38 protein-coding genes and 2 pseudogenes (2 of these 40 running past the window's edge) are annotated in these 57,671 nt (G+C 60.3%); 18 read left to right on the top strand and 22 right to left on the bottom strand.

The window, feature by feature from the left end; translation table 11 throughout:
• A protein-coding gene (locus tag BLQ55_RS15050) for a TauD/TfdA dioxygenase family protein (RefSeq protein WP_092254823.1) crosses the window boundary here: on the bottom strand, window positions 1-18 show its start. Its footprint begins 888 nt before the window's first position; 18 of the gene's 906 nt are visible here — the first part of the coding sequence; the start codon lies at window positions 16-18; the stop codon falls past the left edge of the window.
• A gap of 183 nt (window positions 19-201) precedes the next feature.
• On the opposite strand from BLQ55_RS15050, the gene BLQ55_RS15045 reads away from it, so the two are divergent.
• Window positions 202-1,122 (top strand): LysR family transcriptional regulator, encoded by a 921-nt coding sequence (locus BLQ55_RS15045; protein WP_092203020.1) that lies wholly within the window; start codon window positions 202-204, stop codon window positions 1,120-1,122.
• 123 nt (window positions 1,123-1,245) lie between these two features.
• Here the strand turns inward: BLQ55_RS15045 and BLQ55_RS15040 are convergent, their stop codons facing one another.
• A complete protein-coding gene (locus BLQ55_RS15040) occupies window positions 1,246-2,247 on the bottom strand; it encodes an ABC transporter substrate-binding protein (RefSeq protein WP_092254820.1) in 1,002 nt (333 codons plus the stop codon).
• 288 nt (window positions 2,248-2,535) lie between these two features.
• Here BLQ55_RS15040 and BLQ55_RS15035 point away from each other — a divergent pair, with 288 nt between their 5' ends.
• The 3 genes from BLQ55_RS15035 to BLQ55_RS15025 are packed head-to-tail and all read left to right on the top strand — an operon-like array spanning window position 2,536 to window position 6,580.
• Window positions 2,536-4,128 carry an ABC transporter permease gene (locus BLQ55_RS15035; protein WP_092254818.1) on the top strand — a complete coding sequence of 531 codons (1,593 nt, stop codon included), beginning with the start codon at window positions 2,536-2,538 and terminating at the stop codon, window positions 4,126-4,128.
• Window positions 4,125-4,940 carry an ABC transporter ATP-binding protein gene (locus BLQ55_RS15030; RefSeq protein WP_092203014.1) on the top strand — a complete coding sequence of 272 codons (816 nt, stop codon included), beginning with the start codon at window positions 4,125-4,127 and terminating at the stop codon, window positions 4,938-4,940. The genes BLQ55_RS15035 and BLQ55_RS15030 overlap by 4 nt, the downstream gene beginning before the upstream one ends.
• Window positions 4,941-4,969: 29 nt before the next feature.
• The gene (locus BLQ55_RS15025; protein ID WP_092254815.1) at window positions 4,970-6,580 is read left to right on the top strand and encodes an arylsulfatase; all 1,611 of its coding nucleotides are present in this window, start codon (window positions 4,970-4,972) and stop codon (window positions 6,578-6,580) included.
• 129 nt (window positions 6,581-6,709) lie between these two features.
• Here BLQ55_RS15025 and BLQ55_RS15020 read toward each other — a convergent pair whose 3' ends face one another.
• The gene (locus BLQ55_RS15020) at window positions 6,710-7,336 is read right to left on the bottom strand and encodes a hydrolase (RefSeq protein WP_060742882.1); all 627 of its coding nucleotides are present in this window, start codon (window positions 7,334-7,336) and stop codon (window positions 6,710-6,712) included.
• Between the two features lie 230 nt (window positions 7,337-7,566).
• Here BLQ55_RS15020 and BLQ55_RS15015 point away from each other — a divergent pair, with 230 nt between their 5' ends.
• Window positions 7,567-8,463: a LysR family transcriptional regulator gene (locus BLQ55_RS15015; protein ID WP_092254812.1), complete on the top strand. Its 897-nt coding sequence runs from the start codon at window positions 7,567-7,569 to the stop codon at window positions 8,461-8,463.
• 276 nt (window positions 8,464-8,739) lie between these two features.
• On the opposite strand, the gene BLQ55_RS15010 is transcribed toward BLQ55_RS15015, so the two are convergent.
• Entirely contained in the window at window positions 8,740-9,522 is a 783-nt protein-coding gene (locus BLQ55_RS15010) for an EAL domain-containing protein (RefSeq protein ID WP_092254809.1), read from the bottom strand.
• A gap of 327 nt (window positions 9,523-9,849) precedes the next feature.
• Here BLQ55_RS15010 and BLQ55_RS15005 point away from each other — a divergent pair, with 327 nt between their 5' ends.
• On the top strand, window positions 9,850-11,532 hold the full coding sequence (locus BLQ55_RS15005; RefSeq protein ID WP_092254806.1) for a diguanylate cyclase: 1,683 nt from the start codon (window positions 9,850-9,852) through the stop codon (window positions 11,530-11,532).
• Window positions 11,533-11,644: 112 nt separating this feature from the next.
• A complete protein-coding gene (locus BLQ55_RS15000) occupies window positions 11,645-12,037 on the top strand; it encodes an ester cyclase (RefSeq protein ID WP_092254804.1) in 393 nt (130 codons plus the stop codon).
• Between the two features lie 378 nt (window positions 12,038-12,415).
• Here the strand turns inward: BLQ55_RS15000 and BLQ55_RS14995 are convergent, their stop codons facing one another.
• From BLQ55_RS14995 to BLQ55_RS14980, 4 genes are all read right to left on the bottom strand, one after another.
• On the bottom strand, window positions 12,416-14,002 hold the full coding sequence (locus BLQ55_RS14995; protein ID WP_092254801.1) for a GMC family oxidoreductase: 1,587 nt from the start codon (window positions 14,000-14,002) through the stop codon (window positions 12,416-12,418).
• Between the two features lie 68 nt (window positions 14,003-14,070).
• A complete protein-coding gene (locus BLQ55_RS14990; protein ID WP_092254798.1) occupies window positions 14,071-14,955 on the bottom strand; it encodes a sugar phosphate isomerase/epimerase family protein in 885 nt (294 codons plus the stop codon).
• 15 nt (window positions 14,956-14,970) lie between these two features.
• A complete protein-coding gene (locus tag BLQ55_RS14985) occupies window positions 14,971-15,993 on the bottom strand; it encodes a glycoside hydrolase family 3 N-terminal domain-containing protein (protein WP_092254795.1) in 1,023 nt (340 codons plus the stop codon).
• A 2-nt stretch (window positions 15,994-15,995) separates the two neighbouring features.
• Complete coding sequence (locus BLQ55_RS14980; RefSeq protein ID WP_092254792.1) at window positions 15,996-17,030, bottom strand: glycoside hydrolase family 3 N-terminal domain-containing protein; 1,035 nt, start codon at window positions 17,028-17,030, stop codon at window positions 15,996-15,998.
• Window positions 17,031-17,100: 70 nt separating this feature from the next.
• Between BLQ55_RS14980 and BLQ55_RS31570 the strand changes: the two genes are divergently transcribed.
• Window positions 17,101-17,391, top strand: coding sequence for a hypothetical protein (locus tag BLQ55_RS31570; protein ID WP_143011737.1), 291 nt, complete (start codon window positions 17,101-17,103; stop codon window positions 17,389-17,391).
• 307 nt (window positions 17,392-17,698) lie between these two features.
• On the top strand, window positions 17,699-18,565 hold the full coding sequence (locus tag BLQ55_RS14975) for a helix-turn-helix domain-containing protein (RefSeq protein ID WP_092254790.1): 867 nt from the start codon (window positions 17,699-17,701) through the stop codon (window positions 18,563-18,565).
• Window positions 18,566-18,592: 27 nt separating this feature from the next.
• Here the strand turns inward: BLQ55_RS14975 and BLQ55_RS14970 are convergent, their stop codons facing one another.
• Window positions 18,593-18,814 carry a twin-arginine translocase TatA/TatE family subunit gene (locus BLQ55_RS14970; RefSeq protein WP_092254870.1) on the bottom strand — a complete coding sequence of 74 codons (222 nt, stop codon included), beginning with the start codon at window positions 18,812-18,814 and terminating at the stop codon, window positions 18,593-18,595.
• A 49-nt stretch (window positions 18,815-18,863) separates the two neighbouring features.
• The gene (locus BLQ55_RS14965; RefSeq protein WP_092254787.1) at window positions 18,864-20,069 is read right to left on the bottom strand and encodes a thiamine pyrophosphate-dependent enzyme; all 1,206 of its coding nucleotides are present in this window, start codon (window positions 20,067-20,069) and stop codon (window positions 18,864-18,866) included.
• Window positions 20,070-20,661: 592 nt separating this feature from the next.
• On the opposite strand from BLQ55_RS14965, the gene BLQ55_RS14960 reads away from it, so the two are divergent.
• From BLQ55_RS14960 to BLQ55_RS14945, 4 genes are all read left to right on the top strand, one after another.
• Window positions 20,662-21,825 (top strand): ABC transporter substrate-binding protein, encoded by a 1,164-nt coding sequence (locus tag BLQ55_RS14960; protein ID WP_092254784.1) that lies wholly within the window; start codon window positions 20,662-20,664, stop codon window positions 21,823-21,825.
• Between the two features lie 206 nt (window positions 21,826-22,031).
• Window positions 22,032-22,967 (top strand): ABC transporter permease, encoded by a 936-nt coding sequence (locus tag BLQ55_RS14955; RefSeq protein ID WP_092254781.1) that lies wholly within the window; start codon window positions 22,032-22,034, stop codon window positions 22,965-22,967.
• Window positions 22,968-22,998: 31 nt separating this feature from the next.
• Window positions 22,999-23,790, top strand: coding sequence for an ABC transporter permease (locus tag BLQ55_RS14950; protein WP_092254778.1), 792 nt, complete (start codon window positions 22,999-23,001; stop codon window positions 23,788-23,790).
• Window positions 23,791-23,795: 5 nt separating this feature from the next.
• The gene (locus BLQ55_RS14945; protein WP_092254775.1) at window positions 23,796-24,875 is read left to right on the top strand and encodes an ABC transporter ATP-binding protein; all 1,080 of its coding nucleotides are present in this window, start codon (window positions 23,796-23,798) and stop codon (window positions 24,873-24,875) included.
• 139 nt (window positions 24,876-25,014) lie between these two features.
• Here BLQ55_RS14945 and BLQ55_RS32870 read toward each other — a convergent pair.
• From BLQ55_RS32870 to hisD, 3 genes and pseudogenes are all read right to left on the bottom strand, one after another.
• Window positions 25,015-25,557 (bottom strand): annotated as a pseudogene (locus BLQ55_RS32870) (methyl-accepting chemotaxis protein); the annotation flags it as partial.
• Between the two features lie 315 nt (window positions 25,558-25,872).
• A pseudogene (locus BLQ55_RS32865) lies at window positions 25,873-26,832 on the bottom strand (HAMP domain-containing protein); the annotation flags it as partial.
• A gap of 472 nt (window positions 26,833-27,304) precedes the next feature.
• Window positions 27,305-28,588 carry a histidinol dehydrogenase gene (gene hisD / locus BLQ55_RS14935; protein ID WP_092254769.1) on the bottom strand — a complete coding sequence of 428 codons (1,284 nt, stop codon included), beginning with the start codon at window positions 28,586-28,588 and terminating at the stop codon, window positions 27,305-27,307.
• Between the two features lie 396 nt (window positions 28,589-28,984).
• Between hisD and BLQ55_RS14930 the strand changes: the two genes are divergently transcribed.
• From BLQ55_RS14930 to BLQ55_RS14920, 3 genes are read left to right on the top strand one after another with little or no spacing between them, the layout of a single operon-like run.
• Window positions 28,985-29,710: a ThuA domain-containing protein gene (locus tag BLQ55_RS14930; protein WP_092254767.1), complete on the top strand. Its 726-nt coding sequence runs from the start codon at window positions 28,985-28,987 to the stop codon at window positions 29,708-29,710.
• On the top strand, window positions 29,707-31,494 hold the full coding sequence (locus tag BLQ55_RS14925; RefSeq protein WP_092254764.1) for a thiamine pyrophosphate-binding protein: 1,788 nt from the start codon (window positions 29,707-29,709) through the stop codon (window positions 31,492-31,494). Before BLQ55_RS14930 ends, BLQ55_RS14925 begins: the two co-directional genes overlap by 4 nt.
• A gap of 17 nt (window positions 31,495-31,511) precedes the next feature.
• Window positions 31,512-33,122: a GMC oxidoreductase gene (locus BLQ55_RS14920; RefSeq protein WP_092254761.1), complete on the top strand. Its 1,611-nt coding sequence runs from the start codon at window positions 31,512-31,514 to the stop codon at window positions 33,120-33,122.
• A 71-nt stretch (window positions 33,123-33,193) separates the two neighbouring features.
• Here the strand turns inward: BLQ55_RS14920 and BLQ55_RS14915 are convergent, their stop codons facing one another.
• Together BLQ55_RS14915 and BLQ55_RS14910 are read right to left on the bottom strand one after the other, a co-directional pair.
• Window positions 33,194-34,294, bottom strand: coding sequence for a LacI family DNA-binding transcriptional regulator (locus tag BLQ55_RS14915; protein ID WP_092254758.1), 1,101 nt, complete (start codon window positions 34,292-34,294; stop codon window positions 33,194-33,196).
• 53 nt (window positions 34,295-34,347) lie between these two features.
• Window positions 34,348-35,517 (bottom strand): MFS transporter, encoded by a 1,170-nt coding sequence (locus BLQ55_RS14910; protein ID WP_176814219.1) that lies wholly within the window; start codon window positions 35,515-35,517, stop codon window positions 34,348-34,350.
• A 252-nt stretch (window positions 35,518-35,769) separates the two neighbouring features.
• Here BLQ55_RS14910 and BLQ55_RS14905 point away from each other — a divergent pair, with 252 nt between their 5' ends.
• Window positions 35,770-37,059 (top strand): MFS transporter, encoded by a 1,290-nt coding sequence (locus tag BLQ55_RS14905; RefSeq protein WP_092254755.1) that lies wholly within the window; start codon window positions 35,770-35,772, stop codon window positions 37,057-37,059.
• 54 nt (window positions 37,060-37,113) lie between these two features.
• Here BLQ55_RS14905 and treS read toward each other — a convergent pair whose 3' ends face one another.
• From treS to BLQ55_RS14890, 3 genes are all read right to left on the bottom strand, one after another.
• Complete coding sequence (gene treS / locus BLQ55_RS14900; protein ID WP_092254864.1) at window positions 37,114-39,180, bottom strand: maltose alpha-D-glucosyltransferase; 2,067 nt, start codon at window positions 39,178-39,180, stop codon at window positions 37,114-37,116.
• Window positions 39,181-39,483: 303 nt separating this feature from the next.
• Entirely contained in the window at window positions 39,484-40,914 is a 1,431-nt protein-coding gene (locus BLQ55_RS14895; protein ID WP_092254752.1) for a diaminobutyrate--2-oxoglutarate transaminase, read from the bottom strand.
• 38 nt (window positions 40,915-40,952) lie between these two features.
• Window positions 40,953-41,168, bottom strand: coding sequence for an MbtH family protein (locus BLQ55_RS14890; protein ID WP_092202994.1), 216 nt, complete (start codon window positions 41,166-41,168; stop codon window positions 40,953-40,955).
• A gap of 203 nt (window positions 41,169-41,371) precedes the next feature.
• Between BLQ55_RS14890 and fhuF the strand changes: the two genes are divergently transcribed.
• Window positions 41,372-42,109, top strand: a complete 738-nt coding sequence (fhuF, locus tag BLQ55_RS14885) for a siderophore-iron reductase FhuF (RefSeq protein ID WP_092254749.1) — start codon at window positions 41,372-41,374, stop codon at window positions 42,107-42,109.
• An 8-nt stretch (window positions 42,110-42,117) separates the two neighbouring features.
• Here fhuF and BLQ55_RS14880 read toward each other — a convergent pair whose 3' ends face one another.
• The 4 genes in view from BLQ55_RS14880 to BLQ55_RS14865 are tightly spaced (at most 11 nt apart) and all read right to left on the bottom strand, a layout consistent with a single transcriptional unit that may run on beyond the window.
• A complete protein-coding gene (locus BLQ55_RS14880) occupies window positions 42,118-43,761 on the bottom strand; it encodes a cyclic peptide export ABC transporter (RefSeq protein WP_092202990.1) in 1,644 nt (547 codons plus the stop codon).
• Window positions 43,758-47,543 (bottom strand): non-ribosomal peptide synthetase, encoded by a 3,786-nt coding sequence (locus BLQ55_RS14875; RefSeq protein WP_256326582.1) that lies wholly within the window; start codon window positions 47,541-47,543, stop codon window positions 43,758-43,760. The genes BLQ55_RS14880 and BLQ55_RS14875 overlap by 4 nt, the downstream gene beginning before the upstream one ends.
• Window positions 47,543-56,569, bottom strand: a complete 9,027-nt coding sequence (locus tag BLQ55_RS14870; protein WP_176814218.1) for a non-ribosomal peptide synthetase — start codon at window positions 56,567-56,569, stop codon at window positions 47,543-47,545. Before BLQ55_RS14870 ends, BLQ55_RS14875 begins: the two co-directional genes overlap by 1 nt.
• A gap of 11 nt (window positions 56,570-56,580) precedes the next feature.
• A protein-coding gene (locus tag BLQ55_RS14865; RefSeq protein ID WP_092254742.1) for a non-ribosomal peptide synthetase crosses the window boundary here: on the bottom strand, window positions 56,581-57,671 show its final stretch. The gene runs 8,371 nt beyond the window's last position; the window shows 1,091 of its 9,462 coding nt (coding positions 8,372-9,462); the start codon falls outside the window, past its right edge; its stop codon occupies window positions 56,581-56,583.

Genomic DNA, 57,671 nt, shown 5'->3' with positions numbered 1-57,671 from the left:
TAATGCGGCGTTGCTCATTGTAGTGACCCTCATGTGCCTGCTGATGGTGGGAACGCTTTTCCGGCGACGCTCTATTAATATGCGATTTTGATCTAGCAGATTAACCAATGCATCGTTGACGGAATAAGAGCTTGCATTTAAAACCTCAGCTCCCTTGGTCGCAAATGCCTTCGACCTATTTTTAAAATGCAGGGAAAGCATATGGATCTTCGCCAACTGCGCTATTTCATCGCCCTTAACGAACACCGCAGTTTCGTACGCGCAGCCGACGCCATGGGCATCACCCAGCCGGCGTTCAGCCGCAGCATCCAGGGGCTGGAACAGGAATTCGGCTGCGTACTGGTGGACCGTGGCCACAAGGATCTGCGCCCCACCCCGGAGGGCCAAGTGGTGCTGCAACACGCACTGACGCTGGTGCATGGCGCAGCCTTGCTCAGCAGTGAAGTGACACGCATGACCAAGCTCGATGCCGGCGACCTGCGCTTCGGCTGTGGCCCGGCACCCGCCGTGAAACTGGTGCCCGACGCCGTGGCGCGCTTTATCACCGCCCACCCGAAAATCCGCACCGGTTTCCAGGTGGATAACTGGGAAAAACTCAGCCGTGCCCTGAGCCGCGAAGAGATCGAATTTTTTATCGCCGACATTCGTCAGTTCGAAACCGACCCGAATTTCCAGACCCGCGCGCTGACGCCCAAGCGTGGGGTGTTCTTCTGCCGGCCTGGGCACCCGCTGCTGGCCAAGGACAGTCTGTCGACCAACGACATGTTCGATTACCCGCTGGCGGCGCCGCTGATCTCCCAGGGCATTCGCAAACTGCTGGCGAACCTCAGCGGGCGCATGGATTTCTCACCGAGCATCCAGACCGAACATTTCCCGGCGCTGGTCAAGATCGTGCTGCAGTCCAATGCCATCGGCGTGGGCACGGAGGAAGCCTTCGCCGACGACATCGCCCAAGGCACGCTGGTGCTGCTGCACTGGCGCAACCTGCCACAGAACATGGACACCCTGAGCGCCCGCTGCGGCATCGTCAGCCGCACCGGTTCACGCTTGTCGCCAGCGGCGAAGGCGATGATCGAGACGTTGCTGGAGGTGGATCAGCAGGCCATCAGCGTGGCGGTCTGACCGGCCTCTTCGCGAGCACGCTCGCTCCCACATTCGATTGCATTCACCCTGACGAAACGCGGTCGAATTCGGGAGCGACGGTGCGACTGGCTCGCGAAAGCGATACCCCGGACACCACCAGACTCAGAGCCCTGCCGAGGCCAGGTTCGGCGCCACCCAATCACTCACCTGGAATGGCCTGCGAATCAGCTTTTCCTTCGACGCCAGGTCGACCGCCCCCTGTAATTTGCCCAGGAACACCGGGTCCAGGGTCGACGGGAAGATCTCGCTGAGGGCCTGGTCTTTCAAGTCGTTGGTCAGGATCAGCGGTGGGTAACTGGCCCGCCCCGACACCAGTTGGATGTAGGCCTGTTTGTTGTTGTCATCGGTCAACCATTGCACCGCTTGCTGCTGGGCCTTGAGCAGCTTGGTCACCGCGTCGGGGTGCTCGTCGACGAACTGTTTGCTGCCCACCAGCACCGCCTGCACACTGCCGGCGCCACCGAGGTCCTTGGTGGTCAACGGTATTTCCGCCAGCCCCTTGGCTTGCAATGCGCTCAGGTTCGAGCCGCCCCAAGTGGCGTCAATCTGCTTGGCGGCCAAGGCGGCACCGGCTGCGTTGTAATCCAGGTTGATGACTTTCAGATCCTTTTCACTCAAGCCCTGGCTGGCCAACGCGGCGTCGAACGACAACTGGCTGGCCGTGCCACGAAACACCGCGACACGCTTGCCCTTGAGGTCTTGCAAGGTCTTGATACCCGAGCCCGGCACCACGCCGAGGTACTGCTTGAGGTCCCGTGCGGTGGCACTGAGCAGGCGGGTATCCAGGCCGTTGGAGCGACCGATGATCGCGGCCAGATCGCCCAGGTAGGCCAGGTCCACCTGGCCATTGGCAAAGGCTTCGTTGATCACCGGGCCCGCACCCTTGAAGTAATTCCATTGAATCTTGATGCCTTGGTCGGCAAAGGCTTTCTCGAAGATCTGCTGCTCGCGCAGCACATCCGTTATGCCACCGCCACTGTGCTGGCTGCCGGCACTGAGGTCGGGCACGGCGATGCGGATTTCCTTGAGTTCGGCAGCATGCACCAGCCCGGCCAACGCAGTGCCCGCGAACAGAGTGATCAGACGTTTAAAAGGCAATTTCATAAGCGCAGCTCCTTGTGGGCGAGGGTCGCCTGGGGAGCAGAAAGTAGGCATACGCTGGGAAAAACTTTAAATACTATAAATTCACACTTTAATAGCTTTTAGACCTATACAAGTTAAAACGCCGGCCCCAGAGGACTATGCATAAACAGCATCGAAAATATTCTTCGAATGCATTGGATGCGTGCAGGACAGAGGCTTTAAATGATTTTTCTTATCCCTCAATCATCTTGATTGCGTTTTTATAAGATCAGAATCACATAACGCCATTGGCGACAACGGAGGTCTTCCATGGCCCGAACCTCACTTTTGAGCTTGCCGCTCGCGGCCCCCAGCGCCACGTCGCACGGGCCGGTACTCAATGAACGTCTACTGCCATGGCTGCTGCCTCTGGCGCTTTGCGCGCTGTGGTGGCTGGGCAGCCGCCATCACTGGATGAGCGAACAGATTCTGCCACCGCCGTCTCTGGTCTGGAGCAGCGCGGTGGAACTGGCCGGCGGCGAGCTGTGGAGCCATCTGGCAATCAGCTTGCAACGCCTGTTCTGGGGGCTGCTGGCGGGCATTGCCAGTGGGGCGTTGCTGGGGGCACTGCTAGGCTTCAGTGCGCGCGCCGAGCGCCTGGTATTTCCGACGTTCAGTGCGTTGTCACAAGTGCCGACGCTGGCCTGGATCCCGTTGTTCATGGTGTTTTTCGGCATCGGCGAGACCCTGAAACTGGTGGTGCTGGTGAAGGCGATCGTGGTGCCCGTGACCCTGCATACCCTGGTGGGCGTACGCGACGCCCAACCCCATTTACGTGAAGCCGCCCGCGTATTGCGCCTGCCCACCCATCTGTTGATCCGCCGCCTGATCCTGCCCGCAGCACTGCCAGCCTTCATGGCCGGCGTGCGCCTGGCCCTGGCGGCCGGCTGGACCTCACTGCTGGCGGTGGAGTTGCTGGCCTCCAGCGAAGGCATCGGCTACCTGATGGTCTGGGCGCGCCAACTGTTCATGCTCGATATCGTCTTCGTGTGCATCGTGATCATCGGCGTATTCGGCGTGGTGATGGACCACAGCATTGGCTGGCTTGACCACAAATGGGTGCACTGGCCGCACCCGGCCACCGCGCAGATTCGACGCGGCTCGCGCTATCAAGGCTGGCAGCGCCTGCAACCGTGGCTGCTGCCCCTGCTGCTGTTGAGTCTGTGGCAGGTGGCGACGCAACAGGCTTGGGTAGACGCAAATATTCTGGTCAGCCCCTGGATCGTGCTGCACACCACCGTCGCCGGCGCACTGGACGGCAGCCTGAGCGGCGCCTTGGGCACAAGCCTGAAGCGCACCCTGGGCGGGTTGCTGCTCGGCGGCGGCCTGGGCTTTGCCATGGGACTGTGGCTTGGGCTGTCGCGACGCAGCGAACGGGTGCTGGGACCGACCCTGGCAGCCCTGCGCCAGATCGCGATTTTCGCCTGGGTACCGCTGCTCACCGCCTGGTTTGGTCTGGGTGAATTGGCCAAGTGGGTATTCATCGCCCTCGCGGCGTTCTTCCCGCTGTTTATCGCCACTCAACGCAGCGTGCTGAACCTCTCGCCACAGCTCAGCGAGGCCGCTCAAGTGCTGCGCCTGAGCCTGCCCCAGCGGTTGCGCCGGCTGATCTTGCCAGGCGCTGCCGCAGGGATTTTCGCCGGCCTGCGCCTGAGCCTCATCTACGCCTGGCTGGGTACCATCGGTGCGGAATATTTCATGCCGTCCAACGGCGGTATCGGCAGCCTGATGATCGGCGCCCAACAACTGCTGCGCATGGACCTGATCATGAGCGGCATGCTCCTGGTCGGCCTCACCGGCGCAGCCCTCAACTTGATCGGCCAACGCATCGAAACCCGTGCTACCCGCTGGAGACACGCATGAACGCACCGATTGTCAGCTTCAACCATGTAGGCAAGTCCTTCGACGTCGACGGCTTCGAGTTGGAGGCCATTCGTGAATTCAACCTGGACATTGCCGAAGGCGAATTCGTCGCGATCGTCGGCTCCAGCGGCTGCGGCAAATCAACCCTGTTGCGCCTGCTGGTGGGGCTCGACACCCAGTTTCGCGGCGAGATTCGCGTCGACGGCCAAACGGTCAGCGGCATCGGCGGCGAGCGCGGCATCGTGTTCCAGGAGCATCGCTTGTTCCCTTGGCTGACCGTCGCGCAAAACATCGGCCTGGGGCTGGTCAACGAGCCCCTCGGCGAAGCTGAACGTAACCGGCGCATCAGCGATTTTATCGAGCTGGTGGGCCTCAGCGACTTCACCCGTGCCTATCCTCACCAGTTATCCGGCGGCATGGCGCAACGGGTGGCGATTGCCCGGGGCCTGGTGGCCAGCCCGCGCATCCTGCTGCTGGACGAACCCTTCGGCGCCCTCGACGCCCTGACCCGCCAACAGATGCAGGACGAACTCCTGGCGATCCGTGACCGCGCCAAGATCACTACAGTGCTGGTGACCCATGATGTGGAAGAAGCGATTTTTCTCGCCGACCGTGTGGTGGTGATGGAGCCGAGGCCCGGGCGAATCAAGCAAGTCGTCGACATTGCCCTGCCCCATCCACGCCAACGCAGCAGCTTCGAATTCCACCAGTTGCGTGAAGAGCTGCTGCACGAGTTGACCAGTGATGACCATTACCAGCCGCCGGTGCGCGAACAGATCCGCGACCTGCCCCTGGCCTTTATCGCCTGCTGAAAGACTGCCTGCCAACGAGGAGCGCCTTGATGTCGCAACGTCCCAATTTTCTAGTGATCCTGGCCGATGACATGGGTTTCTCCGACCTGGGTGCGTTTGGTGGGGAAATCGCCACGCCGCACCTGGACGCCCTGGCGCTGAATGGCCTGCGCCTGACCGATTTCCATACCGCGCCCACCTGTTCGCCAACGCGCTCGATGCTGCTCACCGGCACCGACCACCATATCGCCGGCATCGGCACCATGGCCGAGGCGCTCACCCCCGAGCTGATCGGCAAGCCCGGCTACGAAGGCTACCTGAACGATAAGGTGGTGGTGCTGCCGGAGCTGCTGCGCGAAGCCGGTTACCAGACCCTGATGAGCGGCAAATGGCACCTGGGCCTGACCGCCGAACTGGCGCCTCACGCACGTGGTTTCGAGCGTTCGTTCTCGTTGTTGCCAGGGGCGGCCAACCACTACGGCTTCGAACCGACCTATGACGAGCACACGCCGGGCCTGCTCAAATCCACGCCGGCGCTGTATATCGAGGACGACACCTTCGTCGAGCGACTGCCCAAGGACTTCTATTCCTCCGATGCCTTTGGCGACAAACTGCTGCAGTACCTCAAGGAGCGCGACCAGGCCCGGCCATTCTTTGCCTACCTGCCGTTTTCCGCACCGCACTGGCCGTTACAGGCACCCGCCGACATCGTTGAAAAATACCGTGGCCGCTACGACGCCGGCCCCGAAGTATTGCGCCTGGAGCGCCTGGCAAAACTCAAGGCCCTGGGGTTGATCGACGCCGATGTCGAGCCCCACCCGCTGATCGAATTGAACACCCAGTGGACCGCCTTGACCGATGAACAGCGCCAGGTGTCGGCCCGTGCCATGGAAGTGTATGCGGCGATGGTCGAGCGCATGGACTGGAACATCGGTCGGGTGGTGGAGTACCTGAGCCAGCAAGGGCAATTGGACAATACGTTCATTGTGTTCATGTCCGATAACGGTGCCGAAGGTGCCTTGCTGGAGGCCTTCCCCAAGTTCGGACCGCAGTTGCTGACCTACCTCAACCAGCATTACGACAACAGCCTGGACAACATCGGCCGCGCCAACTCCTACGTTTGGTACGGGCCGTCGTGGGCCCAGGTGGCAACGGCGCCGTCGCGGCTGTTCAAGGCATTTACCACCGAGGGTGGGATTCGTGTGCCGGCGCTGGTGCATTACCCCCAGCTGTCGCTCAAGGGGCGCATCAGCCATGGGTTCGGCACAGTGATGGACATTGCACCGACCATTCTGGACCTGGCCGGCGTACGCCACCCCGGCACCCAATGGCGCGGCAAGCCCGTGGCGCCATTGCGCGGCAAATCATGGCTGGGCTTCCTGTCGGGCGAGACCTGCGAGGTGCACGACGAACACACGGTCACCGGCTGGGAGCTGTTTGGCCGCCGCGCGATTCGCCAGGGCCAGTGGAAAGCCGTGTACATCCCCGGCCCCGTGGGCCCGGCGACCTGGCAGCTGTATGACCTGGGCCAGGACCCGGGCGAAATCCATGACCTGGCGTTGAGTCAGCCGGACAGACTGGCCACTTTGATTGGCCACTGGCAGCAGTACGTCGACGAAACTGGCGTGGTGCTCAGCGCATCGCCGTTTCAGCCGGATTGAATGTCCGACCTAAAAAACCCTGCGCCCTCAGGGTTGCCCTATCTGGGATGGAGCGGTATGAGGGTGGCGACTTTCGCAAGCGCCACCCCCATCCTGTTTGCAGCTTCTTGAGTGGTGCCGGGGCGCCTTCTAGAGCGCTTTCTCGGCGTTAAAACCGTCGAAGTTTTCGAAGACCCCCATAAAGCCCGGGACAGTCGACTCCCGTGCCCAGTCGCGCTGGAGCTCGCAGTACATCTGCACACGGCTGATGAGTTTCGCGCCCGCCTGTTCGATTCGACGAAGGGCGGCCTCGTGCGCGGCGACTGACGTGCCACCGACCGCATCGACCGGCACATACACTTCATAGCCCTCCTGGATCGCGTCCAGTACAGGGAAAGTCAGGCAAGCTTCGGTCCAGAGCGCGGTCATGATGAGCTTGCGGCGGCCGATGCCCTTGACCGCCTGCTTGAACTCAGTGTCCTCCCAGCTATTGATCGAGGTGCGGTCATAAGTCGGTAGATGGCCGAGCACGTCCTGCAACGCCTGAATCGGCGGTTTGTTGCGGCCGGTCGCGACGTTGACCGTCGAATGAATGACAGGAAGGTTGTAGTTGACGGCCGCCTTGGCAACGCTCGTGATGTTGAACACGAGCTCGTCTCGGGGCATCGAGCGAATCGAGGAGACCTGGATCGGCTGATAATCGATGATGATCAGCGCGCAATTCTCAGGCGACAAGAGGTGGTCGGTATGGGGGTTGCGAATCGTCTCGCTTGTCATTGTCTGGTCCTGTTCTCAGTTGTAATACACGGTGCCAGAGAGCCAGCGCGCACTCGTATGGACGGGCATGGCCCTGACGAAGTGTCTACTGATGTTGTCAGTGGATTTGGGTTTCCAGGCAACCTGCGCCACTGGCGACATTGCCCGGAAGCAAGGATTATGCTGTTCCCATTTTCGACGCAGTAGTCGCAACACGAGGCTAGCTGTGTCGCACAAAGAGGAACGCTGACTTGGATATAGAAGAACTGCAAACATTCGTGGAAGTGGCTGACGCAGGGGGCGTTTCGCCTGCGGCGCTCCGGCTTGGCGTATCCAAGTCGATCGTCAGCCGCAGGCTCGCCCGGCTTGAGGCGGAACTTGGCATCCAGTTGCTTGCACGAACCACGCGCGGGGCCGCCCTCACTGAAGCCGGGGCCACGTTCCGAGATTACGCGGCGAGGGTCTGCGCCGAAATCGAGGCAGCCAGGGAAACGATCCTGCCGACAGGCGCCCTTCGCGGTCGCTTACGCGTCGCGGCGCCTCTGTCTTTTGGCCCTACCCATTTCGCGCCCATGCTCGCGCAAATGGCACACCGTCACCCCGAGCTTCATATCCAGACCTGCTACAGCGATCGCTTCGTCGATCTCATTGCCGAGGGGTTCGATTGTGCGATACGCGTCGGGTACCTCCCCGATTCCAATTTGATCGCGAGAAAAATCGGCCCGATCTACACGAAGCTCGTCGCGAGCCCAGGCTACATAGAAGCGCATGGGGCACCAGAGACACCGGACGAGCTCATTGCCCATGAGGCTCTGCTGCAGGGTACCGAAGCGTGGCAATTCATGGAGGGTGACAAGGTCATCACGGTTCGTCCGCAGGGCCGCTTCAAGGCGGACAACGGCATAGCGCTCGTGGCTGCCGCAACCGCGGGACTCGGCATCGCGTACCTGCCGGATTGCCTGACTTATGAGCATGTGAACTCAGGGGCGCTCGTGCCGATCATGACCCGCTATCCACCACCCCCGGCGGGTGTATACGTGGTCCGTCCGCCAGGCCAGCATCCGGCACGGAAGATACGGATGCTCACAGAGCTGCTGATCGAGTCATTCGGACAGTCTCCGCACTTTGCGGGGCCTGCTCGCATTTGATCGCAGCAAGGATCGCCGCTGGCCGCCCATGGCCACGGCGTGACTCAAGCGATTGAGGGCTACCTGTCGCCTGCTTCCGCTGACGCCCCTGAACTCAATGGCCTACGGCGGGAGGTGATGCCAACCTGCCTGTACATTTTTTGAGCGCCCGTTCAAACCCCCTGCCCACTTGGCATCAGCGCGGTTATCCACAGACATACTCACGGTTTTCTTGGATAACTGGATGGGCCCATGAAGCACGCCTGCCGCAGCGAACCTATGGATTCGAGCCCACCTTTACCTCACACCGTCATCGAAGCATCCAGCCGGGAGATGACCGATCGCAGGCCTTGCATACAAATATCCCTGCATCAGTTCGATACCCATGCCTAGCAGCGTCGAGCTTTCTTCACGGGTCTCGACGCCTTCGGCGATGATCAGGATATCCAAGCGTCTGGCGACCAGGATGATGCCTTCGACGATCGCTTGTTTGACCGAGTCTCGATCGATGTCTCGGGTCAATGCCATGTCAATCTTCAACACCTGCGGCTGGAACATGGCCAGCAGGTTAAGGCCCGAATAACCCGCGCCAAAATCGTCGACGGCGGTAATGAACCCCTGACGCTCATACTCCACGAAAATCGATTTGAGGTGCTCAGGGTCTACCACCTTCTCGCCTTCGGTCACTTCGAACATGAGCCTCTCTGGCGGGAAATGGGTCAGACGCGCCGCTTCCAGGGTGGCCCGGATACACGTCTCTGGCCGGTATACGGCGTTGGGCAGGAAATTGATGCTCAGCAAGCAGTCGGGAATGTCCAGCAACCCCAGCCTTGCGGCTTCTTCGATGGCCTTAACCCGGCAAGCCTGGTCGAATCGGTAGCGGTTGCTGTCGTTCACGAGCCCCAGGATGTAGCCAGCCGATTCGCCATTGATGCCCCTGACCAACGCCTCATACGCAAACGCAGCGCGTGTCCGGACGTTGAAAATAGGCTGGAAGGCCATGGTGAAATCAAACCCCAACGCCTCATGGTTGCGGCATTCGGCGCAGCCTAGCGATTGGAACGGAGGGCGTTTCGTCATGATTAATATTCCGTGGCGGTCGTGATACATCCCTGCGGATACAAGGAACTGTAGCCGACACCACCTGAATCGGCGCGGGCCGAAATTTCTGAAACGCTATCGGCCGGTCCCCCCGACGCTCACCTTGATCGGCACGACATGTACCTGGCCTTTGCGGCTAAAATGCCGGATTCCACCACCCACCAGGGGCGATTCGTGAGGCCGCGTAAGGCCGCGCGACCTCTCAGCGGATAGGCAATCTTTTGACCGTCTAACGGTTTTAGCGTGATACACCTACGCTGTTAACCTTACTCGCCGATAAAGATGTGAATCCCATTGGAGCTGACGATGCCCCATCGCACACCCAGACTTCTCCTCGCAGCAGCCACTGCCACGCTGGTCATGTCCGTCACGGCCGCGGTAGGTCCGTTTACCCTGTTCTGGACGAACGAAACGCGTAGCGACCGCAACGTGGTAGAGAAGCAGCTGGAAGGCATTCGCACGGTGCAAAGTCTGCTCGTGGATGCCGAGACAGGCGAACGCGGGTATGCATTGACGGGGATGGAAACATTTCTCCGGCCTTATTACGTCGCCACGTCGCAACTTCCCGGTGCGATCAAGCTGCTTCGTGAAAACTACCGAAACGATTCGTCCGCCGAAATTGCCAAGGTGGAGGACTTCATCGAGAAGTCCGCACTGAAGCTGGACCACTTGGAAATGGTGATCAAGCTGCGCAGCACCCAAGGTGCTGCTGCGACGGTGGCCGAAATCGCTACGGGCAACGGCAAGCACCTCATGGACCAGGTCCGCGACCTGGGAGGCGAGCTGATTCAAGCAGAAGTCGAGGAAGTGGCTGTGCTGGACAATCAGCTTAACGCCAACTTGCGTTGGGCCGTCGCCGTTTCCATCGCCAGCTTCCTGCTAACGCTTGTGCTGGGCCGTTTCATTTACGTATCCATGCGTCAGACCATAAAACGCCAGGCCGAATCGACGGCTAGCGCGCTTTCTTCAAGCACCCAACTGGGCAAAAGCCTGAAAAACCTTGAGCGGCGCAATGCAGAAATAGGCTTGCTCGCAGAAATGGCTCGCCTGCTGCAGACCGAGATGAGCCAAGAGGAAACGCTCCAACTGGTCAGCACTTATTGCCAACAGTTGCTGGAGGGCAGTAGCGGAACGCTGTACCTGTACCGCAATTCGGCTGATGCCTTGCAACCGGCCGCAAGCTGGGGCCACGTCGAGATTCAATCAGATGTCCTCATCGGCCCCAAAGACTGTTGGGCCATACGTCGAGGCCATCCCCATGTGGTTGAACATCGTCATGAGCTGCGCTGCGCCCACTACTCAGACAAATCGGAGTTCGACGATGGCGACATTCACTGGTGCCTGCCGCTGATAGCCTACGGAGAAACACTGGGGCTCTTGCATATCCAGCATGCTGGCGGAAATGGCGATAAGGAAATCAGCCGCCAGTTTGCGGAAGCTGCCGCGGAGCAAACCGCGCTAGCGCTGGCGAACGGCAGGATGCGCCAGGTCCTGCAAGTCCAGTCGATCAAAGACCCGCTGACCGGCCTGTACAACCGTCGCTTCATGGAGGAAACGCTCAAGCGCGAACTCTCCAAAGCCACTCGAGACGCAGTGGACCTGAGCGTCATCATGCTCGATCTGGACAACTTCAAGAAACTGAACGACATCCACGGTCATTCTGCGGGTGACGCGGTGTTGCGAAGCACGGCATCCTTGATCATGAAGTCAATCAGAGCCACCGATGTCGCCTGCCGCTTTGGTGGAGAAGAGCTGATCGTCATATTGCCGGATTGCTCCATTGAAGACGCTCTCCTGCGAGCCGAATCCATCCGGGATTCGCTGGAAAGCATGAGCCCTACGGATGGAGTGCAGACGTTCAGCGTTACCGCATCCTTTGGCGTGGCCTCGACGACGCGTAACGGGACCGATCAAACCCTATTGATACAAGCAGCGGACGCGGCACTGTATAAGGCCAAGCGCGGCGGGAAAAACCGCGTAGCCTCGTAGTCGGTCATAGAAAGGGGAGAACGAAAGCCGCCTCAGAAGCGGTGGGCCCTCTTTCTCCGATCGCCGTCGCAACGCTTGTATGACCAGGGACAAAGAGAGGAGAAACAGCCCCATGACCTCGAACCTTGCCGATCTTTATAGCGACTACATCGCCTGCCTGAATGCGCAGGACTGGGAAAACCTGGGCCATTTCGTGCACCCGGATGTGGTTCACAACGCCAGACCACTAGGGTTGCACGGCTATCGAAGCATGCTGGAAGCGGATTATCGGGCTATTCCCGACTTGCGCTTTGCCATTGAATTCCTGGTGATCGACCCACCGAAGTTGGCGGCTCGCCTGGCCTTCAATTGCACGCCGGTTGGGGAATTCCTGGGCCTGGCGGTGAATGGGACACGCATCGCCTTCGCCGAAAACGTCTTCTACGCATTCGAGGACGGCAGGATCCGCGAGGTCTGGTCGGTCATCGATAAGGCAGCGATCGAAGCTCAGCTCCGATCAGCGTAGCGGATGCCTCCATTCCGACGAGCCCGCTCCAACGATGGCATGCAGATTGCTCCCACCCCAAAAGAGGCACTGGTCCGCCTCTACTTGAGCAAAAACGACTCACAAGGGGTACACATGCCATGCATAGCGTGTTTTATGCGACAGGCCAGCTAACCAGACTCCGCTTGAAGCCTTTTGATTCTGAAGCCAAGCCCATTGAAACGACGCCTTCACCTGGACTCAAGGCAAAAACGTTCAGCGGGATTGTGCTGTTGGCGTTGAGCGCTTGTTGCACGTTGTGGTTGATCAGCAGTTATGCCTGAACCAAAAAGGCGCGGTCATGGCAGGTATGCACGTGTCATGGCTGCGCCTTGATAAAGTGTTTTACTGGATATCGACCTATTGGCCGTTCCTGATCATATCGGCCGCTTTTTCGCCAATCATGATGCACACCGAATTAGGGTTCCCTGAGATCAATGTGGGCATGATTGACGCATCCGCAACCCGCAGCCCTTCGATGCCATGCACCTTGAGATCCGGAGCGACAACAGATTGTTCGTCCACTCCCATGCGGCAGGTCCCGGAAGGATGCAGCGCAGCATGGGCCTCTTCGTGGCAAAATTTCTTCATCGCTTCCCGAGATCTCACAGCCTCGTCTGGAATATGACGCCTTGCAAGGTAGGGTTTGAAAGCGGCTTGGGACATGATCTCTTCACCCACCAGGCAACCATCAACCAGGCTCTCAATGTCATAAGGGTCAGAGAAATAGTTGGGCACGATGCGCGGGGGTGCCAGCGGGTCCGCTGAGAACAGTTCGACGTACCCTCTGGACCTGGGACGGATCTGGCCCAGGTTCAAGGTGCAACCATTGCCTCCTGGAACAGAATCCACCCCCTCTTCGATGCCTGCGCCAACGACCATGAAGTATTGGATGTCGGGGTTGATCGCCGCTTTGTCTGCCCACCAAAAAGCGCCGCCTTCAATCAAGTTGGAGGCCGCCGGGCCTTGCCTGAACAGGGCGTACTGCAGGCCCGCCATCATTTTCCAGTGCCACTTCTTGTACTTGTCGTAGCTGTGGGGGCCTGTCAGTTCATAGACGAGCGACACTTCGATATGATCCTGAAGGTTCTGACCCACACCGGGCAAATCCTTGACGACTTTAATGCCATGTTTGCCAAGCTGCGCGGCAGGACCGATACCTGACAACATCAATAATCGGGGCGAGTTGATGGCGCCAGCCGATAACACGATCTCTTTTTCGGCGTGCAGGGTGCGGCGCTCGCCATTCTCGATGTATTCAACGCCAATGGCTTTGTTACCTTGGGTCAGAATCCGGAGGACGCGACAACCGGTCTTCACCTCCAGGTTTTTGCGTGACTTCGCAGGTGCCAGATAGGCCACTGCCGCACTGCTTCGAAAACCGTTTTTGGCGGTGATTTGATAAAGCCCGCAACCCTCTGGTTTGCCGGAGTTGAAATCCTCGTTGTACGGCAGTCCGTATTGCTGGCAAGCGCGCAGCCACACTTTGGTCAGCGGGTGAATGTTGATGGGGTCGGAAACACCCAGTGGTCCGCCGACGCCATGGACGTCGTTACAGAAGCGTTCGTTATCCTCGGCTTTTTTAAAGTACGGCAATACGTCTTCATAAGACCATCCTGCGGCCCCCTGCTCGACCCAACCATCGTAATCGGCGGGGACGCCGCGTATGTAAATCATCGCATTGACCGAACTCCCGCCTCCCAACACGCTGGCCTGGACCATGGTCGGTATTTCGACACGGCGTTGGTCTTCGGTGGGCTCCCACGCGTACCGCTTGAGCAGCGGACCTTGCGCGGTTTTGTAGTAGGCCCCGGGAATATGAATGTAGGGGTTGCGGTCGCGAGGCCCTTCTTCGAAAAGAACCACGGACGCACAGCCATCTTCACTGAGTCGCGATGCCACCGTGCAGCCTGTAGAGCCACCTCCGATTACGATGAAATCCACCATGACGACTTAAGACCTTTTAGAGGGTGCACATTGAAAAGGAGAAGTTTTGGATTCGAATGAGCAGCGCATTACAGCCCAACGAGTCGGGTCAGAAGCGTCTTCAAATCTTTCGCGACCTCATAACTGTTTTGCTGCTGCTGTTTTTTGCAAAACAACTCACAGCTCCACCATCCTTCGTAACCGGTAGCCCTCACTGCGGACGTCCACTCAAGCAAATTCAATGTGCCGCTGCCCGTCGGTACATCCCGCAGTACTTCTTCGTTGGGGATACCCCCTTCGAAGGGCAGCGAGTCGCATACGTGCACGCCATAAATGAGGTCTTTGTTCATCCGCGCGATGTCTTGCGGCTTAACGCCGGACGTGAAGCAATGCCAGTAATCGATCACCATCTTGACGTTGTCGCGGTCGGTGCGATCAATGAGCTGCAGTTGATGGTCCAGCGTATTCAATGGCGTCCAAGACAACGCTTCGAGATAAAGAAGCACACCGTACTGTTTGGCCATATCTGCCAGCACCGCAAGATTCTTGGCGGTCAACGCATACTGTTCGGCCTCGCCCAAACCCAACAGGCCGCTGTAGTGAGCGCTCCTGCCTTGCTGCTGGTAATCGATTACCGCCTGGACATTGATAGGCCCGGTGAGCACTTGAACGCCTTTGGCGCCGACCCTGTTGGCCAACTGGAAAAGCCGTTCCGCTTCCTTCAGCAGATCATCGCGCTCGGCCCCCTGGCGTTCGATATCCCTCAGGTAACCGATCCCTGTGACAGGCACATCCTTGAGCAACGCTTTGAGCTCCAGCTCGGAATAACCAGCCGCTAAATACGCTTCCAGTTTGCCGCCATAGATTTCCAATGCATCGAAACCAAGCGTTGTCGCAATGTCGATGTCCATCGCCAACGTCGAGTGCTTTGCGACTGTGGAATGCAGGGCCAAGATGTTTTTTTGAGTATTCATGGAAAGCTCCAGGCGTTACGAACTAAAACTTGCCAGGCGATTGGCCAATGCTGAGACGGCCAGCGCAGCGGCATCCAGGCGTTCCTGCGCCAGGGTGCCCGCAGCTACGGCCTCTACAATCGCGCAAACGATCTGCGGAATCTCGGGCACCGCCTTCGCGGAGAGCAATAACAGATCCGCCCCGGCATTCAGCGCCGCCACCGTCACCTCGCCGAGGGATGAGTGGCCGATCGTGGAGCGATGGTCCAGATCGATGGTCATGACCAACCCGTTGAACCCCAACTCATGTCGCAGCAGGCCGATCAACCCAGGCGAAACGGAGGCCGCAGCGGGTGGTTCGCAGGCCGTGAAAATGGCCGGCCCCATCATCACCGCGTCCGCGCCTGCGTTCACCCCGGCTTGAAACGCAGGCCAGTAGCCGCGTAGCTGCTCCAGCGACTCGGTCACCACCGCCTCCTCGATCGACGGTTGGCACAGCAACACGGGATGCCCGGGAAAGTGCTTCAGGGTGCTGGCCATCCCGGCACGCCGCACTCCGCGCACATAGGCGCCCACCATGGCGGCGGCCCGGCCCACGTCATCGGAGAGCGTCCGCCCCTGGAGCCACACATTGGTGCCACCCAGCACATCGGCGGTCGGCGACAGCAGCAAATTCACGCCGGCATTTCGGACCGCCGTTGCAACGTGGAAACACGCCTCTTCAAGCTCGGCCACATCCATGGCCCTGGCCCGCTCGGGCTCGGGAAGCGCAGGCGCGATACCCTGCAGACGGTGAACGGCAGAAATATCAGCATCTGCCGCCAGCAGCAGCGGCCCACCCAACTCGATTGCCGCAGCGGTAAACCCCTGCCATTTTTCCAGCGTCTCCGAGGCCAGGCGGCTTGCGCTCATTTTACCGCTGACATATTCCTGCGCGGTCTCGCCAAACAGCAGGCTGCGCCCGCCGCTGCCCAGGAATCTGCGCACGTTGTCATTCATTTCCAGATCGAGCAGAACCGGAAACAGGACGCTGTAGGCCTTGCTTTCAATCGAGCTCATGGTCAACTCCGCGTTGAGTTGCAGGGGGCGTTATGGGCTGCAGCCAGTTCACGCACCTTCAAGGCCGCGTCTAGCAGGACCTGGCGATCGAGCACTCCGTCGTGGACAGCCGCCACAATGGCTTCAGCAATGGCATCAAGGCCCGACTCACTGGAAACGAGTAACAGGTGCGCGCCGGCCGCCAGCGAAGCGACAGCGGTGTTCGTGATCGAGTTGTCCCTGAGGATGGACACCGCATCCAGGTCATCTGAAATGATCAAGCCATCGAATCCCAGGGTGTCACGCAAAACTCCGATGACCTTGGATGAGGTCGATGCAGAATGATCAGGGTCTATCGCCGGAAAAACGGCAGGCCCTGGCATCACCGCCAGCACACCGGTCGCGATGACATCCTTGAATATATCAAGGTTGTCTTGAAGCAACGCCAGTGGCCCGGGCACGGTGGCTTCAGCAATTGCCGGATCAGCCTCGGTGACGTAGTGACCGGGAAAGTGCTTGGCGGTAGCGATGACACCCGCGCGCTGCACCCCGCGGATAAAGGCGCGGGACACCCGGCTCACTTCAACGGGGTCGGCGCCCAGATGTCGGTTGTGCAGCCAAGGGTTGGCGCCGGTGACGACATCGACGATCGGCGCCAGGAACAGATTGACGCCCAGACCGCGCGCCACGCAGGCCATCTCAAAGCAGCGCTGCTCGATGTCCTGTGTGCCCAGCTCCTTGAGCTGTTCCTTGGATGCGACTGCCGGGACCAATTGGTGGAGGCGTTCGATACCGCCGAGCTCCTGATCCACTGCGATCAGCACCGGCGCACCGGCCAATGTCGTCGCTTCTCGAGCGATATTGACAAAATCAGCCTGGGACTCGGTGCTCTTTCGCATCGGGCTCATGTCTCGGCCGACATACTCTTCCCGGGTTTCACCCAGCAAGATAGACACGCCGCCTCGGCTCAGATAACGCCGAACATTGTCGTCCAGGCTCAAATCGCCGAACGCGGGAAGCAGTACCGAATATGCAGCTCTATGCAGTTCGCTGGACATCGCTTTTCCTCAACACCGTTATTCTGAGCACAAAGCCCTACTTCATTGACGCGTGGCGAGGTGCCCACGCATGAAACCGATCAAAGTCGAGCACGCTCGATACAGCTCAAAGACTCCAATGGTTGGTACTCATCGGACACCGCCAGGGATCAGCAATGGCAAATGCACCGAGGCGAGTATCGGTGGCGAGGTTTTTTTTCTCCATTTCGCAACACAGCGAAACCTGACGCAGACCGAAGCACTCCCCAAACAGTTCGCCGGAAAGTATCAACTTGGCGAAGCTCATTATCGTCACGCGCAAACTTCGACCTCGGTGTTACTTCGCAGAAATCAATGTGTTACTGCCTGGGGCCGAGAGTAACTTGGGCGTTTCCCGTCCAGTTAACCAAGGTCTGCAGAAGCGATGTGTTTTCAAGAGCGACAATGACTGTCGAGCAAGCCCCGATACCGCTTACAATCTGACGCAACCAGCAGTGGTTAATACGGATAACTGAACGCCCATGTAACGGCATGAAACATGCTTGAGCCTTCCAAGGATATTCAAGTGATTGAGTTTAAGCAGGTTATTTCAGGGTTATCCCATAACCACTGATAACCGCTATAACCATCATCTCATCCGAACTGATCAGATCGAGACCACGATGCCCAGCCGAGGAGACACGCCCCCCATGTCTTTAACTGCCGCCACCTCGCACCCCGAGCGACAGCAGGTTCGTAGCGACTTACAGGCAAACGTGCAAAAAAATCTCAGCACATTGGTGGAGTCCTGCCGGTCGGTCGCGGACATGTGTCGCAAGGTCGATGTCAATCGCCAGCAGTTCAACAAGTATCTGGTGGGCCAGCACATACCTTCCCAAAAGATTCTTCAGAAGATCAGCCGTTACTTCATGATGGAAGCCGAAGATCTTTTCCGGCCACCTGCGGAGTTCAAGAAACTCTACGAGGGGTATGAAAACGAATTGCCGACGGCCTTGCGTGCCTCGGCGCAATTCAATCATTTCCTGCCATTGGCAAAACAGTCCGCCGACTTGCTTGAAGACTATCTGGGCGTCTATTACCGCTACCACAACTCTTCGATCTACAAGGGAAGAATCCTGCGTTCAGTCACTTGCCTGTATCGCGCCGACTCCATGGTCCAGTACGTCACGGTAGAACGCTTCCCCTTGCTCGATGGCAGCGGAAAGATCGGCTACTCGTTCACATATCACGGTTTTTGCCTGCTTCTCGGCGACCGCCTGTTCCTGGTGGACTTCGAAGGCAAGCAGCGTAATGAGATGACGTTTTCCATTCTGACACCGCAGCATCGCCGACCGATCCGCTTCCTGTTCGGCCTGGTCACCGGGGTGGCGTCATCCTCATTCCGCCAACCCTTCTCCACTCGCATGGCACTGGGGCTCGTGGACAAAGGCAAGATTCGCAAGCACCACTTGCGCAATGCAACCGTCGTGCTGCCCAGCGATCAGTCGCTGCCGCTGGAAGTGCGCGAATACATGACCGGTGACAACGCTACCATCGTGTGGGGCGGCCAGGACTGAGGCGGCGGGACAATCACCTCGTCAATTTCAGACCTGACGAGGCTGCCCATCGACGGTTCTGCGTGCATCCGCAGCATCAGCCTGATGCAGGGGGGCTGGCGCGGGCTCTTCATCGTCATTCATGGCTTTGCGAAACCCCTTGATTGATTCGCCAACATCGGCCCCCAGGTTCTTCAGTTTTTTAGTGCCGAAGACCAGCACAACCACCACCAAAATGACGACCCAGTGCTTCCAGTCCAAAATACCCATCGCGTGATCCCTCTCCAGAAGATTTGATGTGAGGCCGTCCTGCAACAGGTCAGCCATGGTTCCCGCATGCGTCGTTATTCGCACGTGAATCCCGTGCAATCATCACCTCCACCAACGACGGTCCTTTGCTATTGAGCGCCTTGATAAACGTCGAATCGAGTTGCGAGGCGTGCTCCACTCGCCAGGCATCAAGGCCAAAATTCCTGGCAATACCGGCGAAGTCGGGCGAATAGGGTTTGCCGTCCGGCAGGTTGAACTCACCGGTACGGTGCTGCTCGAGCGCAGGAGTTTGCACGTGACTCACTGATACCTGGCTACTGTTGTTGAGCACCAGGAATACCACGGGAATGCTGTGCATCACGCACACGGCCATTTCCTGCATCGACTGCAAGAAATCCCCCCCGCCCACGGTGCACACCACTTGGCGCGCCGGCATGGCGAGCTTCGCGCCAATGGCCGCGGGCACCGCCCAGCCCTGTGCGCCGGCATTGGCGGCGCACAGGCGGATGCCCGGATGGTAGAGGGGAAACACCTGGCGGGCGATGGCCCGAAGGGACCCGGCACCGACCACCAGGATGGCTTCCTTTTCCAGGATCGAGCGCAATGCAGCCAAAGACCTGTGGGCCGTCAAGGGCAGGACGCCACTGGCGCTGTCGTCAACCCTGCTCGCCGCTGGTCCCTGACGCAAAGCGACTGTTTTCAGCCGTGAACCTGCTCGTGGCACGTCGCCGCTGGGGCGCAAAGTGGCCGGTGCCAGGCTGACATCAATGGAGACATTCTGGACGGCCGCCGGAATATCCAGACTGGTCGGACCGACGCGTCCGCTGAACATCGTATCGAAGGACTGACGCAGGGCCTGCGGCAGTTGTTCAATCTGCGAGACGCGCCGGTATTCTTTCATGACGCCACCGGCGGTAGCTGCCAGCCGGTCATCGTCCCACTCGGCGTCGTCTGCACTGATAAGCAACATGGCAGATGATTGCGCCGCCGCATCCGCGATTGCACCCAGCGCTTTGGAAATGCCCAGCGGGCCAGCAAGCAAAACAGCCATAGGCCGGCCGCAGGCGCGAAAATAACCGTCAGCCAGATGAACGCCGCTTTGCTCCAGCATAATTTGGATGAAAGGAATATCCGTGCCGGCTGTCAGCAGCGCTTCTACCAGGGACCATGAGCCGTCACCCGGTATGCCGGCCACATAGTCGACACCGTTCGCTTTCAGCGCTTTCGCAACAATCTGCCCACCCGTGAGTTTCACAAGACACTCCAATCAATCAAGCGCAGGCGTGAAGGGCGAATGCACCTCCGCCCTTTTCAGGATCGCCACGGGAGTATTCGCCCACACCTGGCACCGCTCAATTTCGCACCGAGGGCAAAAGAGACGCACGTTGACGCAGATGCCCCGCATCCCTCGCCAGCTCAAGAAGCACGAGTGTCATGGCGCGTCAGCTGCGCCGATCAGGTCACTTCGATGCGTCATAGTGCGTCGCTTTTATAGATGCTGCGAAATTGAGTGCCCTCCCTGCCAGGCCAATACTCGATCCATGAAAACAACAAGCCGAGCCTATCAAGCGCTGGGCGCGCCGCTTCGAGTCTTTACCTGCAACTGCAGTAAAGCGGCGCAGCCCAGCCAAGGAAGAGTCAATCGGACCAGTGGAGACCCGGTGCGCGATGTTCTCAACGCGCATTCCAGCACCGCCAACCTCCCCAGCTCATGGAAACAATGCTGGCCATAACACTGCCGATCAACCTGACTGCAAACAAGACGTTCTGCCCGGAAAACCAGCCGGGCCAGAGCCACTGCAAGTCGCCAATCGTTTTCACAAAAACCACCTAGGCAGGAACTCGAAATGAAAAAAGACACAGAGACGGGTTATGGACTCACCGGCATCGATTTGGATTCGATCAGCCTGAAGCGCCGCACATTTTTGCTAGGGGCTGCCGCCTCCGCCGCAGGGTTGTACATAGGCTCCTTCATGCCCGGCGCATTTGCCGCCGCTGCGGGTGGGCACCTGGAGATCCTTGGCTGGGAAGGTGAAACCGGTGACGCCGAACTGGCCGAATGGCGCAAGCAGCGTGGCATTACCGTCCGTTCCAGCTATGCCAGCAACCAGGACGACATTACGGCCCGCTTGGCCGGCTCCGATCCCGTGCAGCTTGACTTGACCATGTACGCGTTGGGCTACGAGACCATCTATCAGGAAATGGGGTTGCTCAAGGAGATCGACACCTCGAGGATCCCCAACTACTCGGCGGAAAATACCGTCCCGTTGTTCTACAAAGGCAGCCGCTGGTACTGGGATGGCAAGCAATGGGGCGTGCCCCTGCTGTGGGGCATGAACACCATCATCTACAACCCGAAAGCGGTCAAGAAACCGACTGAATACAAGGACCTGCTGGACCCGAAATTGAAGGGCAAGCTGACCTTCGTCGATGACGGGACATCGAACTGGTCGCTCATCGCGATCATTGCCGGCTACGGCGACAAATTCCCCAACCTGACGCGCGCCGAGTTCGACGACGCCTTCGAGAAACTCAAGCCGTACCGTGATCAATGCCGGGTTTTTGCCGCCTCTTCGGGAGACGCGGTTTCTCTGCTGGTATCAGGCGAAGTGGATGCGGTGTTCTCAGCGTCAGCCAACACGCCGAGCGAGACCAAAAAGCGTGGTGTGGAAAGCGCTTTGTCGGTCCCCAAAGAAGGCGCGGCCCTTTGGTGCGATGCGCTGTTCATCCCGAAAACGGCCAAGGATGTACCGCTGGCACTGGAGTTCATCAACAAGACGCTCGAAGCGCAAACCCAGGCCAAAATGGCGACCACCATGTTCTCCGGCGTGGTCAACACCAAAGCCGTGCCACTGCTTCCGACAGACCTTCGAAACACCTTTGACTACGCGAATCTGGACAGCTTTTTCGAGAAATCGAAACTCTACGGCCAACCACCCCTGAGCTCCGATAAGTATGTGACGTATGCCGAATGGATCGATCAGTGGGCGAATTTCAAAGGCTCGTTCTAGGGCTGGGATCAATTCGTCCTCCTCAAAGACCTGCTTGAACGGACGCTTACCCGAAGTGCGTGTTTGCGAACACGCTCTTCCCAGTTCGATGGCGCTTCGTGGCCTGTCGGCACCGTTCGCAAGAGGTTCAGAAGAGCACTCGTCTAGCGTGTATGCGCTCGCCAGGACGCTCTTGTTATCGAAAAAAAAGCAAAGGCACACTCATCATGAACGTAGTCAACAACAGCGAGCCCATCCTCCTCGATGCCAGGGATTCGAAGGCGGGTAAGCCGGTAAAAATCGACAAGAAAATCCTGGCTGGATATCTGCTCGCCTCACCCCCGATGTGCTTCCTGGTGGTGTTCTTCCTGATTCCATCGGCGCTGCTGCTCGTCGCGAGTTTCTGGACCGCCAAGCCCTTCAGCATGGAGCCCGCCGCAACGCTGGCCAACTATGCGAAAGCCCTCCGTGCCAGCGGGTTCTACGATTCGTTGTGGATCGCCCTGCAAAACGGTTTTTGGACAGCGGTGCTGTCAACGGTCATCAGTGCCCCGGTCGCCTATTACATTGTTTATCGGACGCGCTCCAACGCCGTGCTGTACCTGGCCCTGATCTCGTGGTTCTCCAGCTATCTGGTGCGGGTCTACGCATGGCGCTCGATCCTGGGCACCAACGGCGTGATCAATTCCACGCTGTTGCACCTCGGACTGATCGATACCCCCCTGGACTGGCTGGTGTTCAGCAAGTTTTCGGTGGTGTTGACCCTGGTCCATATCATGCTGCCCTTCACCCTTCTGCTGCTGGTATCGGGCCTGCGCGATATCAAGAAGGACTACCTGGAAGCCGCCGCGGACCTGGGCGCCGGCGGCGCGACTATCTTGTGGCGAGTGATCATGCCCATGGCGCACAAGAGCATCGTCAGTTCGTTCATGTTCACCTTCGTCCTCGCGGCCAGTGATTACGTCACCCCCCAGATGCTGGGCGGCAGGGACGCCATGACCACCGGCCTGGTGATCGCCAACCAGTTCCGCTCGGTCGGCAACTGGCCGCTGGGAGCGGCGATGGCGTACCTGCTGCTGGTGGTCTTCATGTTGGTGTATGGGCTGCTGCTGGGCGTGTTGCGAGCCGTCAACCTGGCGCCGGGCAAACGCTACCACGACTGAACACCGCCAATAAAAATGCAAGGTGACCGCCATGATCAGACTATTCACTTACGTTTACATGCTTTTCCTCTACGCGCCCATCGCGATTATCGCGTTGTTCAGCTTTCATTCATCAGCCTCGTTGTCGTTCCCGTTCGAAGGCTTCTCCACCCAATGGTATGAGGCGCTATTCAGCAGTTCGGACTTCATGACCGCCTTGACCAATAGCGCGATCGTCGCCGCGGGTTCGGCCATGCTCACCACGCTGCTGGGCACGTTCTCGGCACTGGCGTTGATGCGCATGAAAGGTCGGGTCAAAACCGCCTTTGCCTTCATGAACTTCGCCCCAATCGCCCTTCCCGGTTTGTTCCTGGGAATCGCGCTGGTGATTTTCTTCTCGTTGATCGGCTTGCCCCGCTCGCTGCTGACCGTCGTGATCGGCCATACGCTGTTCACTTTCCCGTTCTTCGTCGAGTCCGTGCGTTCACGCCTGGAGTACTTCGATCTGTCGTTCGAGGAAGCGGCGCGAGACCTGGGCGCCAGCCCCCTCAAGGCGTTCTGGCTGGTGACGCTGCCCATCATCGGGCCGACCATTGCGGGCGCCGCGATCCTCGCGGTCGCGCTTTCGATGGACGAATTCCTGATCACCGTGTTCGTCACCGGCAGCGATACCACGCTGCCACTCATGATTCTTTCGATGATGCGCCGCGCCGTCAGCCCCACCATCAATGCCGCCTCGGTATTCATGCTGGTCGTGACCATCGCCATCATCGTCACCGCCGGCCTGGTCATGACCCTGCGCCGTCGTCGTCTCGAACTTGAACGTGCTGAAACTGCAGAGTAACCGCCATGACCAATAGCATTGAACTGACCGGAATCTCCAAGAGCTACGGCAACCTGACCGCCCTCGGCAAAGTCGACCTGACCGTAAAACGCAACGAAATCCTCACCTTGTTAGGCCCCAGCGGCTGCGGCAAGACCACACTGATGCGCATCATCGCGGGCTTCGAAGAACCCACCACCGGCAAAGTCGTGATAGATGGCAAGGACTCCACGTCCCTGGCGCCTGAGCATCGCCCCGTCAACATGGTGTTCCAGAAGTACGCGCTGTTTCCTCACCTTGATGTTTTCGACAACGTGGCTTTCGGGCTGCGCCTGAAGAAAAAACCCAAGGATGAGATCAAGCGTGAAGTGACCAAGGCACTCGAACTGGTTCAACTGGAAGGTTTCAAGAATCGCTGGATCTCCGAGCTCAGTGGCGGCCAGGCACAACGCGTCGCGCTGGCCCGGGCATTGGTGAACCGTCCCGCCGTGTTGCTGCTCGACGAGCCGTTGGCGGCACTGGACTTGAAGATTCGCCACCACATGCTTAACGAGATCAAGCGAATCCACGAGGAGACATCGACCACCTTCGTGTATGTGACCCACGACCAGGACGAGGCGATGATCCTGTCCGACCGTGTCGTGCTGCTGAACAAAGGCGGCATCGAGCAGATCGGTGGGCCACAAGAGATGTATTGGTCGCCACGCACATTGTTCGCCGCGAAATTTTTCGGTGACACCAACATCGTCGCCGGCACCTACGGGTTGGGCGACACCCACAGCGGCTATGTCGATCTACCCTTCGGTCGCTACGCGCACACGGCCAGCAACAGCCTGGGTGCCGGGCCGGTCAACGTGTCGATCCGTCCTGAAACCATCGGCCTTGAAGCCGCTCAAGGCGCTCCGTTGGCCGACGGAGCATTCGCCGGAAAAGTCAAAGACACATCGTTCATCGGTAACCGCGTGATTTACCGCGTGGCGGTTGCCGGCGGCACCCTCGACCTCAAGTGCCAGCAACTGCCCACCCCAGGCAGCCATGCCCTGCCACCCGGAGCCGAGGTCGCGCTCACCTGCAAACCAGACAGCTTCGTGGTGATTCCAGCCTGACGGGCGATGGTGCAAAAAAGCGACCCTTGCCATTCTGAGCACCGGGTTCGACCGTAACGTCAACGCTGGATCGTGCGCTTTTGAGCAAGCGCATGATCCGGCGTTTTTTTGATCAGTAATCGCAGCGCCTTCAGTTTCTCTAGACCTTGAAGTTGTTCATCAGCCTCTGTTGCTGGTTCGCAAGATCGTTCAAGGCGTGGCTGATCCGGGCCGATCGATCCGCTTGCCCCACCAACTCACCCGTTACATCCCTGATGGCCGAAACGTTACGGTTCACCTCTTCGGACACTGCGCTCTGCTCTTCGGCCGCACTGGCAATTTGCAGGTTCATGCCCGTCATGATCTCAATGCTTTGGCTGACATTGGCCAACGCGTCGACAGCCTCCAGGGCTTGCTCGGCACTGGCATTGGCCTGGCGATGCTGGCTCTGCATGGCGTTCACCACTTCGCGTGTGCCGCCCTGTAGGCTCTCGATGACACCCTGGATTTCACTCACAGAGTCCTGGGTGCGCTGGGCCAGATGGCGAACCTCATCGGCCACCACGGCAAAGCCTCGCCCGGTCTCTCCAGCCCTTGCCGCCTCGATCGCGGCATTCAGCGCCAACAGATTGGTTTGCTGGGCAATGGTGCGGATCACATCAAGCACACTGCCAATTTCCTCACTGCTGTCGGCGAGTTGGCGGACCCCGTTCATGGCGCCGCTCATGTGCGCAGCCAGCGACTGGATGGAATGCGCAGCGGTCTCGATGGTGCTTTTGCAAGAGCGCACAGCGGCATCGCCATTTCGCGCGGCGGTTGCCGCCATGGACGCACTTCGCGCCACCTCTTGGGAGGTCGCGCTCATTTCATGAGCGGCCGTCGCGACTTGCTCGACTTCCAGCAGTTGCTGCTGCATACCGCTGCTGGTCCGGGTGGCAATCGAAGACGCCTGGTCGGCGGTGGAACGCGTGTCCAAGACGCTCTGGCTGACTTGGGCAATGATGGGCTGCAGCTTATCGAGGAAGCGATTGAACCCACCCACCAGCACGCCCATTTCATCGCGGCGCTCGGCGCTCAGTCGCTGGGTCAGATCACCCTCACCGTTGGCGATATTTTCCAGCATCGCGGACACCCGGCGGATGGGCCGGGTGACACTCACCGCCAACCACCCCATCAGCAATATCCCCGCCACGGTGACGCCGAACCCGGTGGCCACTTGCACCATCACCGACGTCCGATTCGATTGCTCCAGCACTTGCTGCAACGCCGCAACCGAGGCCATCAATGTGGCGCGCGGCACTTCGATGACGGTCATCCAATGGCTCGAATTGGGGATGGGTGAAAATGGCACGACAAGCATGACGCGAGTGTCACCTGCCCTATCGATTGCCAGGACTTTGCCCGACTTCGCCCCCTCGAACATATCCGCCGCCTGTTGCGGAAAAATATCCTTGATGGTTTTCCCCAACGAGGCGGGATCGCCGCTCCGGCCCATGACAGCACCGCCAGCGCTGACAAAGGTCAATTGCCCTTGCCCCTCGAAGAGCGATGCACTGGCTTTTTGCGCAATGTTTTGCAAGCTGCTCAACGGCAAATCGATACTGACCACGCCGATGAATTTTCCACCGTCCATCAACGGTATCGCGATGCTGGAAGTCAGGGTGGGTACATCGTTCAGCAAGAACGAATACGGCTCGATCAGGCAAGCCTTACGGGTTTTCTTCGGACAGTTCCACCATTCTTTTGCGGGATCACCGTCATCCTGCATTTCCTTTTCTTCGAGAATGAAGTTTTGCATCGAAGACACGTACACTCCGAAGCGGCCAACGGCATTGCCGGAGAAGTCGGCACCGTTGATAGCGCTCGCGTCGGCACCGTCCAGTGCATTGGGCTCGAATGAGACGCCTACCCCGAGTATCTCCGGGGTAGTCGCGACCTGGGCGCGAATCAGCCGGTACAGATCGCCACGCAGTTGCATCGGCGCCAAGCCGTTTTGACGGGCCTGGCGGCGCATCATGACAATCTGGGTCGCCATGGAACGGGTGAACATCATGCTGCTACGAAACCGCTGCTCGATACCACTGGCCTGCAAAGCCCCCGTCGCCTCCAGGTACCGCATGGACGCCAGAGACAACGACTCAGTGCTGGACTCACTGACCATGGTCGAGGTATCGCGCATCTGATGGATCGAAAACCCCACCAGACAGAGCACCATCGCAAACAGACACCCACCGGCGGCCAGCGTAATTCTCGTTTTGATCGATAAGCTACCCATCGCACCCCTCCTCTGATTCAAGCCTGGAACAAGCGTTTTTCCACGGCTCAAAAAAAAGCTCCCCGAATGGGGAGCCTGAAAACACTTGGAAAGACAGTAAGCGTGACCAGCAGCACCGAGAAACGACCCTTTCCTCGCTGCCCCCTCGCCAAGTGCAACAATTGACTGGCCGCCTTCAGGCGGATTTCTTGTAACGACGAATGCGGATATCGGCCTGTTCCTTGTGCCCGGCGAAGCCTTCCATACCGCACAAGCGCGAGCAGTACTCACCGACCAGCACCGAGGCTTCATCCGTCAGGACACGTTGATAAGTGCAGGTCTTAATGAACTTGCCCACCCACAGTCCGCCGGTGTAGCGCGCAGTGCCGGTGGTAGGCAGCGTGTGGTTGGTGCCGATCACCTTGTCGCCATAGGAGACGTTGGTCCGCTCTCCGAGGAACAGCGCGCCGTAGTTGGTCATGTGTTCAAGGAAATAGAGCGGGTCGCGGGTCATGACTTGCACGTGTTCGGAAGCAATCCGATCGGCCTCCTGGACCATCTCGTCCACGGTGTCGCAGAGAATGATTTCGCCATAGTCACGCCAGGCGACCGAGGCGACTGGGGCGGTGGGCAAAATGGCTAACTGACGCTCGATTTCCGCCGGCAGGGTTTCTGCCAATTCCGGGCTGTTGGTCAAGAATACGGCTGGGGAGTTGACGCCATGTTCAGCCTGGCCGAGCAAGTCGGCGGCAATGATTTCCACGTCGCTGCTGTCATCGGCAATCACCAGGGTTTCGGTCGGGCCGGCGATCAAGTCGATACCGATCTTACCGAACAGTTGACGCTTGGCTTCTGCCACAAACGCATTGCCTGGCCCGACGATCATGTCGACCGGCTTGAAGGTGTCGGTTCCCAGTGCAAACGCAGCGATCGCTTGTACACCACCAACGCAATAAATCTCATCCGCACCCGCCAGGTACATGGCCGTCACGATGGCCGGATGCGGCTTGCCGTCAAACGGCGGCGCCGCGGCGACCACGCGTTTCACCCCCGCCACCTTGGCGGTCAGCACGCTCATGTGCGCCGACGCCAGTAGCGGGTATTTCCCACCGGGGATGTAGCAGGCCACGGAGTTCACCGGAATATTGCGATGGCCCAGGATCACGCCCGGCAGGGTTTCGACTTCCACATCATGCATCGAGGCTTTTTGCACTTCGGCAAAGCGGCGGACTTGCGCCTGGGCAAAGGTAATGTCACCGATTTCCTGCTCCGACAGACTTGCCACACACGCGGCGATTTCTTCATCGCTCAGACGGAAAGAGACCGGATCCCACTTATCGAACTGCTTCGAGTATTCCCGAACGGCGACGTCCCCGTTCTTGGCGACATTGGCAATGATCTGCTCGACCGTATGGCGGACTTGGGCAGCGATCTCGGCTTGAGCTTCGACAGGCTTACTTTTTTTCAGATAACGAATCATCAATTTGCTCCAGGTAGTTCTTGATGCACGCGGCATGCACTCGCACTGACGTCCATCTTTTCCTACCCCCCTGCCCCGGGCAATTTCGCAGCCTACCGATTGATGACGCGATCTGACGCAGGACAGACGCAATGCTGAAGCACTCGTGCAAGCGCTGACCGCTCTGGCACGACCAAAGCGTTATTCGTATAACCTCCTTTCATAAAAAGCTCCCTGACTGAAATCCCTCTCAAGCTTTGCCGAATCGACGTTAACCGCCTCAGCTGTAAGCAATCATTAGGCTTCACCATTAAAAAATCGATCCAGGCATTGACACCTCGGTTTTGAGTGATAGCTTAAATAAGCGGTTATACGTATAACTTAATAATCACACCCAACCTAAAGAGGTGATCAACCGTGAGTCGAGTCTTGTATCTGTACGGTGGCTGGCCCGGCCATTTCCCCTACGAAATCGCGGCATGGGCACGGACCGTTTTCCAGGAGCTGGATTTCGACGTTGAAGAGTCGACCGACATCTTCACATTGGACAGGGACTTGACCGGTTACGACCTGATCGTGATCGGCTGGAACAATGCGGTCACCACGGAAACGCTGACCGCTTCACAGGAGAACCGCCTGCTCGAAGCGATCGAAAGCGGCACCGGGCTGGTGGGTTGGCACGGCGCCGGCGCGGCATTTCGCGCCAGCCTCAAGTACCACTGGGTACTGGGCGGCTCGTTTCTTGAGCACCCGATGGGCGAAGGGTTTCCCCATCCTTACCAGGTCAACATCATTGATCGCACCCATGAGGTCACGCAGGGCGTCGAGGATTTCGAGGTTCGGTCCGAGCAGTACTACATGCAGGTTGACCCGAACATTCATGTGCTGGCCGAAACCACGTTCGACGGCAACCCATTCCCCTGGATCAAGGGCAATCGCAGCCCGGTCGCCTGGGTTCGTCAGTGGGGCGAAGGCCGAGTGTTCTATCACTCGATCGGACACGACACCAGCAACCTGGCCGACCCGAACATCCGCCGCCTGACTAAACAGGGCCTGAACTGGGCAACCCGTGGGCGCACGGCAAACACCGGTAAATCCACCGTATCCACCGCACTTTCATCAACCCAAGGAGTCCTGTCATGACTAAATTGACCGGCAGCCAGATCGTGGCCCAAACCCTGAAAAACTACGGCGTCGAATATGTCGCTGGCATCCCCGGCCACGGGATCTGGACACTCACCGACGCTTTCCTCGAAGAAGACTCGAAACTCAAATTCATCCAGGTCTTCCACGAACAGAGTGCGGTTCATCTCGCGGATGGTTACTACCGGGTGTCTGGCAAGCCGATGGCCGCCGTCACTTCCATCGGTGCCGGCGCCGCCAACACCGTGATCGGCATGGCCACGGCCTTCACCGACTCCACTAGCCTGATGCTGATCACCGGCGGGCCACCCACGCACATGCGCGGCCATGGCTTGTTGCAAGAGCTGGAACGCTACACCGACAACGACTTCCCCAAAATCGCTGAGGCTGTCACCAAGCGCCACTGGGTCGCCACCCGCGTCGAAGAGCTGCCCTTCATGATGCACCGTGCCTGGAGCGCGATGGTCACTGGTCGCCCGGGTCCGGTTCATCTTGAAATACCGATGGACGTTCAGGCCGAAGCGGCTGACGTGACCCTGCACACCCTGGAAGAACGCACCCCCATCGGCAAGTGTTTCCCGGACCCGGCGGCTACGGCCCGCGCGGTTGAGGAATTGAAAGCGTGCAAACGCCCGGTGCTGGTGATCGGCGGCGGCGTCATCACGGGGGAGGCAAGCGCCGAAGTGCTTGCCCTGGCCGAAGCCTGGAAAATACCCGTGGTCACGACCTGGAACGGTAAAAGCGGCTTCCCGGAGGATCATCCGCTGTTCGCCGGCAGCGTCGGTCAAACCGGCACGATGTGCGGCAACAAAGTGGCCTCCACCGCCGATGTCATTATCGCTGTGGGTTGCCGCTTTACCGACTGGTCGTCCTCCAGCTATGCCAAGGGTGTGACCTTTGCAATTCCGCCATCGAAGTTGATCCACATCGACATCGACCCGCACGAGATCGGCAAGAATTACCCGGTGACCGTGGGCATTTGTGCCGACGCCAAGTACGCGCTGGCCCATATCGTGGAAGGCTTGAAAGGCCAGACGGTGGATCGCCAGGCGTACATGAGCGACCTGCGCGGCTATCAAGAGGAATGGGAAACCAAACTGGCCGGCCGCCGTGACTCCGACCGTTTCCCGTTTACCTCTCAACGTCCGTTGGGCGCGCTGCGCAAGGTTTTCCCCCGTGACACCATCGTGGTGGTCGGGTCCGGCAACACTCAAGGGGCAGTCAAACAGACCTTTCCTGTCTATACCCCGCGCACCCACCTGACCTCTGGCGGATTCTCTTCCATGGGTTGGGCCGTCCCGGCGGCTATCGGGGCCAAGCTGGCGGCGCCGAACCAACCGGTTATATGCATCCTGGGCGACGGCGATTTCCTGATGACCTCCCAGGAAATTGCGATCTGCGTGACCAACAACATCCCTGTTGTGTTCATGATCCAGAACAACGCCGGGTACATGTCGATCCGTGGTGGCCAGCGCAAGCAAACCAGCCGCCATATCGGCACCGAGTTCAACCATCCGGACGGCACGCCCTACAGCCCGGATTTCAAAGCCGTCGGCGAAGCCTTCGGCCTGAAATCCTATCGTGTGGAGCGCCCTGAGGATCTCGAGCCGACCCTTCAGGAAGCCCTGGACCTGAACGTGCCGGTGCTGATCGAAATCCCGACCGATCGCGACGCCGCAGGCCCTTGGGTCCCAGGCTGGTGGGACTTCCCGATTCCTGAGTACATCACCGACGAACGTCAGGACGAGTACTGGCAAATCCGGAACTCCGAACAACACCTGTAAAACCTGGAGCGGCTTAAATGAGTGATGCATTGATTTCGCATCATGCAAAGCTGAATCCACAACCGGGGGCGCCGCGCCATCAGCGCGCCCTCGACGTGGTGACACCTGATGCAGATGGCAATATCAACTGTGACGTAGTGATCATTGGCTCGGGCATGGGCGGTTCGACCTTTGCCCATGCCCTGCGCGATAGCGGGCTGGACATCGTTATCGTCGAACGGGGAGATTTCCTGCCCCGTGAAATACAGAACTGGAGCGCCGAATCGGTGTTCGCCGAAGGCCGCTATCGCAATGCCGAGCAGTGGCTGGATAAATCCAACCAACCCTTTTCCCCCGGGGTCTTTTATTACGTCGGTGGCAACACCAAATTCTATGGCGCCATGCTGCCCCGGTTCCGTGAAGAGGATTTTGCCGAAATTCAGCATGCCGAAGGCGTGTCCCCGGCATGGCCCCTCCGTTACGCCGACCTGGAACCCTGGTACGCCGAAGCCGAAAAACTCTATCGGGTTCACGGCTCGGCGGGCTCGGATCCCAGCGACCCCTGGCGCTCGGCCCCTTTTCCCCAGCCTGCGCTCAAACATGACCCGGCGCTGGTGCCACTGGAGCAGAGCATGCGCCGTTCAGGGCTCAAGCCGTTCGTGATGCCTGCGGCCGTGGATTATGGCGACGGCGGTGATTGTGTATTGTGTTCGACCTGCGATGGATATCCTTGCCTCGTGGACGCCAAGGCCGATGCTGAAGTCAGCGCCTTGAGGCCGGCCCTGCGCAGCCCGAACATCAAGTTGTTGACCCGTACCCTGATCAAACAACTGAGAACAGGCGCGGACGGTCGGACGGTAACGGAGGCCCATGGGCTCAGCGGTGGCCGCGACGTGACACTTCGTGCGAAACGATTCGTCCTGGCGTGCGGAGCGGTGAACACCGCCGCCCTGTTGCTCAAATCAGCGAACGAGCATCACCCTGAGGGCTTGGGCAATAGCTCGGGGCAAGTGGGTCGCAACTACATGGTGCATAACAGCACGTTCATGCTCGCAGTAGACCCGCGGCGCAAAAACAAGGTGACCTTTCAAAAGACCCTTGCCCTCAACGACTGGTACCGCGCCAGTCCGCAAAATCCGTATCCGCTTGGCAATGTGCAGATGCTGGGGAAGATCCGCGAGCCGATGATCAGCGCCATGCGCCCATGGCTTCCAAAATTCGCCTCACGCTACATCACGGACCATAGCGTCGACTTGTACCTGACCTCGGAAGATCTACCGACACAGAACAACCGGGTCATCTACGACAAGCAACGTGATGCGATCAAAGTGCTCTGGACGCCGAACAACCTCAAAGCCCATGAAGGCCTGGTCAGCAAAACCAGTAAAGTCATGCGTCAGGCAGGTTATCCGTTGATTCTCAGGGCACGCATGGGCATCGCCACCAACTCGCACCAATGCGGTACCGCCGTCATGGGCAAGGATCCCGCCTCAAGCGTGCTGGATGTGAACTGCAAGCTGCACGACCTGGATAACGTCTGGGTGGTCGACAGCTCATTCTTTCCGTCTTCGGCGGCGGTCAATCCGGCGCTGACCATCGCCGCCAACGCCCTGCGGGTTGCAGCACATTTCAAGCGCCTGCCGAGTTGAGCGGCAAGCCAACCTGAAAAAAAGCCGCGGTGTGTTTCCACACCGCGGCCTTGTCACAACGTCACAACGGCTCAAGCATCGGTCGGCTGCAAATGTTGCGTCGAAGTCCGCACAATGAGTTTTGTGGGAAAAATTTTCCGTTCCGGTTCGAGTCGCGAGCCTGCCGGAGCATTCAGCTGCTCTGTCAACATCCGTGCTGCATACAGACCCTTTTCCACCATCGGCTGGCCAATGGTGGTCAAGCCAAGCTGAACAGCCTCGGGAATATCATCGAAGCCGATCACGGAAAGCGTTTGCGGGACTTTACGACTAAGCGCATGTGCGGTTTTCATGCAAGCGATGGCCATGACGTCCGAGCAAGCCACGACCGCCGTGACATCGTTGGAGGTCAACAGCGTAAACGCTGCCGCTTGCCCGGACGTGGAATCCAGCCCGCCGGCTTCGATGATGCTCAGGTCCTCAAATGCCAGGCCGGCCGCGCTCGCCGCTTCCACATATCCGGTCAGACGTTCCCTGACAATGCGCTCGCTGGCACTCTTGAAGCGTTGCTGGTCAATCGGCCCGCGGTAGCCATCAGGATTGAGCCGGTCGATGATGATGCCAATCTTGCGATGCCCCAGTTCCAACAGGTGCTGCATCTGAGTCTGGGCGGCGCCTCGATCGTCGATCCCGACGAAGAAAGAATCTTCCACCAGGGGCGAATCGATCACTACGAACGGAATGTTCTGTTTCACCACAGCCAATACCGCCGGGTGATCGTCCGGCAGCGTCGAGATAATCAGACCATCCACCAGGCCGCGCAGGGCAAGGCTGCCATGATTCTCTGCCTGCCCGCGCCCGACGAGGCGATTGTTGTTAAGGGGAAACAGCGTCAATGCGACATTTTCCAACTCGCCGACTTCACTGATCCCCCGCAACAGGGCAATGGTGCACGGGTCGGCGAACGCCAGGGACAATTTGTCCATCATCATCAATCCGATCGCGCCGATCTTGCCCGAGCGCAAGCTTCGTCCCAGCACGTTGGGCCCTGGATAGCCTAGGGACGCCGCGACCTCGAGGATATGCTCGCGCTGCGCTTGCGACAGTTTGGAGGGACGATTGTAGGCGTAGGACACCGCAGGCTGAGACACCCCCGCCGCCAGTGCTACATCTTTCATTGAAACGGATGCCATCGTTTGCTTCCCAATTTTTTGAAAACCTCATGGGAGGTTATGAAAACATGAGCTCAGTGTAACCGTTGAGTGCAAACCTTCGGTATCAGTCGAGTCGCACTGATCATCACCGCAATCATGGATGAGGCAACAGCGAGCAGTGCGACGGACAGGCTGGTGGAGTACGCGACAAAGCCGATGACCGCAGGGCCCATCAGAATACCGAGGTAGCCAAGGCTGGTTGCCGCAGCGATGGCCAACTCGCCGGGCATGGCCCGTTGCGCGCCGGCCAGTGACAGATAGACCGGGGCGATGTTTGCCAACCCTGCACCGATGACCGCGAACCCCACCAGGTTCAACCACCAGTTTGTGATCAGTATCACCATCAAAAAGCCCAGGACGACGATCAAGCCACCCCCGATGAGCGCGACCCGCGAACCCAGCTTCAGCACGATCCGATCTCCGTTCAGGCGCCCCAAGGCCATCATCACCGCAAACGTTGCGTACCCCAGGCCGGCAATGGAGTGCTCAACCCCGCGTTCCTCGGTGAGAAACACCGCGCTCCAATCGAGAATCGCTCCTTCAGCGAGAAAGGCGAGCAGGCAGAGTGTGCCCAGCAGCAAAACCTTGCGGGTAGGCCTCACAAATATCGGACTGCCCTCCTCACCGCTTCGCCCCAGCATCTGACGGCCTGCAGTCAAGACAAAGGCGACCAATGCCGCCATCACCGCGCTGCTCGCCAGCAATGGCGTAGCGCCGAGCCATAACAGTGCAGTCATGCCTGCGGCACTGACAATCGTACCCAGGCTGAACAAGCCATGGAAACCGGACATCAGCGACCGGCCGGTGGCACGCTCGACCATCACCCCTTGAACGTTCATCGTCACATCCACCGCGCCACACCCAGCGCCGAACACGATCAAGGCGGCCATCAAGCCGGCGAATGAATGAGTCGTCGCCAGCATCGGCAAGGTCAGCAATACCAATGCGATGCCGATGTGCATGGTAAAGCGGCAGCCCTTCCTCGCGTTCAGGACACCCGCAAGAGGCATCATCACCAGTGAGCCCAGGCCGAGGCAAAGCAACAGCAATCCCAGCGCACCGTCATCGACCCCGGCCCGAGTGCGAGCATAGGGAACCAGCGGCGCCCAGGCGCCCATGCACAGGCCCGACATGAGGAACGTCAGTCGATAAACCGCCATATCCGGGGTGGCGCACTGCACTTCCCATTCCTGAGACGACATGGAAACCTCTTTATTTTGGAAACAAAGTTATACGTATAACCTAAATCATGCATAGAGGCGAATGCCTTATCACAAAGCAAGCTTCTTCGCCGCGCACAAATTTGGAGCATTCAGCCTGGAGAGCGGCCATGCATCTAAATTAAGTTGACAAGACGCTCACAGGCGAAGATATTTTCTAGGAGTTATACGTATAACTCAAACCTCATTCCAAGCACACGCACACCACAAAAACAAAAGGGGCGATGCAGCCTGATGAACAACCTTCAAAAAACACCCGTACCCATTCGAATCCGCAAGGCGCGCATCGCGACGTTCCTGGGTTTCATGATGATCGGCGCCATGATGTACATCTGGTCGACGGGCGTGAGCGTTTTCAGGGCGCAGCTGGGTTTTACCGGCGAGTCTGGGGATTCGAACTTCGGCTTGATCGCACTCGGGGTCGGGGTGGGCTCCGCGGCAGGCGCGTTATGGGTGGGCCGTTTTCTGGACAACTTCGGTGCAAGACCGGTCATTACGGTGTGCGCACTCGCCTACCCGCTCTCCATCATCCCGCTGGGGTTCGTCAGCGGTTTCTGGTTCGCGCTGTGCTTCGGCGTGGTCCTTGGGCTCCTGCGCGGAGCACTGGACACCGCATTGAACGCCCATGGTGTTCAAGTCGAACGCTTCTACCAGCGCTCAATCATGTCAGCCTTCCATGCGTTCTATTCGCTGGGCGGTTTTCTGTTGGGGATGGTGTGCAGCTGGTTGACCGGCATCTACACCGACAGCGTGCAAGTACCCTACACCGTGCTTGGCGTAGCGCTGTTCATCGTAGGCTGTTTTTTCAGTCGATGGTTGCTCGGCAAAGATGACGTCCCGCTGCCGTCACCCACCGATTGGCAAGCCAGCGCACACCTGCCTGACGAGGCTGGCAAGCGACCATCGACCAGAACGCTGCTGGTGATGATTGGCCTGGGCGTCCTGCTGCTGGGCAGCATGATGGGGGAAAATGCGATTGCCGACTGGGGTCAGGAGTACATTCGTCGTGAGCTCTCGACGACCACCTCGATGGCCGGCATGGCAGTCTCCATCTTTGTCGGCGCGGCGTTCGTCGGACGGCTTTTCGGTGATCGATTGGCCGCAGCGTTTGGTAACGCACGCGTGGTGTTCGGATGCGGCGCAGTGTGCGTCCTTGGCATGATCATCACCATCGTCGGGGGCACCGCCTTGACCGGCATCGTCGGTTTCGCATTGTTCGGCCTTGGCCTGTCTTGCATCGCCCCCCTGATGATTTCCGCCGCGGGGCGCAGGGACCCGAAACATGCAGGCCGCAATATCGGCATCGTCAACTGCATCGGCTTCTCCGGCATGCTTATGGGCCCCGCCGCCATCACCGTCATCGTCAGCAACTTCGGTTTGAGCACGCTGATGTTTTTCCCGCTGATCATGCTCGCTATCCTGGCGACCTTTGGTCCGTTGTTGATGCGCGCACCCAAAGTCGTCACAACCCAACAACGTGATGAGCGCAAAACCGGCACGGCATTGAAACAAGAGTGTCTTTAGTGTTTGAAACACCGTGAGGTGGTTGAGCAATCAACCACCTCGCTTTCCCAAGCCCTAGATCATCGGTGAGCTGCTCACCACCCGCAGCGCCAACCCTTCGAACGCATCCAGCGTAATGGTGAATTCGCCCTCGGGCGTAAGGTCGCCTTCGACCCGTTCATTGATGATGTCGACCACCGGCCCCGGTGCGATATTGGGCAGGTGCAGGGTTTCAGTGATCGGCGTCGAACCGAAGTTCAGCGCGGTGATTTGCGTACCTTTGCCAGCCGGCAATTCGTGAACCATGATCAGCAGCCCCGGATGCTCGACGTCCGGAATCAGTATCTGGCGACTGGCGGCGATGTCATAGGCACGGCGCGCAGCGAGGATCTTGCGCAACTGCGAGACGAACGAATCCGGATCTTTCAACTGGCTTGGCAAGCTGCCGTACAGGGTCTTCGGACGCGGCATCTGGCCGGCCGACAATGCCGCGTCAGGGTTGAGGTCCACCAGATCGTAGGCACCGCGATGAATCCAGCGTGTGTCGCCGTCGCCCATCAGATGCTCGACCTGTTCGGCCGGCAATGGCAACGCGCCGACCAGGTCCCAGCCAGACAATGCGAACACGCCAGGTTGCATGGCGTTGTACATCACCAACAGCAGATGAACCTGGCGAATCTGCTGGATATCCGCCGTCGTAATGGCCTCGAGATCGCGAATCCCCAACGCCGCCGTGATGATGCTCGCGGTGGTGCAGGACACGCCGTTGGTGACGAATTTCAGATTGTAGGGCGCATGCTCTCCAGTGAGGCGCTCGTACATCTGCTCGCGGATGTGCTCGCGCAGGATGCTGCCGGGAAAGGTCTGGCCCTGATAGAGGTAAGTATCGTGGGCGTGCAGGGTCCAGAAGTGCACCAACTCCAGGGTCAACTCATCATGATTCTGCAACGCATGGATCAGCGAGCCCGGATCGATGCCAAGGGTGTGCATCTGCCGCAGCATCAAGCGCAGGAATTCGGCATCGCCCATCAGCAAGGCGTGCTGGTAGGCGGGTCGGGTGATGAAGTCGTAGGAGAGATCCGCCCCTCCGTGGGACATGGCGGCGATATCGTCTACGGTCAGGTTCAGTTCCTGGAAACTGAAGCCGCCGGCCTTGCGAATCGCTCCAGCGAGCAACTGGTTTGCAGTGATCGATAGCGGATGGCTTTCGGACCAGGCGGTACCTTCGAGCTTGCGCTCGACGCCGAGAAATCCGTTGGCGTCCAGACGCAGGATTTTCGCCCCCGAGACATCGATGGCATGCAGTGCGTCCCCAATGATCATCTGTTGAGCGGCAAAGGTCGGGTCCAGCCAGTTCAGCGAAGGTTGCCCTTCCTTGAAGTAATGCAGATAGACCCAACGGCGCGGCTTGCCGTCAACGCCCATCACCACAGGGGTCGCACTCCAATCGGTTTCCTTGACGCCTGGTTCGAAGAAGATCACCCGTTGCAACTGTCCGACGATGTAATGCTTGTCTCGCAGAACGTCGACCTGCTGCGGGGTGAGGTTCTGCGCATCGCGCCCCTCGGCAATGTCGGGCAGCAGCGGCCAATCCTCCTCGCGGATTTCCACCATGTGGTAGAGGCCCGGATAATCTTCATACGCCATCTCGGCCAAACGAAAATCCGCACCTTTGCCGGTATGAGACGGGATGACATCCTCGATGACGACCGCATTGTGCGCGGCGGCCATTCGGGTCAACGCTTGCAATTGCGCCTCGGTGCCCAACTGCGGGTCGATGTCGAAACCGATGCGGTCAAAATTGCCGTCAATCGTAGGGGTGTAGTCACTGCCCGAAAGGCCACCGGACCTTTTCAAAGGGCCATTGTGAATGCCCTGGATACCGATTCTCGACAGCGCATGCCATAAGGTTTCATCCCCCAGCGCTTCAAGCACAGTGCCATTTTCGCGGGTAACGATGGAGGCCGGATACGCGGTGAACCACACCGAAGCCAATGCCGAGGCGTCGCGAGGCCGAGTATGCGCATAGGGCTGCTGCCACATCCGTCCCTGGCCCGAGTAGAGCTTGGCGCGCTTCCTCGCAGCATTGAGCATCGATTGTTCGACCAGCCAGTCGACATGATTTTTCTCGGCTGCCGTCATGGACACAATCACCTCCGTCATGGAAAAAACCGCAGTCGCCCCTCTCCAACCGAAGCGCCGCTCTTTTTCATAGGAGGCCACCACGCGACATTCGTTGCATCGAATCAGGAGAAAGCCTGCGAAGTGCCATCGGCCAGCTCTACTCAGTCCTTGACGGGCCTGATCTTGCCGCTGACCCCCCTGAATCCTCAAAGGATGCCGAAGGTTTACGGCTGAATACCGCCTCACTCCCGCCGCCGAGCGCGCCCAAAAAACAATGCCCCGATAAATCGGGGCATTGTTTCAAGCGTCACTGCCAGGTTTTTACGCGATGTGCAGCGCCCTTCCCTTGACCTCTGTCAGCGCATTGGCCAAAGCGACGCGGAAGAGTTCAACCAACACGTCGACTTCTCCAGGCTGGATAATCAACGGCGGCAGGAAACGCACAACGGCTCCATGGCGCCCGCCAAGCTCCAGAATGACACCCAGGCGCAGGCATTGGCGCTGGATGGCCTGGGCCAGGGCCGTGTCCGCTGCCGGTACACGGTTATCGCTCGGCGTATCGCTGACGATCTCCACCCCAACCATCAATCCTCGGCCGCGGACCTGACCCAGGCACGCATAATCGCTTTGCAGCCGACGCAGATGCCCCATCAATCGTTGCCCCATGACCTCGGCGTGCCCAGGCAAGTCTTCGCCGATGATGTGGCGCAACGTTGCAGCCCCCGCCGCCATCGCCATCTGATTGCCGCGGAAAGTGCCGGCATGGGCGCCTGGTTTCCAGGTATCGAGTTCTTCGCGGTACACCATCACGGCCAGCGGCAGGCCGCCGCCGATGGCCTTGGAGAGCACGAGGATGTCCGGCTCGATATCCGCATGTTCGAATGCAAACAGTTTGCCGGTACGGCCCAGCCCGGTCTGTACTTCATCGACGATCAGCGCCACGCCAAACTTGCGCGTCAACTGGCGCAGGCCCTGAAGCCACCGGATCGGTGCCGGGATCACCCCACCCTCGCCCTGTACGATTTCGACCACCACGGCCGCAGGTGGCAAGACGCCCGATTCCGGGTCGCTGAGCAGTTGTTCGATAAAATGCAGGCCTGCATCGATCCCGGCTTCGCCGCCAATGCCGAACGGGCAACGGTAGTCATAAGGGAATGGCAGGAACTGCACGTCAGCCATCAGCGAACCCAGGGCCTGTTTGGGCCCCAGGTTGCCCATCAGGCTCAATGTTCCCAGCGTCATGCCGTGATAGCCGCCAGAGAACGACAGGATCGGTTTGCGTCCGGTGGCCGTCCTGGCCAGTTTCAAGGCCGCCTCGATGCCGTCGGCACCGGTCGGACCGCAAAACTGGATGCGCGCATGACGGGCAAAGTTTTCCGGCAGCGCGTTGAACAGGTCTTCGACGAAACGATCCTTGACCGGTGTCGTGAGATCCAGGGTATGCAAGGGCAAGCCCGAGTCGAGCGTTTGTCGCATGGCCGCAATGGCTACCGGGTGATTATGCCCCAACGCCAGAGTCCCCGCCCCCGCCAGGCAATCCATGAACAGTTGCCCCTGGGTGTCGCGGACATAAAGGCCATGGGCTTCCTGCAGCGCCAATGGAATACGCCGCGGATAAGACCGGGCATTCGACTCACGGGCGGCCTGGCGTTGCAGATACGGGTTGGTATTCAGTTCACGCGGCGCTTGCTGACGAAACTGTTCCAGCGTGAAGGTTGCGCTGGAGGGTAGACGGGGCTGGACGCTTTCCATATTGAATCCCTGAGGTGAAGAAACTCTGTCGCGGGCGATCAGCCCTGTCCTTGTTCCTGCATGGCCTGGCGCAAGCTTAGCGGGCGCATATCGGTCCAGACCTTATCGATATAGTCCAGGCACTCTTGCTTGCTGCCGCTCACGTCGAGCGTGCGCCAGCCGTTGGGCACACTTCGATAATCCGGCCAGATTGAGTACTGCTCTTGATCATTGACGACCACCAGAAAGCGCGTATCCGGACTGTCCAAACTCATTGCTTGCTCCTTGACGGGTATGACGGGAAGGACCCTACGATACAATACTAATAGTATCGATTCTCATTAATATCTCAAAATTTATGCTTGTTTCTCAAAATTTCATTTCGACGTCGAACAGTCGCATCGCGGCAATACCCTGTTTATACTTCGAGCCCTTCTGAACGATAACCTCTCTCAATTCGCGGTCCACGGATGAGTCGATGATCCCCAGCCTTGCCCCGCTGTTCACCGGTCCGCTCGCCGACCATGGTGAAAAGCTGCAACTGCGCAGCCATCCTCGTACGGACGTACCGGGAGACAGGTTCTTCGAGCCCGGGCATTTCAACGCGTTCGTCGACGACCTGCAGGCACGGTACAAAACCGATGAGCGCCTGGCCCTGGTCTCGCTGTGGTCCAAATGGTACTTCAGCACATTCCTGGCACCGGTGATGGCGGCCAATCTGCTCCAGCAATACGATCTGCCGCTTGCCCTGGCCGACACGGGGATACAACTGGGCCATGACGCCAGGCCACAAGCGTTGCACCTGGCCCATGCGGGCCGCCCCTTGCCCCCCTGCACGGCCTTCGAACGATTCCATACCCTGATCGAGGGCCACCTGGAGCCCGTCATCGAAACCCTGGTCAGTGCCTCCCGGGCGTCGCCCCGGTTGTTCTGGAGCAATGCCGGCAATACCTTCGAGTTCGTCACCAGCCGGATCGATCTTCACCCGCTCGCCAACGCAGACAGCACCGCACCGGCCAGAGAAATCCTGACCAGCCGCCTGCGCCCCAATGGTCAGCGCAATCCGTTGTTCGCCCCCGTGCATTACCAGGATGTCGGCGAAGACGAGCCGCAGCGCCTGAGGCGCATCTGCTGCATTCGCTACCGCCTTCCCGGCGTCGGCTATTGCAGCAGTTGCCCCCTCGATGAGTGCAAACGGCAGGAACAGCCCGCCTGATGGCAACGCTATTTCGCCAGTTGAAACGGGTTTTCCGCCGTTCGGTCATAGTCCACGAGATGGCCGTAGTCGAGACGATAGACCCGGTCGGCGACATCGAAATAACGGTCGTCATGGGTGATTGCAATCACGGTCTTGCCGGCCGCCTTCAGCTCGGGTAGCAGTTCGTTGTAGAACACATGACGGAACACCGGATCCTGATCGGCCGCCCATTCGTCCAGCAGGAACACTTCCCGGCCTTCCATCATGAGCAGCAACAGCGCCAGGCGCTTGCGCTGGCCCTGGGACAGCGCCGTGGTCGACAGGCGCCCGGCCGCGAACTCAACCTTATGAGCCAGACCCAGGCGGTCGAGATAGTGATCCACCCGCGCCTCGAGCCCTTCATGGTTGCCAGCCTCGCCCAGCACATCGGCGAACAGGTAGAAGTCGGCAAAAATGGCGGCGAAATGCTCGCGATGCCACTCACTGGTGCTGGCATCGAGTTCCACGCCATTGAGCGAAACCTGCCCCGAAGTGGGCACGTAGAGCCCTGTCAGCAGCTTGGCCAGGGTCGATTTACCGCTGCCATTGCCACCGACAATGAAAATCAACTCACCGCGACGAATCGACAGATCGATCGGCCCCAGTTCGAACGCGAACTCGTCACGCTGCCCCGGATAGCGATAGCGCACGTTTGACAGGCGCAACTCGCCGAAAGGTTGTGCCGCTTGCGCAGGCGTCGTGAACTGCACCGTCTCACCCAGCGCCAGGGCATCGATGGCTTGCAAGGCGACATGGCCGCGAATGACCGCGGGAATGGCGTCGAGGATCATCGATATCGGCGTGCGCAGAAACATGATCGCCAGCACGTAGCCCACCACCACCTGCTGGCTGAGCAACCCTAGCCCCTGGCCGAGAAAGAACAGCGTGCCAATGAGTACGAACACCAGCAGTGTCGTCCAGTTCAGGTTCACCGCCCACAAAGTGTCAGCCCGTACCGACGCGTCCAACGAGGCCCGCGCGATGGGTTCGAGCCTGTGTTCATAGAGCAAGTGGCGGCGTTCCCGGCTCAGGCCCAACTCGCAACGACCCTGGATGGCGGCCTCGAATTGTTCGGTCAGTTGATCATCCTGCCGTCGTACGGCCTGCATCAGGGTCTTGACCTTGCGCCCGAGCAATACATCAAGCCCTACTCCGAACGCGATCACCCCGAGGGTCAGAAAGAAGAACGGCAGGCTCAGCCAGGCCATATAGGCCAACCCTGCCAACAACAGCAGGCCGTTGTACAAGGAGATCGGCAGCTGCTTGAACGCCGTGGCGACGGTGGTCACGTCCTTGGTCAGCGCGTTGTAGATACGCGGGCTGCCCAACCGCTCGATGCGTTCGAGTGCAGTGCCCAATACCTTGCCCACCAGCCGCAGGCGCAGTTGGTAGACCAGGCGATGGCCGATCTGCACCAGCAACCATTGCGAGATGACACCGCTGATGAACAACAGGATCAGCAAACCGCCGAACAGCAACAAGCCCCGGCCCATATCATCGAGACCATGATCCAGGCTGCGGTTGATGTAGCCGATCAGGCCGATGCTGGTGGCTGCACTCAAGGCGCTGCTCAGGATCGCCAGCAGAATGCGCCATCGAGCGTCATGCAGCAGTTCTTTCAATAGGATCATGAGGCCGACACCACCTTGGCAGAGGTTTCCAACAGTAAAGGCAACAGGTTTTCGACCAAGCGCGGCTCCCCCAGTATCTCGTGATGGCCCACGTCCAGCGTCCACTGGTGGACAGCCTGGCGGGTATGCGCTTGCCACTGGGCGCGCAAGTCGGCATGGGCATTGCCGCGCCAGAGCCACAGCGGTACATCGACGGTGGGCAAGGCATATTCGTACAAACGCAGCTTGATTGCCCGATACTGCGCCAATAGTGCGAGCAAATCAGCATCGGCGGCTTCCCATCGCAGATGCGCACGCACCTGGGCATCGTCGAGCAACCGGGCAACGCCCTCGGCGTAGTCAAGGCCGGCCAGCAGCCCCGTCAAGCGCTCGCGCAGCGACTCGCCCATGGGCTGGGCGTGGCTGCGGCAATAGAAGGCGACATCGGCAATCAACTGGCCCGCCTCATCGCCCTCGCCGGCCAGGCTGCGCTGCGCATCATGGTCGAGTACTGCAAGCCCTTCGACGGTAAAGCCGTTGGCTTGCAGATGGGGGATCAGCGCCAACGCCAGGCGCGACGCCAGGCTCCAGCCCAGCAGCACCAACGGACGCTGTTTCAACTGCGCGGGGATGCTTGCCACGTATTGCTGCAACAACGCGTCCATGTCGCCCTCACCCCAGCCATTTTCCAGGGCGGCCAGGCCAAAGACAGCGGCTTTGCCCCTCAGATTGTCCACCAGCGGCTGATACGCCTGCAGGTGCCCTTGCGCGCCGTGTACCAGCAGCAAGGCCGGCGACTGCTCATCCGCGTCATGCAAGACTTTCCAGGGGCCACCGCCGTCGTCGCTGCCCAGGCCGTGGACCAGTTCGCGCACGGTATGCCGTTCGAACAGCAGGTTGGTAGGCAATTCGAGCGACAGGCGCTCGCGAATCAGCGAGACCACTTTGATCGCCGCCAGCGAGTGCCCGCCAACGTTGAAGAAGTGGTCGGTCACCCCCAGGTCGTCAACGCCAAGCACCTCGCACCAGATGGCCAAGATGGCAGTTTCCAGCTCGCCGACAGGTGCCACGCGGGTGCTCTGCAAGCGTTGCCGGGCACGTTCGAGCAGGTTCTTGCGATCCAGCTTGCCATTGCTGTTGAGTGGCAGCGTCTTGAGCGCAAGGACAGCGCTGGGCAGCATGTAGTCCGGCAGCTGGCGAGCCAGGGCGGCACACAGCTGTTCGGTGGTCTGCCCTCCGGTCTCGTCCCTGACCACGAAAGCCAGCAAGCGTGCATGATCGCCTTCGCCGTCCAGCAGGACAGCGGCCTGCAATACGCCTGGCTGGGCCAACAACGCCTGCTCGACTTCCGCCAGCTCCAGGCGAAACCCGCGGATTTTAACCTGCTGATCATTGCGTCCAAGCATGCGCAGTGCGCCATCGGCCTGGCGCAAGGCGAGATCACCGGTGCGATACAAGCGGCTGCCGCTGAGCGGATCGACACCAAAGGCGCTGCCACCGACACCGCCCACATAGCCGCGCCCGACACTGGCGCCGCTGATGCAAAGCTCCCCGGCCTGGCCGGGCGGGACCGGTCGTTGCTGGTCATCGAGCAAGTGGATGCGGTTATCGCCCAAGACCTGATTCAAGGCGCTGCCACTCACGCCCTGGTCGATATCGATCGCCCGCCACAACACCCCTACGGTGGTCTCCGTCGGACCGTAATGGTTGTACAGGCGACAGGTGGGTTTCGCTTGGGCCAAACGGTTCAGCAGAGGCTCACCGATCGGCTCGCCGCCCAGCACCAGGACCCGGCGCGGAAGCACTGCCTGGGTCGCGTGTTCGCCCATCAGCGCTTCGAGGTGCGAAGGGACGATCTTGAGCACGTCCAACGGGTAGCGCTGAAGCGCTTCGGCGAACGCACGAGCATCCGTCACGGTGGACTGCTCCAGCACATGCACGCAGCCGCCCTGCAACCAGGCAGGAAACAGTACGGTATTGCCAAGATCCGCCAGCAGCGAGGACACCAGGCCATAGTGCCCGGCCTCGGGCAACTGGAGCGCGCGAGTCACCTGCGTGACGTAGTGGCGCAATTGACCTTGTTCGATCTGCACACCTTTAGGCTTGCCGCTGGTCCCGGAGGTATAGAGCACGTAGGCCAGGTCTTGCGCCGTGCCCTGCACCGGCGAATCGAACACCGGCCCGGTGCATGCCTGCGACCAGCACAGCGTGTTCACCGAAGTATCGGGCGCTAGCCCCTCTGCGTGCAGCAACAACGCAGGTCGAGCATCATCGATGATGCCGGCCAGACGCAGGGGGGGTTGTTGAGGGTCCAGGGGCAGATAGGCAGCACCGACCTTGAAGCAGGCCAGCATCGCGATCAGCATCTGCGCCCCACGCGGCAGGTACAGGCCGACCACTTGCTCACGGCCGACACCGGCCTGACGCAGGCTGCCGGCAACCCGATCGCTCAGGGCATCGAGTTCGGCGTAAGAGAATATTTGCTCCCCATAGCGCAGCGCTGGCCGGTCCGGTTGTGTCCGGGCGTGTTCGCGCACGGTGGCGACGATATCGAGATCCGGTGCCAGGGCGGGACGGGTCGGCAACGCCGACAGTTCCTCGGGCAAATGGGCATCGACGCCATGGATGGGAGCGTTGGGCGACTGCAGCAATTGTTCAAGCCAATGGGCGAAGCGCTTGAGCACCATCTGCACCTGGACTTCACGGTACAGGCCACAATCGTAGACCAGTGCCAGCTCTGCGCTGCCCTGGGCATCGAGCGTCAGCTGCAATTGCAGCTCGACCGGTGTATCGAAGGACAGGACCTGCAAGCCATGCAGCGACGGTGCATGCACGACACGCAGCCCGGTCTGGAAACTGGCGCGCCACTCTGGCAGCAACTGGGCCTGGCCGACATATTCCTGCCAGGCCACGGCGTTTTCCAGTTGCCGCGCCAATGACCGCGCCAGGTTGACCAAGGTGCTGTGCTCGGACAACTGCACCATCATCGGCAGGGTCTGCTCGAACAGCCCGAAGGCGCCCGATAGCTCCTCGTAGTCATCACGAGGATCGTGCTGCAAACCCAACTGGCCGTGCTGCTGCCCATTGAGCCTGCCCAGCAATGCCCCCCAGGCAGCCAGGACCAGTGGCTCGACAGCCACACCTTCGCGCTCGGCCAGGGCCGTCAAGGCCGCCGGCAGTGTCTGCGCAAGCGCTAGCCGGACGACGGCATGGCTGCCGCTGGCGATGCCATAGCGTTCGATCAGGCGCATGCCCGGCACTTCCTGCAGGGCTTGGTTGCGCCAGAACTGCGCGCCCTGCTCGGCATCTTCGTCCAGTTGCAGGCCATTGATCCATTCGACGTATTCACCGTACTGCATGGGGTCGGCGTCCAAGGGCGCGGCGCGACCCAGCAACTGCTCCTGCAACTGGATCAGGCTGCGCGGGTCCAGCGAATACACCGGGACCGCCAAGAGCAACCAATCGTCGAGCAACCAGGCCAATACATCGGGTTGTTCGGCCAGGCAACGTTGCTGGGCATCGCTCAGCCATGTTTGCTCATCGTGCCCGTCACCCGAGCGCCCCTGACGCCAGTTCAGGCGAAGGTCGCCTGGCTCGACCACCCGTTGACGCAGGCCGGTGGCGCCGACCGGACGCTGGTAGCGCAGGCGCAACGCCTGATGCTGCTGCAAGCCGTCGCGCAGGCGCTGTTCGACGATGCCTCCGGGCACGCCCGCCAGCTGCATGCGAACCCAGCGCCAGGCGTGCGGATTGGCCTGGGCCAGTTGTTTTTGCTGGGGTGAAAGCGTGAGTCCAAGGTCCATCATGGTTTCCACTCTACCTGTGTCTCTTCGGTCTGCGCCGGCGCAGCCATCACTTGGTCACGGCCATAGATTTCCCCCATGGCCACGACGATTTTGCGCTCGCCTTCGAACGGGTCCCGGGCGTGTGCCGCCATCATGTTATCGAGCATGACCACATCCCCCTGTTGCCAGTCGAAACGCACGGCACAACGGTCATAGGCCGTGTTGATGGCCTCGATGGCCTCGGGCTCGAGTTCGGAACCGTCACCGTAAAACACCTGCCTGGGCATCGAGGCTTCACCGTCGCGTAGAAACTGCTCGCGCACATCGGCATCGAGAAAGGCCGGGTGATACAGCTGAATCTGATTGAAGAAGCTCTCCTCTCCCGTCAACGGGTGCAGGATGACCGCGGGACACACCTGCCGGGTGTGCAGATCGTTGGCGCCGCGCCACTGGAACTCGATATTGCTCTCACGGCAGATCCGTTCGACGTCGGCACGCTCCTGGGTCTGGAAGAAATGCTGCCAACTGACGTCCAGGCTGGCGCTGAAATTACGCACGTACATCAGTTGCTTGCGTCGCAGGTTCGCTTGCAGCCAGGCCGGCAGTTCTCGGTAGACCTGACGGCTGTCGACAATCGGGGTCGCGCCGCCGGACGTGGCCGGCGTCTGGCAGTAGAACCATTGCCGGCGCGGCCAGCGATGCTGATGAGCACTCTCGTTGTGAAACAGGATCATCCGGTCCTTGGGATAGGGCGTGGACTTGTAGATGTTCTTGCCACCCTCCTCCTTTGGCAGGTCACCGTACTGACCATACAACTGAGGACACAAGGCCTGGCAAAAAGCTTCGAACGCCGCCGGCGTCGGCAAATCAAAGCCACGGAAGACAATGCCACCGTGTTCGAGCAGCCAGTTTTCGACCTTTTCACGGTTGGCTTCAGCCCAGATGGCCGGCGCCAGTTCACGGTCACGCAGCCGAATCGACAAGGGGAACTTCGAGCCTTCGCGCAGCGGTCGGGCTTCGAAGGGCTCGCGGGTGACAGGCGACCCGCTCTGGCGCATCTTGCCCAATTTGCTCATTTTGCGTTGCAACGGATTGTCCGTGGACATTGTGACAACTCCTCCTGGAGTCAGAATCAAGGTATCGATTGGGTTGTCTGGCGCACCGAGGGCCAGGTCCAGCAGCGATTGGAAGGCATCACGCAAGCGTTCGACCGTGCCCCGGCGAAACAGGCTGGTGCGATACACCCAGCGCAGGCTGATCCCATCGCCGTCTTCGCTGGCGAACAGGGCCATGTCGAACTTGGAATGGTGCTGCTCGCCCGTCAGTGGCTCGACCTGCAAGTGGCCAAGCTGGCGTTGTTGCCGCGGCGTGTTGTCGAGCACGAACAACGTTTGCAACAGCGGATGCACATTCGCCACCCGTGGCAGTTCCAGGCATTCGACGACACGTTCGAACGGCGTGTCCTGCCAGGCGAACGCTTGCAGGCAAACCTCCCGGACCTGCTGCGCTTGCTCACGGAAACTCAACTCCGGTTGCAGGCGGATACGCAAGGCCAGCAGATTGACAAAGAAGCCGATCAGAGACTCCGTGGCAGGATGCTCGCGGTTGGCCACATCCGTACCGATGACCAGGTCGCGTCCTTGGGTTTCGCGCTGCAGCACGGCGGCATAACAGGTCAGCAGCACCATGAACGGCGACGTTGCGCTGTCTTGCGCGAAGGCCTTCAACCGGCCAACCGTGGCCGCCGGCAATTGAAAGTCCAAGGCCGCCCCGGCGCCGTTGTCTCGCTCCGGACGTGGGAAATCGAAAGGCAATGGCACTTGCGCGGGAATGCCGGCCAGGGCCTGTCGCCAGAAATCCAGGCCTTCACGCTGACGCCGCTGTACCGCCGCAGAACCTTGCCATACCGCGTAGTCGACGTATTGGATCGCCAGTTCGTCTTGTGGCGGCAGAACACCCGCGCTGTACGCCTCGTAACCTTGGATCAGCTCATCGACCAGCACTGCGCCGGACCAGCCGTCGGAGGCAATGTGGTGCATGACCAGTTGCAGCACATGGTCCTGCTCACCGAGGCGGTACAGGACCGCCCGCAGCGGTGCCTCGCCACCGAGGTCGAACGGTCGCAGCGCAATGTCGCGGGCATCGGCCGGCCACTGCGTCGCGCTCGATGCAATCACTTGCAACGCCACCGACAGGTGTTCGTGAATCCGCTGGTACAACTCGCCGCCGCGCTGGTGATACGTGGTGCGCAAGATGGCATGGCGTTCCACCAGCCGATGCAACGAGCGCTCCAGGGCGTGGCTGTCCAGCTGGCCGCGCAAGCGTACGTTGCTGCTCATGTTGAAGCTGCTGTCAGCCAGATCCAACTGTTGTATCAGCCAGACCCGCTGCTGCGCCGAGGACAAGGGTTGATCGATCTGTCGGTCGACATGAGGAATCTGCAACGAAGCCAGGTCCAGGTGAGGCGCAAGGCCTTCGATGCGCTGCGCCAGGTCCGCCAGCACCGGCGTTTCGAACAACCAGCGCAACGGCACTTCAAGGCCCTGTTCGCGCAAGCGCGCACGCACCTGGGCCGCCATCAGCGAATGCCCGCCCAACTGGAAAAAATGCCCGTCGGCAGGAATCTGCGGTCGGTTCAACACCGCCGCCCAGACCTCGGCCAGCTGTGTCTCGCTGGCCGTCAGCGCACGCTGGACGACACCTGCACCGCCGACGTCCAACTGCACCTGTGGCAGTCGTTTGCGATCCACTTTGCCATTGGTATTGAGGGGCAACTGCTCCAGTGCCTGCAAATGCGTCGGTAACATGTAGGCCGGCAAACGCGTCTGCAAGTAGTTGCGGATCGTGGCTTCGTCAGGCGGGTTGTCGGGACTGGCGACCCAGAAGGCGGCCAGGTGCTCGCCTTGCACGGTCACGACCGCCTGCAGCAGCTCGGGGTGACTGAGCAGCACGGCCTCGATCTCCCCCAGTTCGATGCGATAACCGCGCAACTTGATCTGATCATCGGTGCGACCGAGGTAATACAGCTGCCCATCGGGCTGCCAACGCGCCAGATCGCCCGTGCGGTACAACCGCCCGCCCTCGCGGCCGAACGGATCGGCAATGAAGCGTTCGGCGGTCAACCCCGGCTGCCCGGCATAACCGCGGGCCAGGCCGTCACCGGCGATATAAAGCTCACCCACACAGCCGGGAGGCACTTCGCACAGGTGCTCATCAAGGACGTGGCAACGGGTGTTGAGCAGCGGCCGGCCAATCGGTGCGACGGGCGATTGCAGGGCATCGATCGGCGTCTGGGTGGACCACACCGTGGTTTCTGTCGGGCCGTAGACATTGACCAGGTGCGCCACGCATTGCCTGAGTTCGCTTGCCATCTCCGCCGCCAGCGCCTCACCGCCGGCCAGGGCCACACGCCCGGCCAGTGCCCGGCGATCGCCTTGCAACAGCATCGCCCAGGTGGCCGGCGTGGCCTGAATCAGATCCACGGCCTGGTGCTGGATCAGGCGCGCGAGCAACACCGGGTCCTGTCGCTCTTCATCGTCGGCCAGCACCACCGTGCCACCGCGTACCAACGGCAGGCACAGCTCCAGGCCGCAAATGTCGAAGGTCACGGTGGTCAGGGCCAGGTAGCGCTGCACGTGTTCCAATGGCAGCGCCTCCTCCATGGCCAGCAGGAAGTTGGCGAAACTGCCGCGACTGATCTGCACGCCCTTGGGCTGCCCGGTCGACCCCGAGGTGTAGAGCGTATAAGCCAACTGCTCAAGCGTTGTCGGCAAGGCCGGGGCTTGAGCGGAACACTGCGCCAACGGCAGGTCCGCCCACAGGCAACTGCGCAGGTGCCCGGGCAAGTCTGCGGACAGCGTATCGCAGAGCAGCAATTGCGGCCGCGCCCGGGTGAGAATCTGCGCCTGGCGTGCCGGTGGGTGAGCCGGGTCGAACGGCAGGTAGCCGGCACCGGCTTTCTGGATCCCCAACAGGCACACCAGCAGCCGTTCGTCTCGAGGCAGGCAGAAGGCAATCGTCGATTCCTGGCCGATGCCCTGCGCCAGCAACCAGTGGGCCAGGCGGTTGGCTTGGGCATCCAGTTCGGCGTAGCTCAAGCGGCGATCGGCGCAGCACACCGCGATACGATCAGGATGAACGGCGGCCTGTACTTCGAAGCGCGTGACGAAATCCGCTTCGCCATTCAAAAGCGAGGACGTGCCCGCCGTAGCCAGGCTGGCGACTGAACCCAGGGGCACTTCCAGCAAGCGCTGCTGAAGATCGACGTTGGCCAGGCTGGCGAGCAATCCCTGGTAATCCTCCGCCAGTCGTTGGCTGGTGCCAGGGCGCACCAACGCGGTGGCGTACTCGACGATCAAACCGGTGCGGGCGTCGGCCCCACGGCCTTGGCTGAACACATTGAACGTCAGGTCGAACTTGGCACTCACCACGCCATCCGGCAACGCCAGTGACGCCACGCTGATGCCGGGCAGGCTGAGGCTGCGCGCATCGCGGTGGTCAGCCTGATAGTTGAACATCGTCTGAAATATCGGCGTGCGGTCCAGGCTACGCTCGACATCCAGCATGTCCAACAATTGCTCGAACGGCAGCGCCTGATGGGCCAAGTCACCGGCCAATCGCCCGTTCAGGTCGTAGATAAAGGCTTGCAGGCTTTGCCGGGCATCGATCTGTACCCGGTGCGCCAACGTGTTGACGAACAAGCCGACCAATGCCTGGCTCTCGGCCGATTCGCGCCCTGCCACTGGCAAGCCAATGGCGAAGTCATTGCGCCCGCCATGACGCCAGAGCAGCAGTTGATAGGCGGCGAAATACAGCACGAAGGGCGTGACCCCCAATGCCCTGGCCCGGGCATCGATAGCTGCGCTCAACGGGCCAGGCAAGACAAATTCGCTACGGGCACCGGCGTACGCCTGCAGTGCCGGACGCGCGCAGTGGTCCGGCAACTCCAGCGGCTCGTTGCTCAGGCCTTGCAAGCGTTGTTGCCAATACGCCAGCAACTGGCTGCCCTGTGCGCCCTCCAGGTCGCGCCGCTGAGCTTCGATCAGCGGCAGCAACCCGGTGGTCGCGGGTGCGGCCTGGTCCTGGTCCTGGTAGATCAGCGCAAAATCCTCAACCAACAAGCCCATGGACCAGCCGTCCACGGCAATGTGGTGCACATTGAAGAGCAACCGGTAGTCACCCGGCGCCACACAAAACAAGTCGATTGCCAGCAACGGTCCCTGGACCAGATCGAAAACGCGCTGGGCGGCCGTGGCGATGGCCGCGACCTGTTGCGACTCATCCAGGCCATGGAGGTCATGCACGTTGAAGATCGCACAGGCCGTCTCATCCAGGCGCTGCCAGACCTGCCCTTGTGCTTCAAAGAACCGGCAGCGCAAGGCGTCATGCCGCGCGACCAGGGTCTGGCAGGTGCGTTGCAGTCGAGGCACATCCACGTCACCACGCAAGGCCAGCAATTGCGTCACGTTGTAGGCCGTCGCAGTCGGATCGAGCTGTTGCATGAACCACACCCGTTGCTGGGCGTGGGACAGTGCACGCGGCGACGCCAAGGCTTCGGTTGCCGGCGGTGGTGCAACGACCGGTGACACTGAGGCAGTCAGTACCCCGGCCAGTTGCCGGGCGGTGGGGTTTTCCAGCAGTTGCCGGGGCATCAGGCGCAGTTCGGCCTGACGCAGGCGCGCGATCAATTGCAGGCTGAGGATCGAATCCCCGCCCTCGGCAAAGAAGTCAGCGTCCGGCCCCAGGCCGGGCTGCCCAAGCAGTTCGCGAAAGGCCGTGAGGACGGTCAGCACCACGGGGTCCAACCGCCCATCGATGCACAGGGCCATGGCCGCCAGGGTGGGATGTTGCAGGACATCGCGCGGTTGTAGCTTGAGCCCTTCGCGCGAAGCCAGGCCAATCAATTGCAGGCTCAGAATCGAATCGCCGCCTAGGGCAAAGAAATCATCTTCGCGCCCGACCTGGGTGCAGCCGAGGATCTGGCACCACAACTGCGCCAGGCGCTGTTCTGTGGCGCCACTGGGTGGCCGAGCGGAGACAGCGGACGACGCTTGCTCAGCCGGTTCAGGCAATGCACGTCGATCCAGCTTGCCATTGGCCGTCAGCGGCAATGCATCCAGCACCGACCAATGGCTGGGCACCATGTGCTCCGGCAATTGACGCCTGGCCTCGGCTTGCAGGCTCGCCAAGACTTCGGCTGCCAAGGACGGACTGAGGTACGCCACCAGTTGCGTGCGCCCCTTCACTTCACAGGCCAGTACCACCCCTTCGCGCACCTGAGGCTGAGCATTGAGCCAGGCGCTGACTTCGCCCGGCTCAACGCGAAAACCACGGATCTTGACTTGGTCGTCCTGACGCCCCAGGAACACCAACCGCCCGTGGCGATCCAGGCGAACCCTGTCACCGCTGCGATAAAAGCGTTGCCCCTGGGGTGTGGAACCGAAAACCTGGGCGGTCAGCTCCGGTTGACCGAGATAGCCCTGGGCAACCTGAGGACCACCGATCAGCAACTCACCGGCGACACCCAGCGGCACGGAGACATCGTTGCCGTCGACGATGCGCAGCTGGCAGTCCGATAACGGCTGTCCCAAGGGCAGATACAGCCCCGAGTCCAGCGAGTCGGGCGCGAGAATTTCGCCACAAATCACCCCCACCGTGGTTTCCGAAGGCCCGTAGTGGTTGAAGATGCGCAGTTGCGGCGCCAATTCGCGCACCCGTGCGAACAAGGTGGGGTCGAAACCCTCACCGCCCAGGATCAACAGATCCCTGGGCAAGACCCGTCGGGCATCGTCCAGGGCCAACAGACCGCGCAAGTGAGAAGGCGCGATCTTCAGGCAATCCACGGGATGCTCGTCAAGAAAGTCGGCCCAGCCGGGCGGATCGAAGGTCAACGACGCAGGCGGCAGGATCAGCGGATCGCCGGCGCTCAGCGCAGCGAACACGCACGTCAGCCCCAGGTCCGCGGCCACGGTCGCCAACGTCGCCCAGCGGCTGCCCGGCTTCGCTTGCAGGCGTTGACCCACCGCGCTCGCGTAATGCGCCAGGTTGCCGTGAGTGACCAGGACGCCTTTGGGCTGGCCGGTAGAACCCGAGGTATAAACGAGGTAGGCCGGCAGGTGTGGCTGGCTGAGGCTCTCACCCGGCCCCTCGGTGGCCACGGCGGACAAGTCGGCGGCGCCGAGCACCAGGCGCGCCATGTGGACGCCGGTCTCAGGGGCATCGGCCAATGTCACCCACAGGCTCGCGCCACTGTCCTGCAAGAGCTGCGCAAGTCGCTGTGGCGGCTGTGCCGGGTCGAGAAACAGACAGACCGCTCCACGCTGCCAACACGCCAGCGTCGCCAGCAGTTGTTCCGCGCAACGCGGCATGCACAGCGCAACCACCTGCCCCGGCCCAACGCCCTGGCCGGCCAATCGCGAAGCCAAGGCGCGGCTTGCGGCACCGAGGCTGGCATAGTCGACGCTTCCCTCGACGCTGCGCAAGGCCGCAGCGGTCGGCGTGTGCGCGGCCCAATGAAGCACCTGCTGGTCCAATGGCAAGGGGATCGCGCCCAACGCGGGCCCCCACACCTCGCTCGGCGGCGAAGCCAACTGAAGCTCGGCCAGACGGCACTGGGGATGACTTGACGCCTCTTGGAGAATCGCCAACAAGTCGTCCAGCATCTGCTCGACCGTCGCCGCCTCGAACACTTCATCGCTGTATTCCATCTCACAACGCAGGCCCGAATCGGCGCTACGCACCAGGCGCAGCGTGAGGTCGAAACGTGCATGACGCTGCGGTGGATCAAGGACTTCAACCGCGACACCCGGCAATTTCAGGGTGCGGCTCTCGGGCAAGTCCACCTGGACGAACATGACCTGAAACAGCGGACTCGAACGTGGGCGCTCGATATTTTCGAGCACCTTTTCAAACGGCAGTAACTGATGATCGAAGGCCGCGGCGACGGTGTCGCGGGTGCGCAGCAGCGCGGTGGCGAAGTCCGGGTTGTCGTGCAAGCGCTGACGGATCACCAGGGTATTGAGCAGCGGGCCGATCAACGGCACCAGCTCTGGACGATCGCGTTGAGCGGCCGAAGTGCCCAGGCACAGGTCAGTCTCGCCGCTGTAGCGCGACAGCAGGCAACTGAAAGCCGTCAGACCGTAAATGTACAGCGTCACCCCATGGTTACGAATAGCCGCCTCGACCGCTGTCGCCAGTTGCGGCGACAGCGTCCGGGCAAGCACCGCGCCGCTGTGGCGGCGTTGAGCTGGCGCCGGACGTGGGCGGTCCAGGGGCAATGCCAGCGGCGCTGGCGCATCGGCCAGCTGTGCGCACCAGAAATCGATGTGCCGTCGGCAGCTTTCGCTGTCCAGCCACTCCTGTTCCCAAGCGGCATAGTCGGCGTATTGGATGCTCAGTTCGGGTTGCCGGGCAGGCTCATCCACTGCCAGCGCCCGGTAAGCCTCGGCCAGTTCAAGGGTCAGTTGTTGAGCTGACCAGGCATCGTAGGCCACATGGTGAATGGTGAAGAACAACCAGGTCGATTGTTCCTGCGCATCGCTGAACGCCTGCCAGCGCCAAGGCGCCGACTGGCTGAGATCAAAAGGCTCGGCCAGTTGCCGGGCGTACTCATCGGCGCACCACTGTTCATATTCGCAAGCCGCCAGGGCCAGCGGTTCGACGCTGGGCCGTGGTACTTGTTGCGCCTCGCAATGAGACTGCAACTGTCCTTGCGCGTCGGTCGTGTAACGGGTACGCAATATCTGGTGACGGTCGGTCAACTGTTGCATGGCCTGTTGCAAACGTTCACCATCGAGGCGGCCGTCGAAACGCAGTACAGAGCACAAGTTGTAAAGAGCACGACTGCTCAGGGCCTCCGCCGACAGGAAACGCCGCTGCGCCTGGGCCAACGGCAAGCGCCGATCTTCGGCGAGCATGGCGGGAACGATCGGCAGGCGCCAGCTATCGATGCCCTTCTCGGCCAGGCGCTGGCGAAAGATCTTTTTCTTGTCCGCGGGCAAGGAAGCCAGCCGCTGCGCAATCTCCAGGAAAGCTTGTTGCGTCATCGCACTCATCCTTACTCTTCCATCTCTAATAACAGGCGCTGCATTTCGTCCAGGGCCTGGTCGGTCGTGGGCCCTTGGGGTTTCTCGATCTGCTCGGCGAGACCGGCAATCGTCGGGTTGTGGAACAGGCTGCGCAGCTCGATCCTGATCCCGAAACGACTCTCGACCTGGGTCATCAAGCGCATCGCCAACAACGAATGCCCGCCCAGTTCGAAGAAGCTGTTGAACACCCCCACTTGCGGCAATTCGAGCAGGTCCTGCCAGATTTCGGCCAGTTGCTGCTCCAGCTCGGTGCGCGGCGCCACCCCCTGTACCGTGACTGGCTGCGGCGCCGGCAAAGCCTTGCGGTCGATCTTGCCGTTGGCATTGAGGGCCAGGCGCTGCTGCGTGATGAAACCCGCCGGAATCATATAGCCTGGCAACAGGCCTTCCAGGTACCGACGCAGTTCCGCCTGGTCAACGGCGCTCGGTGCTTGCAGCCAGGCGAACAGGCTTTGGCTGCGCGGCTCGATCATCACCACCGCCTCCTCCACACCCGGGTAACGACGCAACAGCGATTCGATCTCGCCGGGCTCGATGCGGAACCCGCGCACCTTGACCTGGAAATCGCTGCGACCGACATAGGCCAGTCGACCGTCATCGCGCCGGCGTACCAGGTCGCCAGTGCGATACATGCGGCTGCCAGGCTCGCTGGCATAGGGGTCGGGCAGGTAGACCGCTGCCGTGGTCGCGGCGGCATGCTGATAACCACGGGTCACCCCCGCGCCGGCGATATACAGTTCGCCGGTGGTGCCCAGCGGAACCGGACGCAGCCTTTCATCGAGCACATAGCAGCGGGTATTGAGCAGTGGCGAGCCAATGTCGGCCACACCGGACGGCACCTCTTGCAGCGCCTGGGTGGTCGACCAGACGGTGGTTTCGGTCGGGCCGTAGGCGTTGATCAACACCACGCCCCGACTGCGCAGCTCGGTCACCAGCTCAGCGGGAACCGCCTCACCACCGATCAGCCCGCGCACCGGCGGCCAGTCGGCCTGGGCGGTTTCCAACAGGATCTGCCAGCCGGCGGGAGTCGCCTGGAACACGGTCGCGCGGCGCAGCAAGG

The sequence above is a fragment of the Pseudomonas sp. NFACC13-1 genome, assembly GCF_900104425.1.
Classification (GTDB): Bacteria; Pseudomonadota; Gammaproteobacteria; order Pseudomonadales; family Pseudomonadaceae; genus Aquipseudomonas; species Aquipseudomonas fluorescens_AA.
Note: the sequence above shows the minus strand (reverse complement) of the source record. Positions and strands in the feature narration are given on the sequence as shown.

What these genes read in the sequence shown, in the direction of transcription:
- BLQ55_RS14975 (WP_092254790.1), top strand. Translation starts at nt 17,699, where the DNA reads ATGTCTTTAACTGCCGCCACCTCGCACCCCGAGCGACAGCAGGTTCGT.
- BLQ55_RS14890 (WP_092202994.1), bottom strand. Translation starts at nt 41,168, where the DNA reads ATGAGTTTGGACAGTCCGGATACGCGCTTTCTGGTGGTCGTCAATGAT.
- BLQ55_RS15045 (WP_092203020.1), top strand. Translation starts at nt 202, where the DNA reads ATGGATCTTCGCCAACTGCGCTATTTCATCGCCCTTAACGAACACCGC.
- BLQ55_RS14990 (WP_092254798.1), bottom strand. Translation starts at nt 14,955, where the DNA reads ATGAATACTCAAAAAAACATCTTGGCCCTGCATTCCACAGTCGCAAAG.
- fhuF (WP_092254749.1), top strand. Translation starts at nt 41,372, where the DNA reads ATGATCCCCAGCCTTGCCCCGCTGTTCACCGGTCCGCTCGCCGACCAT.
- BLQ55_RS15040 (WP_092254820.1), bottom strand. Translation starts at nt 2,247, where the DNA reads ATGAAATTGCCTTTTAAACGTCTGATCACTCTGTTCGCGGGCACTGCG.
- BLQ55_RS15010 (WP_092254809.1), bottom strand. Translation starts at nt 9,522, where the DNA reads ATGACGAAACGCCCTCCGTTCCAATCGCTAGGCTGCGCCGAATGCCGC.
- BLQ55_RS14880 (WP_092202990.1), bottom strand. Translation starts at nt 43,761, where the DNA reads ATGATCCTATTGAAAGAACTGCTGCATGACGCTCGATGGCGCATTCTG.
- BLQ55_RS14995 (WP_092254801.1), bottom strand. Translation starts at nt 14,002, where the DNA reads ATGGTGGATTTCATCGTAATCGGAGGTGGCTCTACAGGCTGCACGGTG.
- BLQ55_RS14895 (WP_092254752.1), bottom strand. Translation starts at nt 40,914, where the DNA reads ATGGAAAGCGTCCAGCCCCGTCTACCCTCCAGCGCAACCTTCACGCTG.
- treS (WP_092254864.1), bottom strand. Translation starts at nt 39,180, where the DNA reads ATGACGGCAGCCGAGAAAAATCATGTCGACTGGCTGGTCGAACAATCG.
- BLQ55_RS31570 (WP_143011737.1), top strand. Translation starts at nt 17,101, where the DNA reads ATGAAACCGATCAAAGTCGAGCACGCTCGATACAGCTCAAAGACTCCA.
- BLQ55_RS14985 (WP_092254795.1), bottom strand. Translation starts at nt 15,993, where the DNA reads ATGAGCTCGATTGAAAGCAAGGCCTACAGCGTCCTGTTTCCGGTTCTG.
- BLQ55_RS15000 (WP_092254804.1), top strand. Translation starts at nt 11,645, where the DNA reads ATGACCTCGAACCTTGCCGATCTTTATAGCGACTACATCGCCTGCCTG.
- BLQ55_RS14925 (WP_092254764.1), top strand. Translation starts at nt 29,707, where the DNA reads ATGACTAAATTGACCGGCAGCCAGATCGTGGCCCAAACCCTGAAAAAC.
- BLQ55_RS15005 (WP_092254806.1), top strand. Translation starts at nt 9,850, where the DNA reads ATGCCCCATCGCACACCCAGACTTCTCCTCGCAGCAGCCACTGCCACG.
- hisD (WP_092254769.1), bottom strand. Translation starts at nt 28,588, where the DNA reads ATGATTCGTTATCTGAAAAAAAGTAAGCCTGTCGAAGCTCAAGCCGAG.
- BLQ55_RS15020 (WP_060742882.1), bottom strand. Translation starts at nt 7,336, where the DNA reads ATGACAAGCGAGACGATTCGCAACCCCCATACCGACCACCTCTTGTCG.
- BLQ55_RS14970 (WP_092254870.1), bottom strand. Translation starts at nt 18,814, where the DNA reads ATGGGTATTTTGGACTGGAAGCACTGGGTCGTCATTTTGGTGGTGGTT.
- BLQ55_RS15030 (WP_092203014.1), top strand. Translation starts at nt 4,125, where the DNA reads ATGAACGCACCGATTGTCAGCTTCAACCATGTAGGCAAGTCCTTCGAC.
- BLQ55_RS14875 (WP_256326582.1), bottom strand. Translation starts at nt 47,543, where the DNA reads ATGGACCTTGGACTCACGCTTTCACCCCAGCAAAAACAACTGGCCCAG.
- BLQ55_RS14915 (WP_092254758.1), bottom strand. Translation starts at nt 34,294, where the DNA reads ATGGCATCCGTTTCAATGAAAGATGTAGCACTGGCGGCGGGGGTGTCT.
- BLQ55_RS14960 (WP_092254784.1), top strand. Translation starts at nt 20,662, where the DNA reads ATGAAAAAAGACACAGAGACGGGTTATGGACTCACCGGCATCGATTTG.
- BLQ55_RS14870 (WP_176814218.1), bottom strand. Translation starts at nt 56,569, where the DNA reads ATGACGCAACAAGCTTTCCTGGAGATTGCGCAGCGGCTGGCTTCCTTG.
- BLQ55_RS14955 (WP_092254781.1), top strand. Translation starts at nt 22,032, where the DNA reads ATGAACGTAGTCAACAACAGCGAGCCCATCCTCCTCGATGCCAGGGAT.
- BLQ55_RS15035 (WP_092254818.1), top strand. Translation starts at nt 2,536, where the DNA reads ATGGCCCGAACCTCACTTTTGAGCTTGCCGCTCGCGGCCCCCAGCGCC.
- BLQ55_RS14905 (WP_092254755.1), top strand. Translation starts at nt 35,770, where the DNA reads ATGAACAACCTTCAAAAAACACCCGTACCCATTCGAATCCGCAAGGCG.
- BLQ55_RS14950 (WP_092254778.1), top strand. Translation starts at nt 22,999, where the DNA reads ATGATCAGACTATTCACTTACGTTTACATGCTTTTCCTCTACGCGCCC.
- BLQ55_RS15025 (WP_092254815.1), top strand. Translation starts at nt 4,970, where the DNA reads ATGTCGCAACGTCCCAATTTTCTAGTGATCCTGGCCGATGACATGGGT.
- BLQ55_RS14945 (WP_092254775.1), top strand. Translation starts at nt 23,796, where the DNA reads ATGACCAATAGCATTGAACTGACCGGAATCTCCAAGAGCTACGGCAAC.
- BLQ55_RS14910 (WP_176814219.1), bottom strand. Translation starts at nt 35,517, where the DNA reads ATGTCGTCTCAGGAATGGGAAGTGCAGTGCGCCACCCCGGATATGGCG.
- BLQ55_RS14920 (WP_092254761.1), top strand. Translation starts at nt 31,512, where the DNA reads ATGAGTGATGCATTGATTTCGCATCATGCAAAGCTGAATCCACAACCG.
- BLQ55_RS14980 (WP_092254792.1), bottom strand. Translation starts at nt 17,030, where the DNA reads ATGTCCAGCGAACTGCATAGAGCTGCATATTCGGTACTGCTTCCCGCG.